The following is a 50,910-nucleotide window of genomic DNA, read 5'->3' as shown; positions in this document are numbered from 1 at the left end:
CACTTGAGACAATCGCCACTATGAGCGATGATCCACTCATCAGCCTGCCAGCTGCAAGCTGACACTCATCCGGCCCTCTGGGATGAGCCGTGGTCGTCTAAGCTACACCACATCCTGGGACACGATCGTGCTTTCTAATGTCCGCACGGACCGTGCCGATGAGGACCTGATCGAAATCTGGTCCTGCATTGCCGTTGAAAATATAGTCGCAGCTGATCGAGTTCTCGATGCGATTGAGGCGCGCTGGCAGCATCTCGCACGACACCCTTACTCGGGAGTGGCGCGCGACGACATTGCGCCGGGTATTCGGCATCTGGTCTCAGGCGAGTATCTTACTCTTTATCGGCTCACCGGCGGCGCAGTCGAAATCATCCGCGTGCTGCGCTCCACCACGTCGACGAACGCCTGGCGCGCTGGACTCTGATGTGCCACGACCGGGTGGACGGGGACGAGATTGGCCTCGCTCATGATTACATATCGATCATGCTGGCGGTCCGTCGTCCAAGTGTCACCGGTGCACTTCACGTACTGGAGGGGAATGGTTTCATCACCTCATTACGCGGTAGAGTTATCGTTCGAAACAGGGGAGCACTCGAGAAGTTTGCGCACCACGCCTATGGCAGGCCGGAGGAGGAATATCGCAGGCTGATCGGCGAAATGGATGTTTCACCTTCGAAGGTCGTTGCGTCCCCTGCCTGAAGTCGTCAGCTACTCTCGCGAGGGTGTACGGAAGTCTGGAGTATTCGTCCCCTCCGGACCTCCCAGAATGTCACTGCCTGCAGAACATTGCCAATTGTGTCGGAGATTTCCCGCGAAGTATCCGTTCTTGGTTTTGCGAGAGCTAGGATCGGGGACCGGTGCTTGGGTCTCGTCCATGAACAGCTTCATTGACCACTTCAGATCGGCAATCAGAGCATTGAATACGGGGCGTAGTTCATAGGCTGCCGAAGCTCGCCTGGCCGGAAGCAGGAACGATCAACTCCGTTGATCGCGGACCTGCGGAACTGCCTCAACCGGCATCGTGCTCGCGTCGCTGGCAAGTCGCCGCTCGGCGAAGCGCTCGCCTATATCGCCAAATATTGGGATGGGCTCCGTGTCTTCCTGACCGACGGCCGCATCGAGATCGACAAGAATGGCGTCGAGCGGACCATCCGCCCGATTGCCCTCAATCGGAAGAACGCACTCATTGCGGGTCATGATGCCGGAGCAGAGAACTGGGCGACTATCGCCTCGCTCGTTGACACCTGTAAACTCAACGCCGTCGATCCGCTGGCCTACTTGACCGCCACGCTCACTGCCATCGTCAGCGGTCACAGGCAGAGTCGCATAGATGAGCTTCTGCCGTGGAATTATTCGGGATGAACAGATGGCTGAAGTCTGCTGTCGGCCCTTAGGCGACATTCGGAAGCCAGGCGGGAATGAGAGACTAATCTGAGGGGGGCGAGCATTCCTCAAATCCTGAGCGCTCACGGCTGACCACCTCCCAGGGAAGCCGGTGAGACAGCCAGATTTCCTTCGTTGGGCAAAGCTGATCAGGGTCATCCAGACTTGCAAGGGTGATATCGATCGTCTCTTCGCCAAGTTCGTAGAACGTCAGGCAGGTCCCGCAGGCTCCGCAATGTCCGCGTTGGACCCCCGACGAAGACGCGTAGACAGTCATCGCCCCCTTGGTAATCCTGAAGTCACCCAATGCATAAACGGCCCAGGCGACCGATGGCGCTCCGGCAGATTTTCTGCAACTCGCACAGTGACAGATCGAGACCGACACTGGCTCGCCAACGGCGGCATAGCGAACATTGCCACATAGACATCCGCCGAGCCTGGGTGCCATTGCCTCTCTCCCTTCGCCCTCAAACTGCGCAAATTATGCGCTGATCTAGGTTCATGACAATCATTTTAACGAGAGCGAACGTCCGCTGTTAGCGGATTCTTGCCATCAATGTCGTAGCGGCATTTTTCGGAATGGCCAATCGAACTTGGTCAATGTGCGAGGGAAACACCGCGTACGATGTAGAAGATCTGCATTCGAGTGATCCTTCACACGAATCCTTGCGAACGGGCCGGGAGCCCAGAGTTGCCCCCTGCGACGACAACAAGAGAGCTTGTTCTAATCAATCATACGGGCAATGTCCGAGTGCTCGGAGCCCTTCAGGCTGCATCTGGAAGAAGGGACCTAAAGGTGGCGCGGGTGATGACTACCGTGGTTCCGTCCGCGCCGCCGCTGGTTTCGACCTGTGCGCCGAGCTGCTTCCCCAGCGCCGTCACAATCGCAGTTCCCAGGCCACCTCCTGACCTGGCGGGCGCGGTTGCGTCCTTGCCAACCCCGTTGTCAGACACGGTCAGCTTCCAGTCACTGCCGCCGACCTCATAGGACACGAGGACCGCCGCCTGCAGCTTTTGAACCGGGAAAGCATATTTCACTGCGTTGATGACAAGTTCGGTGACGATGAGGCCAAGACTGACGGCGTGGTCGGAGCTGATCCGCCCGTCCTGCGACACTGGAATTCCAAATCTTACGGAAAAGATCCGCTCTCCCAACCAAATAGCTTGGCCTTGCCGAAATGAACCGAATTCCGCGTCTGGTGGCACGTTGCGGCCGATATCATTGCCTACAGCGCGGAAGATAAGACATTTCAGTTAGCCTCGTTTCAAGCTAGATGACCGAACGACCGAAGAACCGTTAAATTGTCTAGCGCAGCTCCCGACATAGGCCCCGCTACGGCGGCTGGTATCCTTATGGCAGATGAGCCTTGCGGGTCAGTTCTGCCTTCAGCCGTGCAGTTTCCAGACCCAACGTGATGAAGGCACGTGCGTGGCGAGCGAGCGCCACGTTGTTCGTCCACAGGTCCCGCCAGATGCCCGTCTTCAGCGACAGGTCGCGATCGACGATAGCGGAGGAGAAGGATTCGAAGGTCACGTAATCTTGCCAGCTGATCGCCACCAGGGCGTCGAAGATGGCCGCGAAGTCGATATTGCCGGTGCCGAGATAACCGCGATGGCTTTCGCCGATATGAACATAGCCGATCTTGTCAGCGGCATGCCGGATGGCGAGACCGACATCGGCCTCCTCGATGTTCATATGGAAGGTATCGAGATGCAGGAAGACGTTAGAGGCCCCCACGTCGGCAATATAGGCCATGCCCTGCGCCGCTGTATTGAGCATGTTACTCTCGAACCGGTTGACGATCTCCAGGTTCAGCGTGACGCCAGCCGATTTCGCAGTCTCCGCCGCCCGTGTAAAGGCAGAGACGCTAGTGTCCCATGCCCTCCGCGTCAGCGCCGCCTCCTGCTTTCCGTGAGCCGAGCTCAGTATCCCGGCTAGCTTGGTGCCGCCAAGATCGCGCGTTAGCGCAATCGCCTTGTTGAGGATCTCGACGCCGTTTTCCACGACAGCCGGATCTTCGCTGGAGATGTCGCCCGCCGGCGGCAGTCCCATGCTGATGGCGACGTCGAGCTTCAGTGCCTTGAGCCGCCCGGCCAACCATTTTACATCCACTGCGGCCGGATCGAGATAGGAAAATTCGATCAAGTCGAACCCCAGCTCGTGCGACTTGACCAGCGCCTGCTCGAGTTCGTCCTTCGACGATCCAGCGCTCCAGACGTAGGAGTGAACACCAATTCCAGCCATCGCAGCTACCATTGTTTCAGAAGATGAAAAAGGATGCGGATCCGGGCCGGAACCAGTTCCGGCCCGGATCAATCGAAGACCTGGATCAGCGCGCGGCCGTCCAGCCCTTATAGTCTTTGACGTTCTCGGCAGTGATCAGCTGCGGATCGAGTAGGACCACCGGCTCGGCAGGCTTCTTGCCGTTCAAAACATCGACCCCGAGCTCCAGCGCCTGGCCGGCCATCGTGTAGGGGTCCTGCGAGGCGGAGGCTTTGATAAGGCCCTTGCCGCTCGAAAGAGCCTTTTCGATATCCGGCGCGCCATCAACCGCTGTGATGATGAACTCGTTGCGGTTCAGCTGCTTGGCCGCAAGATCCGCGCCGATGCCAGTCGGGTCGTTGATGGCGAACACGCCGTCGATCTTCGGAAAACGGGTCAGCAGGCCCTGCATCACGGCCAGACCGCCGTCGCGCGAGCCCTGGCCGTTCTGGTCGTCCGACAGGATCTTCATCCCTGTCGCCCTGGCCAAGGTCTCCTTGCAGCCCTTGACGCGGTCGATGATAGAGGACGACGAAGGACCGTTGATGATGACCACGTCGCCCTTGCCGCCGAGCTTGTCGACGAGGTATTGGCAGGCTTCCGCCCCCGCCTTGACGTTGTTGGTCATAACCGTGACATCGGCGCCCGGCGCAGACACATCGAATGCAGCCACCACAACTCCTGCCGCGGTGGCCTTCTTGACGGCCGGCGCGATTGCCTTGGCGTCGACGGCGTTGAGCATGATAATGTCGACACCCGCAGCGACAAAGCTGTCGATCTGCGATACCTGCTTGTTGAGGTCGTAATCGGCAGAAACGGAGGTAACCTGGACCTTCGGGTTGATCTTCTTGGCCGCGTCTTCAATGCCCTTGATGGTAGCGACGAAGAACGGGTTGCCGAGCAGGCCGACCGAGATCCCGATCTTGTTCAGGTCCTTTGACGAAGCCGGCATGGCGAGAGCCGCGGCAACTGCCGTGCCCAGCATGAGTTTGGAAAGCATGCGCATGTTCTTTTCCTCCTTTTGTCATGACGCTCCCGGCGTCACCATTGCCCGAAAATTTCGATCGAAACTTCCGATTCCCTTGGCCGCTCAGGTGCGGCTCAGCCCCTTCAAGCGGTAGCGATCGAGCCCGACCGCAACGATGATGACGAGACCCTTGATGATGTACTGCCAGATGTCCGAGACCCCCACGAGAATGAGGCCGTTCGAAAGGACGGCGATGATCAGCGCGCCGATCAGCGTGCCCCAGATAGAGCCGACGCCGCCGACAAAGCTTGTGCCGCCGAGAATGACCGCCGCGATGGCATCGAGTTCATAGGCTTGGCCAAGCTGCAGCCCGTTGGCGGCATAAAGACGCGCTGCGGACATCGCGCCGCCGAGGCCTGACAGCAGGCCGGACATGGCGTAGACGAACAGCAGCACGAGCGGCACCTTGATCCCGGTGAGCCGCGCGGCCTCAATGTTTCCGCCGACCGCATAGATCCAGGTACCGAGCACCGTGCGCTTCAGGATGAACCACGAGATTACGATCGTCACGAGCGCAATGATTGCCAGCCAGGGAATGCCGAATAGGCTGCCATTGCCGATAAAGTCGAACGGCAGGTCTGGGTTGAATACCGTGGTGTCTCCGCCGAGCAGACGGGCTATGCCGCGCATGGCCGTCAGCGACCCGAGGGTAACGATGAACGGCGGCAGCTTCAGGAATGCGATGATGACGCCATTCGCCAGCCCGCACATCAACCCGACACCGATGGCTGCCGGCACGCCGAGCATGCCGATCTCGGGATAGAGCGAGACGATCACGCCGACCATGGCCGAAGCGGCAAGGATGGAGCCGACCGAAAGGTCGATGCCACCGGTGAGGATGACGAAGGTCATGCCGGCTGCGAGCACCGTGTTGATCGAAGCCTGCTGCATGACGATCGACAGGTTGTTGACGGACAGGAAGCGCCCGCTGAGGAAGTGGAAGCCGAGGGCCAGGATGACCAGAACCGGCAACATTCCGAGAGCAGTCACGGTGGCGCGCAGCTTCATCTTGTCCGTGGCTTTGTTTTCGCTGTTGATCGTTGTCATGGTCCTGCTCTTTCCTCCTGCCCTGCTGCGCCGACCGCACCGGTCGACAGCGTCATGATCGCCTCCTGAGCGATTGGTGCGCCGGGTGACGACCGCACTTCGCCGACAATCCGTCCCTCCCGCATGACAAGCGCACGGTCGGCGACACCGATGATCTCCGGCAGGTCGCTTGAGATCAACACGATGGCGATGCCGTCTCGGGCAAGCTCGTCGATGATCCTGTAGATTTCGGACTTTGCGCCGACGTCGACGCCGCGCGTCGGCTCATCCAAGATGATCACCTTGGGGCGGGTCTCCAGCAGCCGTGCGATCAGCGCCTTCTGCTGGTTGCCACCCGATAGCGCACCGACATTGATGCTGGTGCTGCCGGTGCGGATGGAGAGATCGGATACCGCCTTGTCTGCCCGTTTGCGCGCGCTTGCGAAGTCCAGGATGCCGAAGGACCCCGCATCCTTGCCGATCACGGCGACATTGATGTTCTCGCTGATCGACATGTCGAGGAAGAGGCCGAGACCCTTACGGTCCTCGGTGAGGTAGGCGATGCCTGCATCCATCGCGTCGCGAGGCCCGCCGATGACGAGTTCGCGGCCTTCCAGCACCACGCTGCCTGTTCTCCTTAAGTCGGCGCCGAAGATCAGGCGAGCGAGCTCGGTGCGGCCGGACCCGACCAGCCCGGCAATACCCAGAACCTCGCCAGCATGGGCGTCGAAGGAGCAGTCGTGAACGCGGCGGCCATCGCCGATGCCGCGCACCGACAGGATAGCTTTCGGTTCGCCGACCGGCGGGCGGTGTTCCTTTTTGTAGAAGGACGAGAGGTCGCGCCCGACCATCATCGACACGAGCTTGGATGGCGATATGTCGGTGCGAGCGAGCGTACCCACATAGCCGCTGTCGCGCAGGACGCTGACACGGTCCGCCAGCTGGTAGATCTCTTCCATCCGATGGCTGATGTAGATGATCGCGATGCCCTGGCTCTTGAGGCCGGCGATAACATCAAAAAGGCGATCGGTCTCGCGTGTCGTCAGCGAGGTGGTCGGTTCGTCCATCACGATGATGCGCGCATTGGTCGTGAGGGCGCGGGCGATTTCCACCATCTGGCGTTCGCCCAGCGACAGGCTCGCGACGATCTGGTTAGTGTCGAAGTGAAGGCCGAGGCGCGCCAGGATGGGGTCCGCACGTCGGCGGGTCGCAGAGCGATCGACTACGCCGAAGCGCGACGGCTCGGCGCCGAGGAACATATTTTGCCCCACAGTCAGATTGGGTGCTAGCGACAGCTCCTGGTAGATGACCGCAATGCCGTGTTCTTTTGCCTTAATCGGATCGCCGGTCACAGCCGGCCGGCCGTCGATCAGCACTTCACCACCCGGATCGGCTTTGTAAGCGCCTGAAAGAACCTTCATCAGCGTCGATTTGCCGGCACCGTTTTCGCCCATCAGCGCATGCACTTCACCGGCATGCACGGTCAGCGACACGTTCGCCAGGGCGCGGATCGTCCCGAATGTCTTCGAGATATTGCGCATCTCTAGCACGGGAACGCCTGCCTGAACGGCCTGTTGCTGGGCTGTCATCCCCTCACCTCCCGATAGGTTCTCGCAGAATTTTCCCCGCGTCGGCTCTCGGCAAGAGCTATCCAGCGATCGCGATAGGCTGTTAGTCCCTCGACCACGAGCGGCTCGGCCGGGCGGCATTCGCTGGCAAAGGGCGACAGGCCCACCTGCTCGAAGGCAAGCGCCGCAGCACCATAAGCGCTGCCTTCCGGATTGGCGCTGGTCAGTACCACCTGGCCTGGCCTGAGGGCGGCCAGCAGGCCGGCGAACAGCCCGGTCTTTACGAGACCGCCATCGATGACGATGTCATTTGTCGACCGTATCAGGTCGAGTGACAGGTCGGTCATCAGCGTCACGTAGAGAAGCGCCGCTGCCGCGCGTTCCTCGTCCGTGGGGACCGGGCCGACGAAGCCACCATCCGTGCCGGACATGGGGCCGCCGGCCGCGAAGGACGGCACGGCGAAGATGCCCCTCGTGATTACCGACACGACGGCGTCCAGCGCCAGGGACTTCGTCCAGCCGCCGCTGGCGATCTCGTATTCGCGCCCGCCCATGAACCGGATGGTGGCGGTCGGCTGATGGTCGACCGTCACATTGGCAAGCATGTCACGTTCCGGATCGAGCGCATCCAGCGGGCAGGCCGAATTGAAGATAATCACCCAGGTACCCGTAGACACGAGCGTGACATCAGAAAGCCCGATCGAGCGGTAATAATAGAGGGCGGCATTGCTGTCGTGGACGCCGTTGTAGACGGTAACGTCGCGGGAGGTCTTCGTCCGCCAGGTCCCGAGCGCATCGCCGGCCCGCACCATCCCCGGCATCTTGGCACGCCAGCCCTGGGTATCGACCAGGCTGCTGTAATCATCGGCGAGCGGCGCCCAGAGGTGCGAATGGCAACCGAGGTATGAGACTTCGCTGATGGCGCGGCCGCAGAGGCGCCATGGCCAGAACTGCGGATAGGCGAGGATGGTATCCGTGCTTTCCAGAAGCGAGGGATCGCGATCCTTGAGCCAGAGGATATGCCGGCCGTAGTTCAAGCCCAGCGGCAGCTTAGGCGAGAACGTGTCTGGGAAATCCGGAACGAGCGCATCGATCCTCGCCGCCACATCCGCCGGAGGCTCCTGTTCGTAATCGAGGATCGGGGCTGCGAGTTGCCCGTCGCGGATCAATGCGAAGGTGCAGCCGTGGCCGGAGAACATCACGCCGGAAACACCGTGGCTTTCGACAACCGCCTCGAGCTGCGCCTGCATCCAGTCGAGAAGATGCGCGTCGTCCAGCACCCGCAGGCCATCGTCCTGCCGCCACAGCGGCCGGGTGCGCGCCTCCGCGATGATCTTTCCCTCCGCGGAAAACACCAGAAGCTTGGAGTTCGTCTTTCCCAAATCAAAGACGGCAATGCCGGGTGCGGAATGCGCAGCGGTCACTGGGTGCCTCCGTGCCCGGACAGTCCGGCCGTGACCGCTGCGCCCGCGTTGGCGATCAGGATAGTGACGCCGGCATCCTCCAGCATCTTGGCATTGGCATCGGAAAGGCCATCGTCAATGACAATGGTGCCGATGCGCGACAGTGGCAGGACGAGGTTGCGCGGCTGGATCGACATCTTCCGGCTATCGGCCAGGAGGACGATCTCGTCCGCGCAGCTGGCAAGCTCGGAGATCACCTTGACCAGCAGCGGGTGCGATTCGAGCAAGCCTTCCCCGGCAATGCCCTGCGTGCCGACGAAGAAGCGGGAGGCGAAGAAATTCGGGGCGCCGGCGGTTGCGTCGTGAATAATCCGCGGCTCTCGGTACAGGTCACCCCCGGCAAGCGTCAGCTGGCATGTGCCGTTTTCGCCGAGATAGGCCGCAAGCGGCATGGAATTGGTGTAGATCCTCACGTTGCGGCGCGCCAGCAGCAGGCCGAGCTGATAGCAGGTCGAACCAGCGTGGACGATGATAGAATCCCCGTCACGGACCATGCTCGCCGCCATCTCGGCGATCGCGCGCTTGGCTTCAACGGCAATGTCGCGGTTCTCGTCGTAGGAGCGCGCCGCGATGCGGTGAGTGCTGGCGCCTTCGCTGGCGGAAATGCCGCCATAAACCTTCCGCGCCTTGCCGATCTCGTCCAGTTTGTCGATGTCGCGGCGGATCGTGGCGGCGGATACGCCAAGGCGCTCCTGCAGATCACGCACGGAGGCGAAGGGACGCTCCCTCAACAAGTCCATGATAATCCTATGCCGATCCGCGTCGCTCAAACGATATCCTCCCAATGCTCCTCAGGCATTGATGATCGACTATAATCATACTGATTTGCGAACCGCAAGGGATGCGAAGGAAATACATCATTGTTGACGTAATATCCTCATACCAATAACAATGGTGCCAAACTTGCATCATGCAGTGCAGCATTTCGACAGCGTCGAGGGTTTGCATGGGCGAACGGGAGGATGACATGCCAGCACAAATCTCTCGGCCGGAAGGCTTCGAGCACTTTCTTGCATTATCGCGCCGGATCGGCAGCGACATCCTTAAGACCCAGGGCGCAGGCGGCAACACCTCCTTTAAGCAGGATGGTGTGATGTGGGTAAAGGCCTCGGGCACCTGGCTTTCCGAAGCGGGTGTGAAGGAGATCATGGTGCCGGTCGAAGTGGCGCCGCTTGTCGAGGCCCTGCGTGTCGGCGATCCACGCGCCGAAAAGGCCACGGATTTCGTGGTTGGCTCTCTCAACGCTGGTAACCTGCGGCCATCGATCGAGGCAAGCTTCCACGCAGCGTTGCAAAGCCCGGTCGTGGCGCATTATCACTGCGTCAATACTCTGGCTCATGCGGTGCTGGAAGACCGGGAAGCGCGATTGGCGACGCGGATGGCGAGCGTTCCCGACCTCAGCTGGGCAACCATCCCCTATCGTCGGCCGGGCGTGCCGCTAGCGCGCGAGATCGAGAAGGTGGCGGACACGCATCCGGATGTATTGGTGCTGTTCAACCACGGAATCATCGTTTGCGGCAGCACCGTCGAGGAGGTTGCGGACCGGATCGAGCGGATCACTGCCGCGCTTGAGATCGCACCACGCCAGGACGGAGTGCCTGATATGGATGCCCTGGCCGTGCTTTCAGAGGGTTCAGGCTTCAAGCCGGCGAAGGATCCCGTCAGCCACCGAGTTGCACTTGACCCGGTCTCCCTGCGGGCCGCGACCGCCGGATCGCTTTACCCCGACCACGTCATCTTCCTGGGTGCCAAGATCGGCATCCTGAGCAGGGAGAGTTCTATCGCAGACCTCATGTACGATTACGAGCAGCGTGACACGCCGATGCCGAAGATGGTGGTCGCCCCCGGCAAGGGCGTGCTGTTGTCCGAGACTCTGACGCCGGGCGGCGCGGTCATGGCCCGCTGCCTCGCCGACGTCGTGACGCGCATCCCCGACAACGCCGCAATTGCCTACATCGGCGCCGACGCCGAGTACGAGCTGACCCACTGGGAGGCCGAGCAGTATCGGCAGGCTCTGGATCGTAAAGCGGCAGGGCGGTGACGGCATGACGATTCCAAGTCCTGCGGTGGCGGTCGGAATTGATCTCGGTACCTCGGGCGCACGGGCTGCGGCGTTGTCGGCAGACGGAGATGTGGTCGGTTTTGCGGCCGCCCCCTTTGCGGATCCCGCCGAGAGCCGGAGCCCCGGAGCCTGGTGGAGCCGCGTTCGCGAATGCCTGGCGGCGCTTCGGAATGCAACATCGCTCGCCCATGTCGAGGGCTTGGCCATCGACGGGACGTCCGGCACAGTCCTTACTGTCGATGCGCTCAGAAAGCCTCTCGGTGGCGTGCTGATGTACAACGATCCCTGCCCGGATTCCGCGGTGGTCGAGCGGATCGGAGCCCTTTCCCCCGCCGACAGCCCGGCGCGGGGTGCAAACTCGGCGCTGGCCCGGGCCATCCATCTGCTGCACGCCTCGCCCGACGCGATGATCCTGCACCAGGCGGACTGGATTGCAAGCCAACTCGGTGTTGCCGTGGCTACGACCGACGAGAACAATGCGCTGAAGACGGGATACGATCTGGTTGTGGAGCACTGGCCGGAGTGGATCGTCGAGGCGGGCATGCCGATCGAGCGCCTGCCGCAGGTGCGACGTGCCGGTGAGCCCGTGGGCGTGGTCGGCACGTCCGGCGAGGCGCTTGGCCTTCCGCCCACCTGCCGGATCCACGCCGGAACGACCGATGGCTGCGCCTCCTTCCTGGCGACCGGCGCCAGCGCAATCGGCGACGGCGTGACAGCCCTTGGATCGACCATGGTGTTGAAGCTTGCCTCCAGCCATCCGATCAACGCGGCAGAATATGGGATCTACGCGCACCGCATTCTCGATTTCTGGCTGGTCGGCGGCGCTTCCAACAGCGGCGGCGCCGTCATTCGTGGCCTTCTGGGGGATGACCAGCTTGAAGCGCTGACTGCACGGCTTGACCCGGATCACCCGACCGGCCTCGATTACTATCCGCTGCTGAAGCCTGGCGAACGTTTCCCGATCAATGACCCGGCCTACCCGCCTCGTCTTTCACCGCGCCCGGCAGACGACGCCCAATTCTTCCAAGCAATTCTGGAAGGCATGACCTCGATCGAGCGACAGGGCTACGAGCGTTTGCGCTCACTGGGCGCGCCACCGCTTCGTTCGGTGCGGACTGTCGGAGGTGGCGCCCGCAATCCGGCTTGGACCGCCATGCGCCGATCAACACTCGGGGCCGATTTCTTGCCGGCAAGATCGGTGGAAGCTGCGGTCGGGACTGCATCGCTGGTTTTAGCAAGGAGGCATTCGTGAGAGACATTTCGCAGACAAGCCTCGACCGGCTGATCGAAGCCTATGACGTATTCTTCGTTGACCAGTTTGGCGTGCTACGCGACGACGAAGGTGCCTATCCCGGCGCCGTAGAAGCGCTGCAGCGGCTGAAAGCGGCTGACAAGACGGTGGTCATCCTCTCGAATTCGGGCCGCAGTGGCGATTACAACGCCAGTCGCTTTGTAAGCCTCGGCTTTCGGCGCGACAATTTCGACCATTTTGTCACATCAGGTGATGCCGCTTATGCCGTGTTGTCCCGCCAGGGTTCGCCAGTGTCGGAGGGAGCGCGTTGCGTGACCATTTCAAGCGGCGGCGACCGCAATCTAGCCGAACGGCTGGGGATGCGACACGTAGAGACCTTTGCTGAGGCAGATTTTTTGATTATTTCAGGAAGCGAGGCTGAACGAATATCTATGGATACGTATGCCGACATGTTACGCCCCGCGGCCGCGCGTAATGTTCCGGCGATCTGCACCAATCCTGACATCCACAAACTCGTTCAAGGAACGATCGCGCCGGGAGCAGGCAGCATCGCGCAGCTTTACGAACGCCTTGGTGGCATGGTGCGCTGGTTCGGTAAGCCGCATCGCGATATCTATGAGGAGGCCTTGCGCCTCTGCGGCCCTCCCCCCTTAGACCAGGTGATCTGCGTCGGCGACAGTATCGACCATGATATATTGGGTGCGAAAAAGATGGGACTGCATTCGGTTTTGGTCCGAACCGGGATCCTCGCCGATCTGCCGGCATCACAAATCGAAGAGATGATGATCAAAGATCGGCAGCCGACATTTCTAATGGAACACTTTAGATGACTGTATCGCCTTGATGGGATTGGGACCACCGACTGAGTCGCCGACGGTTAGGCCTTATTGATTTTATGCAGCTAATGATGAACCCGCTAAACCTCTGTCGGTCCTCGCTTTCCGGCACCTTCATTCTGAAACTGTGTTTCGCTGACATGAGCCTCGTTGTTTGGCTTAGTCGCTGATCGCCCGGGAATTAAAAACCGGCGTGGCTTAGCCGCTGGCACCCCAGACAAGTTCTCGCCGCCCTCGTGAATGATCGCATACAGTCTGTCCAGCCATTGCTTCAGCGTTGCCGTCGTTGTTTGACAGCAGGCTCGGAAAGTATCGGGAACATCGACCCGCTCAAGCTGAAGGTTGTCCCCGGACGGAGCTAGCGACCAGAATCCGTAATGACGAGCATAACGGCTTGCACTCCATCTCCGCTTCTGCCTCCAAGAGCTTCGTGATCACGGTAACGACATTTGCTCAAAAATTTCATGCGAATCCGACAGCGATCAAACGGTAGCGATCTTGCGGAAGGGCGAGCGGTCTGGATCGGGATCCGGCATCGCGTCCAGAAGCATGCGTGTATAATCGCTCTGCGGATTGTCGAATATCGAGGCGACCGGTCCGTGCTCGACCAGCTTTCCGCGATAGATCACTGCAACATCGTCGCAGATATAACGGATGACGCCGAGATCGTGGCTGATGAAAAAGTAGGTCAGGCCGAGCTCGACCTGCAGCCGGTGCAGAAGGTTCAGCACATCCGCCTGGACCGAAACGTCCAAGGCCGAGGTCGGCTCGTCGAGGATCAGGAATTCCGGCTTGACCGCCAGCGCCCGCGCAATGCCGATGCGTTGCCGCTGTCCGCCTGAGAACTCGTGCGGATAGCGGAACAGATGCTCGGAACGCAGGCCGACCTGCAGCAGGAGTTCCATCACCCGCTCGCTGCGCCGGCTCGCCGTCATGTTCACGACATCGCCATGGATCACCAGCGGCTCAGCGACGATGTCATGGACCGTCATGCGCGGATCGAGCGACGCGTAAGGATCCTGGAAAACGATCTGCAGCCGCGAACGCAATCGGCGCATCTGAACCGGCGTCAGCTTGTGGATATCTGAGCCATCGAACAGGATATTGCCGGCCGAGAGGCTTTCGAGCCGCAGGATGCAGCGGGTCAGCGTCGTTTTTCCCGAACCGGATTCGCCGACGAGCCCGAAGCTCGCGCCCTTCTTGATCGACAGGCTGACATCGTCGAGCGCGGTAAAACCTTCGCCACGACCAAAGAAACCCTTGCGCGGGCCGGGAAAGATCTTGCTGACGTTCTGGATGTCGAGGCTCATGCGGATGTCTCCGGCATCGCGTCGCTCAGCCCCATAAGTTGGCCGCGCTTGGTATGCGCAGTAGGCACGGAGTTCAAGAGCGCCTGGGTATAGCTGTGGCCCGGCCGCTTCAGCACGTCGTCCACCTTGCCGGCTTCCAGGATACGACCACGATACATGACTGCCACATGGCTGCAGATCTGTGCTACGATGCCGAGATTGTGGGTGATCAGCAGCACGCCGATATTGCGCTCGGCGACGAGATCGTGGATCAGCCGCAGGATCTGGGCCTGCACCGAGACGTCGAGCGCCGTCGTCGGCTCATCGGCGATCAGGAGGTCTGGCTTGCCGATCATCGCCATGGCAATCAGCACCCGCTGCCGCATGCCGCCGGAAAACTGGTGCGGGTAGTCGTCGATGCGCTCCGCCGCCTTCGCAATGCCGACCTTGTCGAGCATGTCGATGGCGACGCGCTTGGCCGCCTTATTTAAGTCGCCACGGGAGGCAGCGGCCACGAGCCCCAGAACAGAAGGGTCCGCATGGCCGGCGTGGAGCGCCACGTCGACGAGCTGGGTGCCGATCCGGAAGGCCGGATTGAGGTTGGTTGTCGGATCCTGGAAGATCATGCCGATATGCCGGCCGCGCAGCATCCGCATCTCCTTGTCGGTCGCCTTCAACACATCCCGGCCCTGGAACTCGATCGAGCCCGCGAGATAACGCCCGGGTGGCGACGCGATCAGCCGCGAAATCGAGAGGCCGGTCAGTGATTTGCCGCTGCCGGTCTCGCCGACCATGCCCCAGATCTCGCCGCGCTCGATCTTCAGGTCGATACCATGCAGGATCTGGGTCTCGCCCTCGTAGCTCCGCATTGTGAGATTGAGGTTCTTTATGTCGAGAAGTGTCATCTTATCCCTCCCCTCATCGCCGCGCCTTCGGGTCGAGCACGTCACGCAACCCGTCACCGAGAAGATTGAAGGCAAGGACCGCGAGGAAAATAGCGATACCCGGCGCGACCGCCGTCCACCAATAATCCGGCATGTAGCTGCGCGCGCCGGACAGCAGCGTGCCCCATTCCGGCGTCGGCGGCTTAACGCCAATGCCGACGAAGCCGAGCGAGGCGACGGTCAGGATCGCAAAGCCCATGTCGAGCGAGGCTTTGATGACGATCGGCGAGACGATGTTCGGTAGGATGTGCTTGCCGAGGATGCGCAGCCAGTTGGCGCCGAGCGCGTGGGCTGCGATGACGAACTGCTCTTCCTTCTTGACGATCACCTCCCCACGCACGAGGCGGGCATAAGCCGGCCACCAGGTGATCGAAATGGCGATGATCATGTTCCAGACACCGGTTCCCAGTGCCGCCGCCACCGCCATGGCAAGGATGAGGCTTGGAATGGTGAGCAGCAGGTCGGTGATGCGCATCAGGACCTCATCCACCCATCCGCCAAAGTAACCTGCAATGGCGCCGACGGCCGTGCCGACGACGATGGCGATGAAGACCACAGCAAGGCCGGAAAATAGCGAGACCTGTGAGCCGACCAGCACGAGCGAAAACATATCCTGTCCCAGCGCATTGGTACCGAACCAGGCGTTTGCCGACGGTGGCTGGAACCTCGCCCCGGTATTGGTGCCGCCAACAACATGTTCCGGATACGGCACGATCCAGGGCGCGAAGACGGCGATGACCACCAGCAGGACGACGATCGCAAGCCCGACGATCGACAGCCAGCTCTGTCGGAAGCGATAGAAAGCGCGGCTCCAGTTTTCGAGCCGTGCAGAATGGGAGCGCTTGGGAATAGCGATGGGCGTCATGGTCATGCGTAGCGTACCTTCGGGTTGAAGACGCCGTAAAGGAGGTCGACGACAAGCATTGCGACGAGATAGATGATGGCGATGACAAGCGTCACGCCGATTACCGGCATGAAATCCTGGGTGAGGATCGCCTGCGTGGCATATAGCCCAAGGCCCGGCCAGTCGAAGACAGTCTCGACCAGCACCGTGCCGCCGAGCAGCCAAGAGACGTAGAGGCCGATGACCGTCAGCGTCGAGGTCATGGCGTTCTTGAGTACGTATTTGAAGAGGATCAGCCGGTTGGAGAGACCAAGCGCCCGCTCGGTCATGACATAATCCCGCTGCAACACCTCGATCGTCGAGGAGCGCATCATCCGCATAATGGTGGCAAGCGGGGAAAGCGCCATAGCGATCGCCGGCAGCGCCAGATGCGACAGCGCGATCTGGAAGGCGGGCCAGTCACCGGCGATCAGGGCGTCGATCGTGTAAAGGCCGGTGACATGGTGCGGCGGGCTTTCGATCAACGGATAGCGACCGGACAGCGGCAGGATGTCGAGCCATGCGGCAAACGCCATCTGCAGGAGAAGGCCGAGGAAGAAGCGCGGCATGGCGATACCGCCGAGAGCCACCGTGCGGGTCGCGTAGTCGAGCGGCCCGTTCTTGTAGACGGCCGTCAGCAGCCCGAGTGGAATGCCTATGACGACCGCAATGAAGAGCGATGCGAAGACAAGTTCGATCGTCGCCGGCAGGTATTCCAGGATATCCGCAAAGACCGGGCGCCGGGTGAAGACCGACATGCCCCAGTTACCGGAGACCAGGCCGGTCAGGTAATTCCAGTATTGCAACGGCAGAGGCTGATCCAGACCGAATTCGCGCTTCATCTGCGCAATCAGTTCCGGTGTCGCATTCGGGCCGGCGGCAAGGCCGACCGGATCCCCGGGCAGGATACGTGCCACGATGAAAAGCAACAGGGTCAGGCCGAGCAAGATCGGCACGAGCAGGACGAGCCTGCGCAGAATGTAAAGCAGCATTCGCAAACTCCGGAGCGGCGGGCCTCCGTATCGGAACCCCGCCGGCGGCAAGGGGTCAGGCGATCGACAGCGGCCAGATTTCCATCGTATTGGCGGCTACCGGGCTGAAGACATAGTCCCTCACGTTGTCGCGCATTGCAAACTTCCGGAGTTCAAGAATGCCGATGATGTCAGGCGCATCCTCGACGATGACGGCCTGGAACTTCTTATAAAGTTCGGCGCGGTTGGTCTTGTCCACTTCGGCGCGGGCGTCTTCGATCAGCTTGTCGACCTCGGGGTTCTTGTAGACCGGGTTCTGCCACTGGCCATTACGCGATGAATGATAGGCGGCAAACGCGGTATTGTCCGGATCGGCATAATTCGGCGACTGGAAGATCGAGTAGAAATCGACCATGGTTTCCGGGGAACGGGCCATGGCCACCGTGTCCGGCCAGGTCATGGCGCGGATGTCGAGGTTGATATTGAGCGCCTTTAGCGATTCCAGCATGATGAGGCACCAGCGGCGCTGGTTCTCGTAGCCGGCTGCATGGTGGATTGAGAGCGTGATGCCGCCGTCCTTGTAGTTGGACTTGGCGAGATATTCCTTCGCCTTCGCCATATCCTGGTCGTAGCCCTTCTGGTCGGGATCGAAACCGAAGATGCCGACCGGCAGCGGGCTTTTCATCAGCTGTGCCGGGCCGGCCGCATCCAGCATGCCCTTGTAGTTGAAGGCATAGGACACCGCCTTGCGTAGGTTCTTGTCTGCAAGCGGCCCCTTGGCCGTGTTCATCTTGATGGTGAAGGTGCGGTAGTCGGGCTCCATGATGCGCACGACCTTGGGCATGTCCTTGATGGCGTCCATGTCTTCCGCGAACATATCGAGTGCGAAATGCACCTCACCGCGCTGGAGCATCAGGCGGGCGGTCGAGGCCTCGCGGACGATCTTCCAGATCGCGCCGTTGAGATTGCCGCCCTTGTGCCAGTCGGTGTCAACGCGGATCAGTTCGTAGAGATCACCCGGCTTGACGCGGCCCATCTTGAAAGCGCCGGAACCGGCCGTGTTGGCAAGCAGATAGGCCTGGCCATCATCGGTGCCCTTGTTGGCTTCGACGACCTTGGAATTGACGATGAACATCCACGGCAGGACGGAGAGAAGCGGCGCGAACGGCTTCTTCAACGTCATCGTCACCGTCATCTCGCCGGTCGCCTTGACGCTGTTCGGGTCGAGAATGCCGGAGACCATCCAGGCCGGACCCTTGGCGAGGCGCAGCAGGCGGGCGAAGGAATATTCGACGTCCTTTGCGGTGACCGGCGTGCCGTCATGAAACGTGGCATTGCTGTCGATTTCGAACGTGTAGGTCAGGCCGTCTTCAGACTGCTTCCAGCTCTTGGCGAGGCCCGGCGCAGGAACAGGCGGGTTGGCGACGACGCGCACCAGCGGATCGTAGGTATTGCGGAACAGCCATTGCGGCGCGTAGCCGGTTGCCACATGCGGGTCGAAATTCGGGATATCGACCGTGCTGGCCAGGACCATGATGTTCTTGCCGGCCGAATTGGCAAGGCGCGGCAGTGTCGCAGCAGCGGTCATCCCTGCAGCACCGATCAGAAGTTGACGTTTATTCAAGGTGAGCATGTCCATTCCCCTTTTATATCTGCATTGCTCATGTTGACTGAAAGTGAGCCGGTATTACCGGCTCGCTGCCGGTGAAAGGCGTGCGGATGCCGCCAATTCCTTTTTGCGCTCGCTGAGGCCGTAGGTGCTCTCGGCCGTTTCGGCGCTGATATAGTCTTCCCGGACGTCGTCCTCGATCAGCTCAACCGAGCGGTTGGCCGGATCGCCGAAGCCTGCGCCGCCGCCGAGCTGCAGTTCGACGACGCGATCGGTACGATCGACGACGAAGAGGCCGCCGGTGCCGACGTCTTCCAGCACATTGCCTTCCTCGTCACGGACATAGCCGTGTGAGAGCAGGCCGTTCTGACCGCCGAACAGGCCAGTGATCGGCGCGTTGACACCTTCCGGCGAGACGAACACGGTGACCGAGGTGCCGTCGTCATAGCGCTTGGCGAGTCGGATACGGGCGCCAAGGCCGCCGCGGAACTCGCCGATGCCGCCGGAATCCCGCACGAAGCCCTTTTCGAGGACCACGACTGGCGAGCGGCTCTCCAGCATCTCGATCGAGGACGTTGCCGCAGACGTCGGCCACAGAACGGACGACTTGCCGTCCTTGGCCGAGCTGCCGCCCTGCCCGCCGCCGGAAAGCAGATGGTCGTAGAAGATCTTGCCATCCGTGGTCCTGCCGTAGACGGTCAAGAGGCTCGGCAGGCCGGTATGGGCGATGACCTTTTCGGGGGCCGCCTTCGACAGCGCCCGGAAGATGTTCGGAGAGGTGTACCAGCCGGTGCGGGTGCGCAGGCTGACCGGGGCGGGCTTGTTGCAGTTCATCACCGAGCCCTTTGGCGCCTTGACCGTCAGTGGACGATAGCAGCCGGCATTGCCGCGCACCGCAGGTGTCAGCATGCACTTCAGTGGATAGGTCGAATGCGCGGTCGTGTAGCTCAGCGTGCAGTTGATGCCGCCGAGCGGCACCTCCGGCGGAGCGCCTTCGAAATCCAGTTCGATCTCGTCGTCCTTGATCGTCACCTTAACCGGCACGGTCATATGGGTGCCGAGCGGGTTGTAGGAGATGGTCGAGGTGTGGACGCCGTTCGGGATGGCGCGGATCGCGTCTCGCATCGCCTTTTCGGAGCGGGACTGCACGACCTCGGCGAGCGCCTTGAGATCGGACAGGCCGTATTCGTCCATGAACGCCACCATGCGGCGGGCGCCGGTGTCGTTGGCGGCGACCAGCGAGCGGACGTCGCCAAGCACCTGATGGGAGTCGCGGATATTCTCCGCCATCAGGCGGAAGAGGTCTTCGTTCTCGACACCCGCCTTGATGAGCTTCATCGGCGGGATCTGCAGGCCTTCCTCGTAGACTTCCGTCGCCTTCATACCGTTGCGGGTGCCGCCGATATCGCCGACATGGCCGACCGTGCCCATGACGGCGACGGCCTTGCCGTCCTTGAAGACCGGGGTCATCACGGCGATGTCGAACAGGTGACCGGCGCAGAGCCACGGGTCGTTGCAGACCAGCACGTCGCCTGGTTCGAGCGTATCGATCGGATAACGCTCGAGTGCGGCCTTGACGACCATCGGCAGGGTCAGGTTGAAGACCGGCATGACCCGGGCCGAATGCGCCAGCGTTTCGCCGGAGGCATCAAGGATCGAGCAGCCGAAATCCTGGGATTCCGAGATGATCAGGGAGTAGGCAGTGCGGCAGACCGTGTGCCACATTTCTTCCGCCACGGTGACAAGGCGGCTCCACATGATTTCGAGCGCGATCGGGTCGGATTCGATCTTTTCGATTGCTTCCTGCTTCGACATCTGCGGCGTGACGAGCTCGATGCCCTTGCCGACAGTGGCAATCTGGATGCGAAGGTTGCCGGCAGCATCGACCGTGAGGACGTCACCGGGTGGCACAATCGTGGTGGATTCACGCTCTTCGATGATCGCCGGACCGTGGACCGTCATGCCTGACGCCAGCTTGTAGCGATCGTAAATACCGGCATCGACGAACCCTTCGCCAAAATAGGTCTTGCGACGCCCCTTGAGCGCTCCATCGCTGGAAACCGCAATATCGGCCTGCTTTATGGAAAGCTGCGGTGTCGCACCGCTGGCGCGCAGGCGAAATGAGAGGATCTCCAACTCGGCTTCCGTCGGAACGCGGGTGTAGCGAGCCGCATAGACTTCCTCGAAGGACCTACGAATGGTCGAATAGGCATTCCCGTCCAACTCGCCGGCCGGGATCGGCACGTTGATTTCGTGCAGCTGGCCAACCAATCGCATGTCGGCCGTGCGTTCGAAGACGACGTCTTCGGCCTTGGCGCCGGCAGCGAGGAGCTTAGCCTTGCCTTCTTCCGCCAGTTCGCTAAAGGCGGAGTTCAAAGCCGCAGTATCGAGATCGGCAGAAAGCGCCATCGGTCGCGAGCGGACAAGATCGAACGAGAGCGGTGCCGTGAGGAAGCCGAAAGCGGAGGCCGCGCCGCTCGCCTGTGGGATGATGACTTCCGTGACGCCGAGAATGCGGGCAACGCGGGCGGCAAAGGCCGGGCCGGCGCCACCGAAACCGATCATCGAATAACCGCGCGGATCCTTGCCCTTCTCGACCAGATGGATTCGAGTGGCACTCGCCATGTTTTCCCCGACCACCTGATGAATGCCCCAGGCAGCTTCGACGGTCGAGATGTCGAGCGGCTCGGCGATCGTCTTCAGCGCCTTTTCGGCAGCGTCCAGGTCGAGCGTCATGCGTCCGCCAAGGAAGAAGGCGGGGTCATAGTAACCGAGTGCGACGCTTGCATCCGTCACCGTCGGCTTGGTACCGCCGGCGCCGTAGCAGGCAGGTCCCGGAGAAGCACCCGCCGAATGCGGGCCGACCTGTAGCAGGCCGACTTCGTCGATCGCAGCGATCGAGCCGCCGCCGGCACCGATTTCGATCATATCGACGACCGGCGCCTTGATCGGCAGGCCGGAACCGTTCTTGAAGCGTCGCACCCGGCCGGCTTCCATATAGGAGGCGATATGCGCCATGCCGTTTTCGATCATGCAGGCCTTGGCCGTCGTGCCGCCCATGTCGAAGGCGATGACGTTTTCCTGGCCAGCTGCCTTGCCGAACCATGCTGTGGCGAGCGCACCACCGGCCGGGCCGGATTCGAGCAGGCGGATCGGGAATTCGCGTGCCTCGTCGACCGAGACGAGACCACCGGCCGAATGCATCAAGCGAAAGGCGCCGGTGAAGCCGCGGGCTGTAAGGTCCTGCTCGAAACGGAGCAGGTAGCGATCCATCAGCGGCTGCACATAGGCATTGGCGCAGGTGGTGACGAAGCGGGGATATTCGGAGATTTCCGCGACGACTTCCGACGAGATCGAGACCGAAATGCCTGGGTAATGCTGCTTGATGATTTCACGCACCCGCTGTTCGTGGGCAGGATTGCGGTAGGAATGCATCAGGCACACAGCGATCGCCTCGACGCGTTCGGCGACCAGCTTCTTGACGGCCCGCAAGACGGAAACCTCATCAAGCGGCTTGATCACGCCGCCATCGGCACCGATGCGTTCCGAAATCTCGATGCGGCGCGAGCGGCTGACCAGCGGGTCCGGAAAAGTCAGGAACAGGTCGTAGATGTCGTAACGCTGCTCGGTGCCGATTTCGAGAACATCGCGAAAACCTTCTGTCGTGATCAGGCCGACCGGCGCGCCCTTGCGTTCGATGACCGCATTGGTGACGAGCGTCGTGCCGTGGACGATTTCCGCAAGGTCGGCAACCGAGATTTCCGCTGCAGCGAGCAGTTCCGCCAGGCCGCCGAGCGCGCCCTGCGACGGATCTTTCGGCGTCGTCAGGCACTTGTGTAGACGGATGGAGGATGCCTTTTCGTCGAACAGGATGAAATCGGTGAAGGTGCCACCGATATCGACGCCGGCGCGGAAATTCCTGAAAGTCTCTTGCATTCGCATATTCCCCATAACGATGGCCAACGGCATGCCACGGCCCGGTCGATGCCATCACGTCGATGGCGCGTAGGTTCATCCCGGGTGCTGAACGCCCGGCGCGGGAAAGGGTAAACACATCCTCGTCAAAGGGGATTAATCTGATGCTTGCCTGTTCCGCCGCTTTTTTAAGCATGAATTGTTTTGACATATTAGTAGGCGCCATTTTTCCGGGAGTCCAGCGCAAGTTTCATATTTGACAATCAGTTCCAATAGTGGGACTATGCCGGACTGATTTGCGGGCGTAGGAAGAATATGAGCTCTCTCGAAGACGCCATCGCCATTCTCGGTTGCTTCTCGCTTTCCGAGCCTTCGCTGTCACAAGCGGAAGTGGCACGCCGGACCGGCTGTCCGAAATCCAACGCGTCCCGCGTGATGAAGACTTTGCGCGAAAGCGGTGTCCTCGATTTCGACGCGGTAACGCGGCTCTACACGCCCGGCATCCGGCTTTTCGAGCTCGGCCAGATCTGCCGTTCGAACCACAACTTTCTGGATCTGGTGAATACCGAACTGGAGGAAGTCTGCTTGGTTGGCGGGCACACCGCCTATGTCACCGTCTTCGACGGGCCGCAGCTCGTCGTGCTGCGCATGGTGCGCGGCTCAAGCCCGCTGGCGATCACCTCGACGCCAGGATACCGCGCATGGCCGCATGCCACCTCCAACGGCCGCGCCATGCTCTCGCTGCTGGACGAGGAAGAGTGGAAGCTGCGCGTTCCGGATCAGCTGCCCTTCGTGACGCCGCGCGCGCCGCAGAACCATGAGGAACTGCTGGAACGCATCCGCATCATTCAAGAGACAGGCCGCTCGCATTCCACCAACGATTCTTACGACGGCGTTTCATCAGAAGGCATAGCCTTCCGTGATCCGAGCACCCGGGAAGTCATCGGGGTTGCGGTCTCCTATCCTACATCGATGGCTACCCCCCAGCTGCAGGATACGATTACTGGTCTGCTGACAACGATGAAGACGAACCTTATGCGCCACAAATAGTTGCGACGGTTCGCCGCCGCGGCACTCGGGTTTCGGCCAGGGTCAAGGACATACTTCAATCGAAGTAGAACTGATCTTGAAGGGTTCCCGATGGTCGATCCGGTCGAACGCTGTCGGGCGCGTTCAGAATAGGGCTCGCCGCGGTTCAACTCGGCAGCGCGCCCCAAGGCGCCGCCGATCCGAATAGGAGCGGGTAACAAGGGTTCATCAGCTTACCCTTGACAATGCGCTCAAAATTCTTGGCTTTCGGGGAACCGGGCGGATCGACGCGCCGCCGATCGTCGAGCTCGTTATCCTAACGGCCCAGTCTGTCCCCCAACGGGAGTTCGGCGTTGATCAAACGGCGCCACAGCCGCACGTATAAAATCGGCGAGCTTCTGCGAGGCGAGCGATGGCGGTTGCCCGCTCGGCGTCAGCAACCAGACATCCATGAAGGTTTCCGGCAGCAGCGCCCGCCGCACCAGCCGGTCCTCGGAATAGTCGAGCCCCACGAAGGGCGGCACGATCGACACCCCGACGCCGTTCGCCACGAAGCTACAGGCTGTTTCCGACAGCGGTACCTCGATGCGGTTGCGCTTCTGGACGCCCCTTAACTGAAACGCCCGGTCGATCGTCATCAGCGAGCAGTCGTCACGGAAAAGCGAGATGAAGCTCTCGTTTCGCAGATCTTCGATCTCGACGACCGGTTTTGCAGCAAGCGGGTGATTGGCCGGTAGGATACAGACCATGCTGAAGCGCATGATGATTTCTGCATGGACATTCGGATGATCGAAGGGAAGCACACTGAGCCCGATATCGATCTGGCCCGCGGCCACAAGCTCGCCAATCCGCGGTGAAGTCTTGCTCAGCAGCGTGAAGTGAATATCGGGCTGTTCGGCCAGAAACGGCGAAAGCGCCTGCGAGAGATAACGCGTGGCGAGCGCCGGTGGTGCTGCGATCGTTACTTCGCCCCATTCGCGGTTGCGCACCGCTTCAGCCAGCCGGGCGATCCGCTGTGTCCCGGAAAACATCCGGCCCACCTCGACCGCCAGCATCCGCGCTTCGAGCGTCGGCACGAGGCGCCCGCCGCTGCGAGTAAACAGCTGGAAGCCGCAGGTTTCCGAAAAGCTCTTGAGCAGCTTGCTGACCGCCGGCTGCGAGATGCCGAGCTTTTCGCCGGCAAGCGTCACCGATCCGGTCTCGATCGTGGTGTGGAATGCTTCAAGTTGCCTGATATTCATTGCCGACCAGACCCTTCGCGCCGCCGCTTCCGGCATGAGTTTTGGTTATAATGATGGGAGAACAAGCTATTTGACAATCATATTGGCAAAGGGCTTTATCACGCAAGCGATACCAGTTGCACCCCCTAGCCCGGCGAAAGGCGCCCGCGAAAGCGCCGACGGACCAGCCAACCGGCATCGAAAATCTCCTGCAAGGCAGGTCTGTCCGGCGGACGGTCTCCAACGAGACCGGCTGAAGCTTGATCGTACCAAGGCTGCAGCAAGCGGCTATAATCAACGAAGGGAACGAAGACACATGAAGAAAATCATCGGCCTGTCCATTCTGGCCCTGTTGGCGGCGACTCCCGTCAATGCCGCAGTGCTTTCAGTCTGCATCGAAGGGTCGCCGGAGGTCTTCAACCCGCAGCTCACCAGCAATGGCACCACGTCCTACGTGCTGGGGCAGATCTATGACGGCCTTGTCTCCGTGAAGGCCGGCTCTTCCGAAATCGAGCCCGCGCTGGCCGAAAGCTGGACCGTCTCCGATGACGCCAAGACCTACATCTTCAAGCTACGCCACGGCGTGAAGTGGCAGCCCAACAGCCTGTTCACCCCAACCCGCGAATTCAATGCCGATGACGTAATGTTCACCTTCGAGCGAATGATGAAGAAGGACCATCCCTACGCCAAGGTTGGCGGCGGCACCTTCATCACCTTCAACACGAAACTCGCCGACGCGCTGGAAGGGATCAGGAAGATCGACGACTACACCGTCGCGTTTACGCTTAAAAGCCCACTCGCGCCCTTCATCGGCATCATGGCTCACCAGTCCCTGGCAATCACGTCGGGCGAATATGCCGACGCGCTCTCCAAGGCCGGGAAGCCGGAACTGATCGACCAGGAACCGATCGGCACCGGCCCGTTCCAGCTCCAGGCCTATCAGCAGGATGCCGTCGTCCGCCTCATTCCCTTCAAGGATACCTGGGGTGCGGCGATCAAGAACCCGGCCCGCACACCGATGGTCGATGGTGTTGTCATGGCGATCAGCGCTGATGCATCTGTCCGCTTGCAACGCGCCGTGGCCGGCGAGTGCCAGATCGCGCTTTATCCGAACCTCGCCGACCGCGCGATGATCGAGAAGAGCGCGAACCTCAATCTCGTCCAGACGCCGGTCGCCTCCGTCGGCTTCATCACCTTCAACTTCAGGGACGACAAGTTCAAGGACAAGCGCGTTCGCGAGGCGCTCGCGCATGCGATCAACATCAAGCCGCTGGTCGATCTGATCTATGACGGCATGGGCACGGTCACAGGCGCGATCATTCCGCCTTCGCTCTGGGGTCACGACAAGGATGTCGGCGCCTATAGTTATGATCCAGCACTGGCAAAGAAGCTGCTCGCCGAAGCTGGCTTCCCGAACGGCCTGTCGACCCAGCTATGGGCCGTCCCTGTCTCGCGTCCCTATATGCCGAACGGCCGCCGCGCCGCCGAGATGATCCAGGAAGACTGGTCGAAGATCGGCGTCAAGGCTGAGGTCGTCTCCTATGAATGGGGCGAGTACATCACCCGCGCCCGCAAGGGCGAAGCGCAGGTCGGCATGTTCGGCGGCATCTACGATTTCCCGGATCCGAGCCAGATCCCGAACAACTATTTTACCTGCGATTCCGCCGGCAAGCCGAGCCCGTCCAATATCGGCGCCTGGTGCGACAAGGAATTTAGCGCGCTGATGAACGATGCCGGCACGATCACCGATCAGGCCAAGCGCATCGAGATCTATAAAGAAGCGCAGGAGGAATTCCACGCGGAAGTTCCGGCCGTGATCCTCGGCGGCGCCGATACGATCACCGCGGTTGCCAAGGGCGTCAAAGGTTACGCCCCGGCAATCTTCGGCACCAGCCGCCTTTCCGGCGTGACCGTGGAATAAAAGCTTTCGGCACCGGCGGCTCATACCGCTGGCGTTCCTCGATTGAAATGCAGGAAAAAGAAATGCGTGTCTTGATCATCGGTGCCGGTATTCTCGGCGCCAGCACCGCCTATCATCTTGCCCGGGAGGGCGTCGAAGTCGAGATCGTCGACGAAGCCCATCAGGGCAAGGCGACCATGGCAGGTGCGGGCATCGTCTGCCCCTGGGCCACCAAGGCCGACGAGTCGGACTGGTATCGCATGTATGCCGCCGGTGCCTGCTTCTACGACAGCCTTATCGCCGGTCTGCAGGCCAAGGGCGAGACCGATCTGGGCTACGGCAAGGTCGGCGCGCTGGTGGTGGCCGAAGACCGCGTGGAATTCGACGCTGCGGCAGAACGCGTCGCCCGCCGCGTCAAGGATGCCCCGGAAGCCGGCGAAGTCCGCCACCTGACGCCGGCGGAAGCCCGCGCCCTCTTCCCGCCGCTCCGCGACGATCTCGACGCGATCCACATTCCGGGCGCGGCCCGCGTCGATGCCCGCCTGCTGTCTGCCGCAATGGTGCGCGCCGCCGTCGCCATGGGCGCAAAATTCCGCAGCGACTACGTGACGCTGACGCTCGAGGGCGACCGCGCCCGCTGCCTCGACAGCAACGGCGCGTTGATCGAGGCCGACGAGATCATCGTCACCGCCGGTGCCTGGGCTTCGCAGATCCTGCGCCCGCTCGGCCTCACCCATCCGGTCGCGCCGCAGAAGGGGCAGATCATCCACCTGCGCCTGCCCGGAGTTGCCACCGCCAGATGGCCGGTCCTCCTGCCGATGAGCAGCCACTACATGCTCGCCTTCGACGATTCCCGCGTGGTGATCGGCGCGACTCGCGAGAGTAATTCCGGTTTCGACTACCGCGTCACCGCAGCCGGTGAATACGAGGTTCTCGGCGCCGGCCTCAAGATCGCGCCGGGCCTTGCCAATGCGACGCTGATCGAAACCCGCATCGGCTTCCGCCCCGCCGGCGAGACCATAAACCCGATCCTCGGCCGTGTCCCCGGGATAGCAAACCTGACGCTCGGCAACGGTCTCGGCGCCGGCGGCCTGACGATCGGCCCGTTCGCAGGTGCGCAGCTTGCCAAGGTCGTGACGGGACAGGCGACGGATATTCCGCTCGATCGCTACGCTCCGGAAGGCCGCGGCTAAGAAGCAGAGCCCTTCCACTCATCACCACCGACCTGCCGCGACCACGCGGCGGGCTAACTCTCCCATTGTCAAAGGAATACCACGATGATCAAACGTCACCGCAAGCACCGCATCATGCACGGCGCCGTCGAACACAATGGCGTGCTCTATCTCGGCGGCCACGCCGCCGGCGACATCTCGGTCGGCATGAAGGAACAGACCCAGCAGACCTGCGCCAAGCTCGATGAAGTGCTGGCCGAATGCGGCTCCGACAAGCATCATATCCTCTCGGCCCGCATCTACCTTTCCGACATGTCCGGCAAGGAGGCGATGAACGAAGCCTGGCTCGAATGGATCGATGGCGACGACCTCCCCTCCCGCGCGACAATCGGCGTGGCCGACCTCGGCGACCCGAAGCGGCTGATCGAGATCGTTCTGATTGCCGCCAAGAAATAAGGTGGCCAAAACGGGCGGGCTGACGCTCGCCCGACTGCTCTGACGGACTGGAGAACGGATATGACGGACAAGCCGAACCGGATCGACGATCGTTATGCGACGCAGGAGAAATACACGACGCTGCGCGGTATCTATAAAGACGCCCAGCACCGGCTCTCGGAGATGGACTGGAACTACCTCTCCTGCGGCACCGGCGACGAAGTGACCCTACGGGAAAACACCTCCGTCTTCGACAGCATCCGCTTCGAAGTGCCGCTGTTCGCCGGCATCAGCAATCCAGATACAAGCACAAACGTTCTCGGCTTCGACCTGAGCTTTCCCGCTTTCATCGCGCCGTTCGGCGGTGGCGAAAGCGTCTTCCATCCCGAAGGACATCTGGCGATCGGCCGTGCTGCCGCTTCGGTCGGCATCCAGCAAATGGTGCCGGTCGCAGCCGCCCACTCGCTGGAGGACGTCGCCAAGGCCTCGCCGGCTGCTTCCGTCTTCCAGATGGCCTTCGTCGGGGATGAGTGCGGCGTGCTTGAGATGATGGAACGGGCGAAAGCCGCCGGCTATAAATATATCTGCGCCACCTATTCACCCATCCGCCAGTGGCGTGAACGGATGATGGAGGACCGTTTTTCGATTCGCGGCGAGACGGGTTCGTCCAACTTCGGCCCCGGCAAATCCGATCCGGCGGCAATGGTCGAACTTCTCGATTTCACCCGGCCGCGCTGGACCTGGGCTCAGGCCGCCAGCGTTATCAACAAGGCGCCGCTCCCCTGCATCGTCAAGGGCGTCTCCAGCATCCGCGACGCCAAGGCATCGTTGGATGCCGGTGCCGTCGGCCTCTACGTCTCCAACTACGGCGGCCGCACGATCGACCGTGGTCCGCCTGCCCTGGAGACGCTGAGCCCGATCCGTGAAGCCGTCGGCAAGGACGTGCCTATCGTCTTCGATTCCGGCATCCGCCGAGGCAGCGATATTGCCGCCGCACTTGCCCTTGGCGCGAATGCCGTCGCGCTTGGCCGCATCGTCGCCTACGGGCTCGCCGCTGACGGCGAAAACGGTGTTCGCCGCACGCTGGAATTGCTGCAGCGGGAGTTCTGGACAACCCTTGGCCATCTCGGCTGCTCGACGGTCGCGGAACTGTCTCCCGCGGTCTTCGCGCACGAATGATGCCCTGGTATCGGCAAGGAAAACGTTGCGACATCGGCGTGAATGACGATCTTACACGGATTGGGACCTATGGCCTGTTGCTTCTCGTAATTTTAAGAAGAAAATCAACAACAGCGCGCACCTTGGCGGGTGTGCGCCTGTTGGCGGGGAAAACGATGGCGATCGGGTCGGCCTCAATTTCGTAGTCCTGCAAGAGGGGTACCAGCATGCCGCGCCGCATCTCCTCTCTGAATAACCACCAGGTTGCCTGGGAGATGCCAAGGCCATTGATGGCCGCCTCTCGAAGAATATCACCGCTGTCGGTGATGAGGCCGCCCGAGACACGGATCACCTCGTCACCGCCGTCTTTTGCACGAAAATGCCAATTTGAGCCAAAGGCGCCGGTGATGCAATTGTGCCTGACGAGATCCGTTGGCGTTTCGGGCAGCCCATGCTTCTCGATATAGCTTGGAGCAGCGACGGTCTTTTGGGCGCCGCGCACCAGGATGCGGTTGATCAGCCGGGAATCAGCCAAACGCCCGGAATGGACAACGAGATCGAAACCACCCTCGATCGGGTTTGCGGTCTGGCTCTTGAGGCAGAGGTCGAGCACCACGTTCGGATAACGTTCGTAAAACTCCGGTAGCGTCGGAATGACGGTCATCCGCGCGAATGAGGGCGGTAACGCAATTCGGACTGGACCGGTCGGCGCGATATTCGCTTCCTTGATTGATCCCTCCGCTTCATCGAGATCGATCAGAATCTGCCGGCAGCGCTCATAATATTCGGTGCCGTATTCGGTGAGATGCATCCGCCGCGTGGTTCGATGCAGGAGCTGCACACCGAGCCCTTCCTCCAGACGCGTCACGCTCTTGGTGACTGCGGAGGTCGAAGACGCGAGCGCCTTGGCGGCCGAAGTAAAGCCCCCCAGCTCAGCTACGCGCACAAACGACAGAATGTCCTGGAACTTGTTCACCGCAAATCGTGCTTCATTGCTTACATCCTGCGCAAGGTGGCGCGCGATTGATCATCAGCTTAACGTTCCGCCTGTCGATCGCAAGCCATCAGGCAGTGTCAGCAATTTGCGTGCCGTTCCGGCGGGCTTCTTTAGCCGGCGAACCGGAAATTGATATTTTCCAAAACTGCATATTCCCATTTTCGTCCAACTGGAAACACTAGAGGCAAGGACGCTGAAAGCGCCAGGGAACAAATCCGATTGGAAAAAACTTGCCGGGATACTGGTTCGACAGCGCATTGTGTCTGATAGAAAAAGCTGACCGCTTTCACGCGGAACAGCGTTCGATCGAGATCGATGACCGCCAAATTGGGGCGCTGCACCCGGCTGGATCGCGCCCTTCTCCGGATTGCGAATTCGTCGACGCCAGCGACCTGATCGCGGTGCCGGGCCTGGTCAACTGCCACAGCCACTCGCCCGACAATCTCGTTCGCAGCACCACCGGCGACCTGCCCCTCGAGCTCTGGTCACTGACCTCATCAGCTGGACGCGAAAAGCGAAGCCTGCGCGAAATCTACATTTCCACGATGCTAGGTGCGATCGAGATGATGCGCAGCGGCACGACCGCCGTTCTTGATCACGTCCGCATTTCGCCAGATATCGATGGCGAAGCGCTTGATGCCGTCGCTCGTGCCTGGCGCGACAGCGGCATGCGGGCCGTGATCGCCCCTGTTATGTCCGATAGAAGCGTCGTCGAAACCATGCCGTTCGAAGCAGACGACCTGGCCGGGCTCGACCTTTCGGCCTATGGCAACCGCGCGCCACTCCCGGCTCGTGAGCAGATGGTGATCGCCGAGGCTTTCTTTTGTCGCTGGCATGGCGCTGCGGACGGCAGGATCCGCGTCGCGATCGGCCCTTCCGGCCCGCAACGCTGTTCAGACGATCTCCTTGCCGCTGCGGCCGATTTCAGCCGAAGGCACGATACACCACTCCACACCCATATCCTCGAAACGAGGCTTCAGCGGGAAATGGGCTTCAAGCTTTACGGCCGCGGAACGATCGCCCATCTCGACGATCTCGGCCTGCTGACGCCACGCACCAACCTCGTGCATTCGATCTGGCTGGAGCCGAACGATGCGGACCGGATCGCGGCAGCCGATGCGACTGTGATCCATAACCCTGTCTCCAATGCGCGGCTCGGCAGCGGCTATTGTCCGCTGCCGGATCTCATCGGCAAGGGCATCCGCATCGGGCTCGGCACCGACAGCGCCTGCTGCAACGACAGCGCCAATCTTCTGGAAACGATGAAGTGGGTGGCCCTGCTTCACCGCCTTCGCTCGGATGACGAAACGGCCTGGCTGGGACCTGAGAGTGCGCTGCGGCTCGGCACATCCGGCGGCGCAAACGTGCTCGGATCGAAGATGACGGGCAGGCTGGAGGCCGGCTGCGCGGCCGACATCACATTCTTCAAACGCAAGGCGCCGGCATTTTCGCCTCTTCATGATCCGGTCCGCCAGTTGGTCCTTTCGGAGAGTGGCGCAGCAATCGATCGGGTGATGATTGCGGGCCGGGTCGTGGTATCAAACGGTCGCTCGACTAAGATCGACGAAACCGCGATCTGGGACGAGGCTCAGGCGCTCGCCGACAAGAGACGCGTCGATGGCATGGCGGCGCAGGCGGCCACGCATCTTCTGGAAGGCCCGATCGGCAAGATGCGTAGCCGCTTTAACACTGGCTGGGCGGAAGGTTGCTCATGTCACTAGCCTGGACACGGGAGCCATTGCGTTTCTTCCAGCACCTGCTGCGCGAAACTGATGCCTCCACCCTAAGGATCGACAGCCTGATCGACGAAATCAAAAGCGTCGGCGCCAATGCCTGCATCGTCATGGGCGGCGGGTTCTCGGCCTGGTACCCGACAGAACTCTCCTCGCAGACGATCAACCCGCACTTGCGAAGCGACTTTCTCGGCGACTTCCTGACCGCCGCGAAAGTTGAGGGTATCCGGACACTGGTGAGGATGGATATTTCCAAGGGCCGCGCCGGCATGGAGGACAGGCATCCCGACTGGTTCGTACGCAAGCCGGACGGAAGTGTCAGCAGCGTCTGGAATATGCCGCAGATCTGCGCCACCGGTCCTTTCTGGCAGCAGGAAACCTTCTCGATCCTAAGCGAAATCCTGAGCCGTTATCACTCCGCCGACGGGTTCTTCTTCAACTATCTGCATGTGCAGCGCTGTTATTGCGACCGATGCCAGGATCTCGTTTTCGAGGCTATTGGAGAACCGGTTCCGGCAGCGGATCGTCGCGTTCCGGACTATGAGACATGGCGGCAGGATTTTCTGGCGGACTACATGGGCCGGGTCCGGAGCTTCATCCAGGCGCGCAATCCCGCCGCAGCGCTGGTACCCTATCACCACGTCCATGACGGCTGGAACATCCGGCGGATGGCGGGGATCACCGATATCATCGGCTCCCAGGTCTCGAACCCCGTTATGCCGAACCCGGTCGATCCACAGCCGATCTGGAACCTTTGGGCTGCTGAAGAAGCGCTGACGGCACGGGCGTTGAAGCCAGATCACGCACCGCTCCTTATCCAGACGACATCGGAAGTCTTCGCCAGCCGACAATCTGCCATGCCGGATGCCTGCCTTATCCATAATCTCATCCAGGCGGCTGCTCACGGGGCTGCGACGGCGCCGGCGGTCAATGGCATGCTGGATCAGGAGGATGCGCGTTTCGTGCCCGCTCTTCAGACACTCGGTCGGTACCTGCAGGAGAATGCTGGCTGGTATCGCGATCTCAAAAGCCTGGCGCGCGTTGCCATCGTCCGGTCGGAAGATAGCAGGCTGTGGGGAAAGGATGCCGGCCGGCCAGCGGGTAATGCTGAGGGTAGTGGACATATCGGCGAATTCCGGGGCATCTGCGAGATGATCTCGGACCTCCACTATTCGTTCGACATCCTGGTCGCCCCCGGCCTGACGCTCGCCGAGCTCGGCCGCCACGACCTCGTCATCCTCCCCGCCGTAGAGTGCATCTCCGATGTGGACGCCGCGGCCTTGGACGCCTATGTGGCCGCCGGCGGCAAGCTGCTCGCAAGCGCCGATCTTGGCGCCACCGACGAGGCCGGCCACGCGCGGCAATCTGCGTCACTTCAATGCCTGCCTGCCCTTCCCGGCAATGGTGGCACGGCCGTAGGTGCCTATCTCTCCCTCGAAAGCGCAGAGTTCCGAAATGCATTGGGCGGCATTCCACACGTTCCGGCTGCTGGTGAATTCTGGACACCATTCGCCGATGGCAACAGCAATGACGACCTTCGTCTCATCGGCCCGTTTGCCAACAACGCCCCGGAATTCACGACGGTGGAAGGTGACGGCAAGGAACCGGGCTTGATCGAACGGGACTTTGACAAAGGCCAGGCGATCTGGCTGCCATGGCGCATCGGTTCGCTTTACCATCGTCATTCTATGCCGGAATATCGCAAGCTACTGAGTGTGCTGATCGAACGTCATGTCGGCGCCGCTCCGGTTCGCACCACGGCACCTCTCGCGGTCGAAACGATCCTCTACGCCCATCCGGACGGAATGGTGCTGCATCTGATCAACGGGGCATCGGCAAGAACGAAGCGGCTCGTCGAGTTGACGCCGCTTGCCGGGTTCGACGTCGCGGTTGAGACCGGCTGCAACTTCGCCCTATCACTTCACGACGACAAGGAACTGCCCGCCACAAGGGCAGGCAAAATGATGATCCTGCGCATCGAACGCCTGGATCACTTTGCGGCTATCGCCCTGACAAAGGGTTCAGCCGGGAGGAAGAGGGCGTAAGGAAGGCCGAGAGATCCATTCGATGGACCCCATGCGGCTTCATCAAAAGCGAGAAAAAAGGGTGAACAAATGAACCATATCCTGAGACGATATCTTATGGCCGGCGCGATCAGCGTCGCCGTAATCGTATCGATGCCGCTTGTCGCAGCGGCCCAAAGCACTTCGACGGTCGTGATCGCACAGGCAGCCGATGCCTATTCCATGGACCCGGCAAAACATTCCGCCTTCCCGACGGCCAACATTCTTTTTCAGATCTATGATGGTCTCGTCACCCAGAATGAGAAGGGAGAGATTTCGCCAGCTCTCGCCACCTCCTGGAGCAATCCGGATCCGCTGACATGGCGTTTCAAACTGCGCGAGGGCGTCAAGTTCCACAATGGCGAGGCATTCAATGCCGCCGCCGTCAAATACACCTTCGACCGCGCACTCGACCCGAATTTCAAGGCGCCTTATTACTCGCGCATCTCGCAGATCAAGGCCGTCAACGTCGTCGACGACTACACCATCGACATCAAGACGGACAAACCCTTCCCGACCATGCTGCTGTCGCTTTACGAGGCAAGCTTCCCGGCCCTGATCGTCCCGCCGGCCTATACTGCGCAGAACAACGGCGCGGATCTTGGCGCCAAGCCGGTCGGTACAGGCCCTTATCGCTTCCTCGAATGGAAGAAAGACGAGCGCGTCGTGCTTGAAGCCAATCCCGATTATTGGGGCGGCAAGCCGGCCATCAACAAGGTCATCTTCCGGCCGATCAAGGAAACCCGCACCCGCATCGCTGAATTGAAAAGCGAGGGTGTCGACATCGCCGTCGACGTGCCGCCAGAAGATATCGCCTCGCTGGAAGGCGGCGATACCAAGGTCGTCTCCGTTCCCAGCGAATTCCTGTATTTTCTGGCTTTCGATACCACCCGAGATACGCCGCTGAAGGACAAGCGTGTCCGTCAGGCGATCAACTACGCCGTCGATGTCGATGCCATTCAGCAGGCGCTGCTGAACGGCATGGGCACGCGCATTGCGCTCACCTTGCCCAGCAACGCCTTCGGTTACGACCCGACCTGGAAGGCCTATCCCTATGATCCGGCCAAGGCCAAGGCGCTTCTCGCCGAAGCCGGTTATCCGAACGGCTTCACCATTCCGCTGATGACCCGCAAAGGCCGTTACATGAAGGACAGCGAGATCGTCGAGGCGACCGCCGGCTTCCTCTCCAAGGTCGGCATCAAGGCCAATATCCAGTATCTCGAGCCCGGCGTATGGGGTCAGGTTTCGGAAAAGAAGGGCCGTGAAGGCATCACCTTCCCGGGCTGGAGCGGCCGCGACCCGAATCTTGTCTGGGCGCCTCTTCTGCACACCGGCGAATATCAGAGCTATTACAGCAATCCGGAGCTGGACAAGTTGCTCGATGCCGGCGCCGCGACTATCGACCCGGCCGAGCGCAAGGGAATTTACGATAAGGCGGCCGCGGTCATCAAAGACGACGCCCCGCATCTGCCGATGGTCCAGCCGCCGCTGATCTACGGCCTCGACAAGAAGCTGTCATGGACGCCGCGTGCGGATGGCATGATCGACCTGCGCAAGGCGCACTACTGATAAACCTCATCGCGGCCGGGCCTCCGTCCGGCCGCGAATCACCCGGAGTGAACCACGGTCTTGGCCAATTTCCTGATATCCCGATTGCTCTACGCCGCCGTTGTGCTGCTCGGCGTGTCGGTTGCCGTCTTTTTCCTCATCCGGATCGGCGGCGATCCTTCAGCCCTGTTCCTGCCGCCCGAGGCGCCGATCGAGGAAATCCAGCGTTTCCGTCACCTGATGGGCTTCGACCGGCCACTGATCATCCAATATTTCGAATTCCTGGGCCGCGCCGTCCAAGGCGACTTCGGCATGTCTCTGCGTTACGAACAACCAGCAATGAGCCTGGTGCTGGAGCGGGTCCCGGCGACCCTTGAGCTTGGCGGCATGGCGTTCATAATGTCGCTGGCGGTTGCCATCCCGCTCGCCATCCTCGCCGCCGCCAACCGTGGTTCGGCGATCGACCGGGCAAGCCTGCTGATCTCGCTGATCGGCCAGAGCTTTCCGGCCTTCTGGCTGGCAATCATGCTCATCCTCTTATTTTCCGAGACTTTTCACGTCCTGCCGCCCTCGGGACGAGGCGGTTGGCAACATCTGATCATGCCGGCAATCGTGCTCGCGACCTATTCCACGGCGATCATCACGCGCCTGCTGCGCTCGTCGATGATCGAAGTGCTGCAATCGGACTATGTGCGCACCGCCCGCGGCAAGGGCGTCCGTGAAAGCCACATTATTCTCTCCCATGGACTGCGCAACGCTGCCATCCCGACACTGACGGTGATCGGCCTGCAGGTCGGGGCGCTCCTCGGCGGCGCGGTGATCACGGAAGAAGTCTTTGCCTATCCCGGCATTGGCCGCCTCGCCATCCAGGCGATCGCCAACCGCGATTTCACCGTCGTGCAGGCCTTCGTGCTGTTCATGGCGGTGGTCATCGTCGCCATCAATCTTCTGGTCGATCTCTCCTACGGCTTTCTCGATCCGCGCCTGCGGAGGAACAAATGACGGCATTTCTGAAACGCTATCTCGCGAGCCACCTTGCGGCCATCGGCCTTGCGATCATCGTGATCGCGCTGTTCGTCGCGATCTTCGGCCCCTGGCTCGTTCCCTACGATCCGAGCGCCCAGGAGATCCTCCAGCGCTTGAAGCCGCCGCTCTGGAGCAATGCGGATGGTATGCACCTGTTCGGCACGGATGCGCTCGGACGCGATATCTTCAGCCGGATCATCATCGGCGTACGCGTCTCGATGATGGTCGGGGTTGCTTCCGTGGTCATCTCCGGCGCCGTCGGCGTCACCTTCGGGCTGGTCGCCGGTTACGAGGACAAATACGCCGGCCGGGTGCTGATGATGCTGACCGATATTCAGCTCGCCATCCCCTTCCTGGTGCTGGCACTTGCGGTTGCCGCGGTCGTCGGCCCCAGCCTGTGGAACATCATCGCCATCCTCGGCCTCACCAACTGGGTGCAGTACGCCCGCGTCGTGCGCGCCGAATGCCTCGTCCTTCGCGAACGCGAATTCATTCAGGCGGCCCATATGATGGGCATTTCCGCCACCCATATCCTGACCCGCCACCTGCTGCCCAACGTCATGTCGTCGGTCATCGTCATTTCCAGCCTGCTGGTCGCCAAGATGATCCTGTTCGAGTCGTCGTTAAGCTTCCTCGGCCTCGGCGTACCACCGGAAATGCCGACCTGGGGCACGATGATCTCTGAAGGCCGCAACTATATCGGCAATGCCTGGTGGGTAGCGACCATCCCCGGCTTCGCGATCTTCTTCACCGTCGTCGGCACCAATCTCGTCGGCGACCGACTACGCGACCTGCTCGACCCACGCCTGCGTCAGATGGAGGGCTGATCCATGTCGAATTCATCCACCTACGACATCCTGATTCCTGGCTTTCCCGGCCGCACCACTCGCGGTTTTCTCGGCTGGAGCACGATCCTGCTCCTCAAGACCCCCAAAGGCTACGCTCTCTTCGATACTGGCGGCAGCGGCGATCGGCCCGGCCTCATGGCGACGCTCAAGGATCGCGGCATAGAACGCGACGAGATCCGAACGGTCGTCCTCTCCCACCTGCATTTCGACCACATGGCCAATGTCGAATGTTTCCCGAAAGCCGAAATCATCCTGCACGAGAGCGAGTTTTCCTATGTGCAGGACCACAGGCACGACGATCCGGCGATCTCGATTTTCCAGGTCGAGGGATTGCTGCGCAGCCCGCTGCTGACCCTCGTTTCCGGCGAACTGGAAGTATTGCCCGGCATCCGGATGATCCAGACGCCCGGCCATAGTGGCGGCCACGTTTCACTGGTCATGACCGTCGGCGGCAGGTGCGTCGTGCTCGCCCAGGACGCGATCAAGCATCGCGGCGAGATCGACGCCGGCGCGCTGGCCGGCGCCTTTGACGAGGCGGCGGCACGCGCCAGTATCCACCGCATCGCCGCGATGGCAGATATCATCGTGCCCGGCCATGACGGCCCGCTCACCATGGAAAACAGCCGTGTCATCGCTTCGACTCCGGTCTCGACCGAAATCAGTATCGCGCTTGACGGCCGTCGTTTTCTCCTGGAGGCCTGAATGCTGACGCTGCTCCACAACGCCTTTCTCTGCACCGGCCTGCCCGGCGGCTTTCATCCGGACGGAGCACTGCTGATCCGCAGCAGCAAGGTCATCTGGTCGGGCGCTCTGGCCGACCTGCCGCTGCAATCGGAGCCGGTCACCCGAAAAGATCTGGGCGGGCGCGTTATCATTCCGGGCCTGATCAACACCCATGCCCATGGCGGTCTTTCGACCCATCGCGGCTGCTGCGACGAAGGCGACCTTTTCCAATGGGCGGCGGCGCTCGCTCCGCATACCTCGCACCTGACCGTCGAGGATAACCGGCGTGGCTGTTATCTCGCGATCATGGAAATGGTCCGCAACGGCATCACCACCGCCTGCGACTGCACCCGCTACGGCGCCGGCGTCTTCGCCTCGGTCGCCACCGAGATCGGCATGCGGTCGCTGAGCGGCGCGCTCGCCAACTCCCCCGAACTTCGCCGCAACGGCCGACCGAATTGGCCGTTGGCACTGGAAGAAACCAGGCAAGCCATTGAGCGTCACAAAGGCAACGGCCTCGCCCGTTTCTATCTCGGCGGGCATTCGCCCTACAGCTGCACGCCGACCCTCCTCCAGGAGGTCAAGCGCGAAGCTAATAAGCTCGACCTGCCCTTTGTCATCCACGTCGCCGAGAACAAGCGCGAAAACGAGATGGTCATGGAGCAATATGGACAGTCCCCGACCGCCTGGTTGCACGGCCTCGGCGTTCTCGACCGCCGATCCGTCCTTGCCCATTGCGTCTGGGTCGACGAGGCGGACATGGACATTCTCGCCAAGACCGGCGCCGGCATTGCCCACAATCCCGGCAGCAACGCCAAGCTCGCGAGCGGCATCGCCCCGGTGCCGGCGCTGCGAAAGCGCGGCATTCCGCTCGGGCTCGGCACCGACAGCACGCTGAGCAACAATTGCCTTGATCTTTTCCAGGAAATGAAGCTCTCGGTGCTGCTGCAACGCGCCGCAAGCCTCAATGGGACGATCATGGGCGCTGCGGACGCTTTCAGCATGGCGACGCTCGAAGGTGCCCGGGTACTGGACTGGGAAACCGAGATCGGCAGCCTGGAGGCAGGCAAGGAGGCGGATCTGGCAATCCTCGACCTCAGCCATCCGCTTGGCTTGACTGCCGACCGGGTCCTCTCCGACCTCGTCTACCACGCCGGCCCGCAGCATGTGCGCGGCGTCATGGTGGCTGGAAAGATGATCTTCGAGGAGGGTCGGCTACTCACTGTCGACGAACCGGCCATCCGCCACGCAATCCACGAACATTACAGACATCAATGACAAAGGACCAATCCATGACGGACGCACCTGTCGGCCTCATCACCAGCGCCGCTTCCGACAACCTTCTGCAAGGCCGCCGGCTGGAAATGGTCTTGACCCCCTGGGGCGAAGCTTCCGTGCTGATCGGTGAAATCGGAGGGCGACAGGCGGCGGTCATCCTGCGCTATGGCGAAAAGCTGACACTCCCGAGCCACAAGATCAATTACCACGCCAATATATGGGCGTTACGCGAACTGGGTGTTGAATCGATCATTTCGCAGAACGCGATCGGCTCGGTCAATCCGGCAATCCGGCCGGGGGATATCGTCATCTCTGACGATTTCCTTGACAAGACAAAGGCGCGAGCGCAATCGCTGTTCGACGAAAGCGAATGCTGGGTGCGCGTCGATTTCACCGATCCCTTCTGCCCGCGCCTACGGGCCGACTTGATCGCCTCAGCCAACAAGCACAGCAACAGAGTGATTGAGCGCGGCACATTCGTCTGCACCGAAGGTCCACGTTTCGAGACCCCGGCGGAAATCCGCGCCTATGCGCGCGAGGGCGGCGATATCGTCGGCACGCCGCTCGTCCCCGAGGTCATCTTCGCTCGCGAAGCGGAGATGTGCTTTGCGTCGATTGCGCCAGTCATCAACTTCGGTGCCGGCATGGCACCAGCCGTCGTGCATTTCGGCCCCGGCAGCATGAACGAGATCTATTACAAGGAAGGCCTGCACGACTTGATTGAGAAAACCCTGATCGACGCGATCTCGCGCCTTTCTGCCGCGCGGACCTGCAATTGCGGCAGCGCCCTTGATGGCGGCTTCCACGGCGACCCGCCAGCTTGGCTGAAACGGCGCGCGTCGTAGTAGTGCTTCGATGATGACACAGCGAATGGGTTTCTGCTTATGGGTTTCTGGTCTTGCGATCCCATCAGGGGTTTGTCCAGTGTTCCTGATCAGCAACGCGCGCCGTTCCGAGCGGGTGCTGCCAATCTGCGCAACCCGATAGCCGCAGAAATCCCGGATCGGGAAACCTATGCACCTTCCGGATCAACTCAGGTGGAAGCGGCTGCTTGATGTGGTCCGGCATGGGTCAGGCCTGGTTGACAGGCACATCGTTTTCGAATGAGATCAGCGGGGAGTCAATGGCGAGCAACTTTCCGAGCTCGACAGAGGTGAAGCATATCCGGGCGCAGCAGCCTGCAAATGAAGCTCGCGACGCGAGGCTGTCGGTACCAGTAAAACTCCTGTTCGATGCGATATTCCGGTTCCGCGCGGTCAGCACCGGCTGCACAACCTGCTCCAGCAATGGCGTCTCGGGTGCCTCGACCAGAAGCTTGTCATAGAGGTCGAGGAATCCGCGCACTGTTGCGTTCGCATCCTCGGCCAATTCCATGAACCGGAACCGATCGGCTGATAGTCGGCGTCCCAACGTGGCCAACCCTGCGAAACGGCATCCACCATCCTGCGCTGTGGCCGAGGTAGTCCTCGCATGCGTTGGTACCCGACATGTCAGGGAGAGGCGTTGCAGTTAAAAAAGTGCCCAATGCATCGACGGGACCGATGGCAAATTCACCAGACGGAAGGGGCGTCAGCAGATCTCGGGCAAGCGCGTTGCGCATCGGCGTGATCTGCCCATCTCGATCAACTGTCGCCTCCGTCACCACCGGCGCAACGATTTCCGGTAACCCGCCCGCTCGCGCTGCCCCGTGTGAAGACTTTCGCGCCGTAACTAGAGGCCAGAACCTGAGGGGGACTGTCTTGGCCGAAGTCTGTCCCCTAAACACCTGCTCCAAGATCTCGGCAGGCAGCATGCCGGATTTCAGCGCGTCAACAGGAATATCAACAGACCGCTTCCGCTCGGACTGCGTGAACTTTCCTTCACCTAGCGCGCCGTCGGCCAGCGAAGTTCGCCAGTCGCGCAGATTGCTTGGGGTCAGGAGTCGGCACTACTAGGTTTTTCAAGGAAAGGATGCAGACATAAGATAAAAAGCACCGCGCAATCTATTTACTGAGAGCAAGCCTATCCGCTCTCAGAGAAATACCGCGGGGCTTTCTGGCTCGACCATCTTCCGCAGATGCATCCCTTGCTCTGGCTGCCGTTCGCGTCTTGCCGCCATCATTCGTCGGCCCCCTCATGACTGCCTGAACTTCTTGCGTCACCACACCGGATTACAATCAGCCCTCCCTAATACGCGCATGAACGGTTACTGAACGGATGCCGCACGTATAACGAATGCAGGCCGATCTCTACTACTTCTGAGGTATATCTCGCTTGCTCCCGGGGCAAGACCTTCGTGGTAGCTCTTTTGAGCCTGTGGATTAGCCTGAAAAGCTGATTTGCCTGTTGCCGGCACTGCTGGTTCTATGCTCGGTGGCTGGGGGAGAACTAGCCGGGGAAGAGCAGTGCGTAAACCAGCCAGCGACCGAGTCGACCTTGAGCATCAGGTTCGGATGTTCCGCGACGTCATCAAGGATATGAAGGCTAGGCAGATTAAACCAGGGCACTGTCAGCGGATCGCAGACTATGAGCAAATTGTCGCCGAACTCAACGAAGCCCTGGCCGACATGCCGGCATCACACCTGCACTAGACTGCCGGAACTTTGGATGCTCATCTCGGTTTGATTTACAGGAGGAGATCAAGATCACCCCTACCCCGCACAACCGCAAGAATTGCTTACTATCTCTGCCTGACCTTAGCTTTCGGCTGCCGCGTTGCGGGAGTGATGTGATTGGCCATTAACGGGGAGCCGAGGCATGCCGCCTGCGATGGGGTGTATTTTCGGCGACCTCGCCTCAGGGACATTCAACACCGGCGAGCCGATGAACCGTGCGACGAAAAGGTTTCTTCTAGAGGGACCTCAATCGCACCAAAGAGCAGGCTATCTGTCAATGCTTGACGATAAAGGAGCCTTTCGCTGGTGAAGCCAAAGGTCGCGCTAACGTCTCGCCTTGACCCACTCGGAATTGAAGACCACGCGTATTCGGGAGCGGCCGACCGAAGCCCAGCCTGCCGGTATTGCATGCCGATGTCGAGCAAGAGATTTCCGACGGCGGCGGCGAATGAGCGTTTTTCCATTGCTTAGGTACCTGTCGCCGAAGCATCGGCTCCGCGCATCGTGTCTATGACGGACTAGTGCGATTGCTTTATCTCGAGTAGCAGCGCAAATGCCAGCACTCGAGTAGCGAAACGCAGCACGTAAGAAAGCGACGAACCCAAATGAACAGCCGACGCGATTTTGTCGAACAAACCGTCACTGTCAGCGCCGCCTCTCTCAGCGGCACCATCGCGTCCGCGCAGGCCGGATCGCAGCCCCACCCCCAGCCGCTCTGGCAAAGGCTCTACCCCGGCTGCCGCAACATGCGCATCAAGACGAGCGGCGCGGAGATCAATGTTGTCACCGGCGGCTCGGGTCCGCCCTTACTCCTGCTCCACGGCGCGCCGGATTCGCTCGTAACCTGGCACCTCATCGCGCCGCAGTTGGCCAAGGATTACACGCTGGTCCTCATGGATCTGCGTGGCTATGGCGATAGCAGCAAGCCGGATGGCGGCGCGGATCATGCGGCCTATTCCAAGCGGGCGATGGCGCTCGATGGGGTCGAGGTGATGGCGCAGCTTGGCCATGATCGCTTCCATGTGGTGGGGCATGATCGCGGCGGGCGGGTCGGGCGTCGCATGGCGCTCGATCATCCAGACAAGGTGCGCAAGCTCGCCGTGCTGGATATCATGCCGGAGCATTATCTCTACAGCCATGTCACACTCGGCTTTGTGCAGGGCTATTATCATTGGTTCAGCTTTTTGCGGCCTTCGCCTATCCCGGAGGAGGAGACACTGGTTCGCTACAGCGAAGCCGCTGCGAAGGCGACGAGCGAGATTGAGCGTGAATACGCGCGCCACCGCACGAACCCGGAGATGATCCACGCCATGTGCGAGGATTATCGCGCCTCCGCCTCAATCGATCTGGCGTTCGATGCGGCCGATATCGCCGCGGGCAAGAAGATCACTTGCCCTCTCCTAACCCTATGGGCCGCCAAGGGGCTTTACCCTCGCCTCTTCGATGACGTGCTGGGCGTGTGGAAAGCGGAAGGCAGGCACGTGAGCGGCCGAGCCCTCGCCAACGCCACTCATAATCTGCAGGAGAGCGACCCCAGCGAAACGCTTGTTGAATTACAGGCCTTCCTCAGGGACTGATCCACCGCAAACTGCGCGGCACAAGCCTCCGATCAGGGAGGCGGTGTGCAACATTTCCAGCGGACGGCGAAGGTGCATTCCAAGAGCGAGCTCGCAGACTGTGCGTCAGGTTGGAGCGCTAGAAGGGTCGTTCGATCGTGAGCGTCCGGTGAGCTGTTTTTGCTGATCGGGCAAATCAGGCGATGTTCTGGCATTAGAACCAGCATTAGTGCTGACATTAATACCAGAACAAAGAGGTTTCATGACTCGCATAGAGATCATGTCTGGTACCGAGCGCAGACGGCGTTGGTCGGACGAGGCGAAGCTGAGGATACTTGCGGAAGCTGATGAGCCCGGTGCTCGCATTGGCGATGTGGCGCGCCGGCACGACATTCATCCGGGCCAGATCCGCTTGTGGCGGCAATCATTCAGCTATGCCGATCGGCCGACGGTGTTCCTCCCGGTGGAAATCACCGAGGAGGTTGGCGTAAGTCAGCCGTCTACCGCAGCAACGAGGCCGGCGATCGTCGAGATCTTGCTTCGAAACGGTCGGAGCTTGAAGGTTCCGGTTGACGTTGAGTTGAAGCTGCTTGGCCCGCTCGTCGCTTGCGTGGAGGCGGCATGATCGGGCCATCGGGGAATGTGCGGGTCTACCTGGCCTGCGGAGTGACGGATATGCGGCGTGGCATCGATGGCCTATCGGCGCTGGTCGAAACGGTCGTGAAGGAGGCGCCGGGCTCGGGCGCGATCTTCGGCTTCCGCGGAAAGCGCGCTGACCGGATCAAGCTTCTCTGGTGGGACGGCCAGGGGTTCTGCCTATTCTACAAGATTTTGGAGCGCGGGTACTTTCCCTGGCCGACGGCGAAAGAGGGTGTAGCGCACCTGACGCAGGCGCAGCTTTCCATGCTCGTTGAGGGGATCGATTGGCGACGCCCGGCGTGGACGTCCGCTCCCGGCCGAACGGGATAAAAGCTATATTTTGCAGGGGCATCCGAGGCTTAACGCTGGCGCATCAGAGGCAAATTGGCTAGATTCGCGGGTATGGAAACAGCGCCGCTGGACAGTCAGGACGAGCTCACTGCTTTGCGCGCACTCGTCGCGGAACAGGCGGCGAAACTTGAGAGCCAGGAAGCCAAGGTCATCAAGCGAGACTCCATAATCGGACTTCTTCGCGCGCAACTGGAGCTTCTCCGACATCGGCAGCATGGCGCGTCTTCGGAAAAGATCGACCGGAAGATCGAGCAATTCGAGCTGATGCTGGAGGAGATCGAGGCCTCCCGGGCCGAGGCTGAACTGCGCTCCGGGAAAACTCCTCTGCCGGAGTTGGACGACGCATCCGAGAAGCCGAAGCGCAAGCCTCTACCCGATGATCTCGCCACCGAAGAACTGGTCTATGCGGCTCCCTGCAACTGCCCGACCTGCGGTGGCACTTCGTTCCTGAAGGCGGCCGACAAGTGGTCCAGGTGCTGGAGCACGTGCCGGCGTCGGTCAAGATTGTCCGGCATGTCGAGAAGCGCATGATCTGCAGGGAATGCGATACGACAGTGGCTGGCGAGATGCCGACCTTGCCGATCGAGCGCGGCAAACCCGGGCCGGGACTGCTCGCCCATATCATGATCGCCAAATTCGACGATCACATTCCCCTCTACCGCCTGTCAGAGATGTACGACCGGTTGGGGATAGACATCTCCCGATCCGTGATGGCTGACTGGGCCGGCCGCGTATCTGCATTGCTGACACCACTTGTCCTGTTAATCAGGGCCCATATCGCAGCACTCGACCGAATACATACGGACGATACCCCGGTCGATGTTCTCGACCCCGGGCGGGGCAAGACAAAAACCGGCAGGGTCTGGGTCTACGTCTTTGACGGCAGTGGCTATCAATCCGCCACTCCCGCAGCCATCGCCTATTACTACAGCCCTGACCGCAAGGGCGCGCATCCGGCTGATCACCTGGCAAGCTTCAGCGGCGTCATGCATGCCGACGGCTACGGGGGTTACAAGAAACTCTACGGCAACCAGATCATTGAAGCCGCCTGCATGGCGCATGTGCGCCGCAAGTTCCATGATGTGATCAAGCTGAAGCCTTCTCCGATCGCTGAGGAAGCACTGTCGCGCATCGGCGCTCTCTACGATATCGAGAACCGTATCCGAGGCATGTCGGCTGACGAGCGGCGCACCCTGCGCCAACAACATGCTCGGCCCATTCTGGACGAGCTCAAGGCCTGGATCGAGGCGACACTCTCAACTTTGCCACAGAAGCAGAGGCTCGCCGAGGCGATGCGATATGCGCTGTCGCGATGGACAGCCTTGTGTGTCTACATCGATGATGGCCGTGTCGAAATCGACAACAACATCGCTGAACGAGCCATGCGTCCGCTTGGAATCGGAAGGAAGAACTGGCTGTTTGCCGGCTCGGACAAGGGCGGTGAGCGCATCGCCAACATCCTGACCATCATCGAAACGGTCAAATTGCACGGCCAAAATCCGGAGGTGTATCTGACAGATGTCCTCGCCCGGATCCAGGATCATCCCAAGGATCGAATTGAAGACCTGCTGCCCTGGAACTGGACGCCAGCAAACGCTCGATGCGAGGCCGCCTGATGGCGCGCTCGAGGTTCATCTACACACTCAGCCAAGTCGCCGGCATGATCGGCGAGAACCTCGAACTGATCGAAGAAGTGACCGCAAATTCGGACAACATCTCCGAGGGCGAACTGGTTTACGTTAGCGATGGCACTGAAGACGGCACGAAGGGTCTGACCGAGAATGGCATCGAAGAACTTCAAAGCCTACTCGCCGACATCAGGACGTGGGACGGCGGTATCCGCGAGTTCCTCATCGACACACAGTGCGATCCTGGAATAATCGACCGCATCATGGCCGATGAGATGAAACGCGCCCTATAGCTTCCATCTCTCGACACCCGAAAAATGCGTTCGCCGGACGCTCACGTTCGATCGCGGTCTGTCAGTACCGGAGCAATACTCCCCAATGGTGCCGGTCGAATCTTCCCCAGTTGCTGCAGCCGCCGGTCTTTCGGGGCGCGCCGCGGATTCCCCTATGTCCTGACAAACAGCCAGAACGCGCTGTACGGCAGCTTAGCAATGATCGATCGAACGTATTGCTGAACGGAGCGGAACCGTCGACCCGTTGAATCGGGCCCATGGAAAACCAAAAGCTGCGGAAAACGACAGAAGCATAGTGGGCTGCGCATAAGGTGCAACAGGCGCTGATTTGAAACTCTCATTCGAGAAAACAATGCATCACACTTCTAGCACGCACACCATTAGCGACCGCTAATCGACCTATCGGGTCAAGTGTACTGGCAAGGCAGCCAAGGGCCACCTCGCCAATGTATGTTACTTGCGGTGCCCGATCGCAAGCGCAAACAGTCTGGCCTGCCGGTCGGCAAAAGCGCGCGGGTTGGCTGGTTTGTCGCCATCAAGAATGCGTGCTTCGTCAAGCAGAAGCCACGCCGCGTCCTCGCGGAATGCCTGATCGCCCATTGAGGCGATGCTTTTGACGCGCTCGCTTTGCGCATTGATCTCCAGGATCGGCTTCGATGCCGCTTGCAACCGCCCTGCCCCTTGGAGGAGTTTTTCGAGTTGGCGATCGGGGCCATGCTCCGACGCGACAAGGCAGACCGCGCTTTCGGTCAACCGATCGGAAACCCGCACGTCAGCAACCTCCTCACTGAGGGTGCTTCGAGCGAAATCGATGAACGACCCGACTTCGGGAGACGCTTGCCGACCACCTTCATCGGTGCCTTCCTCGCCGGCCAAAGTGTTCAAATCGGCAAGTCCCTGGGTAATCGATTTGAAAGGCTTGCCCCCGAAATCTGGGGCGTTGGTCGGCCAGAAATTGTCTACGCCATCGGTAAGCAGAAGGACTTCGATACCCTTGGCCCGAAAACCCTCGAGTTGCGGCGACGATTTCAGTTGGTCCAGGCTGGAGCCGCTGATGTAATAGATCGCCGACTGCCCCTCGTTCATTCCGGCCAGGTAGTCGGCCAGGCTCCGAGTTGCCTCGCCGGACACGGTACTACGGAAGCGCGCCAGCTTCAGCAACTGCGCGCGCCGTTCGAAGTCGTCGTAAATACCTTCCTTGAGAATGGCGCCGAACAGATCCCAGACCTTGGAAAACGTCTCGGCTTCGCCTTCGGCCATCTTCTCTAGGGCGGAAAGGATCCGGCTCGTCACGCCCTTCTTGATGGCGGCAAGCACGGGACTTTCTTGGATCATCTCGCGGGAGATGTTGAGCGGCAGATCCGAGGTGTCGACAATGCCGCGCACGAACCGCAGATAGCGCGGCAGCAACTCGGCTTCATCGGTGATGAAGACGCGCTTCACGTAGAGCTTCATGCGACCCTGACGGTCCGGATCGAACAGGTCGAAGGGCTGAGAACCGGGGATGAAGGCAAGCGTCGTATATTCGTGGCGACCCTCCGCGCGGAAATGGATATTGGCCAGCGCCTCGTCATATTGGCCGGACACACCACGATAGAAATCGTCGTAGTCCTGCTTGGATATTTCCGTCTTCGGCTTTGTCCAAAGTGCGGCGCCGTCGGAAATCTGCGACGGCTCGGCACCGTCCTTCTCGATGAGACGGATAGGCACGGGCACGTGGCCGGATTGATCACGGATGATCTTCTCGACCGTCCATTTGCTGGTATATTTCTTCGCATCCTCCATGAGATGCAGCACGACACGCGTTCCCCTCGCCGGCGCTTCGCCGAGATCGACCGCAACGACGTCATAACTTCCCTTGCCGTCGGATGACCATTTCCAGGCCTCGCCCTCGCCAGCGCGGCGAGAGACCACATCGACCCGGTCAGCGACCATGAACGAGGAATAGAAGCCGACGCCGAACTGGCCGATCAGTTCCGCCTTCTCCCCAGCTTTGGCCGCCTCAAGCCGGTCCATGAACGCCTTGGTTCCGGAGCGTGCGATCGTGCCGAGCGCGTCGATCATCTCGCCGCGGTTCATGCCGATGCCGTTGTCCTCGATAACGAGTGTCTTCGCCTCCTCACTGAGGCTCACGAGAATTCCCGGCTGGGTCCCATCGGACGAGAGCTCCGGCCTGGAAATCGACTCATAACGCAGCTTTTCGCAGGCATCCGCCGCGTTCGAGACCAATTCCCGGAGGAACACATCTTTGTCCGAGTAAACCGAATGCACCATCATGTGCAGGAGTCGGCTGACATCGGCTTCGAATACGTGTTGCTCGGGCTGCCGCTCTTCTACTGTCGTCATTAATAACTCCATCGTGCAGAAATCGCCGGTGAGATGGTTTCCCGCGATTGGATTTCAAGCGCTATCTGCTGCCAGGACGAGCATCCGGGAGCGTCTCTAGACTGCTTCCTATCTTCCTCTGATGACACACTGATCGGCAACATGGGGTCAGAGCAAGATTAGTGCGAAACCGTACGTTTAGCCGAGAAAGTGATGCTTGAGATCGATATTCGTTCCCAAGACCGGGGCCTATATAGCATTTCACCCTAAACTTCATATTGAGGACAGGCGGCAAACTACGGAAATAAACACGAATTCGGTTAGCGTACGATTTCGCACAAATCTTGTTCTGCCCCCTTGATGCTAGAGCCGATCGAGGAAGCAGGAGCAGTTGATGGAACTGCGAAGCTGCAAAAGGGAGGGATAAGCGATGTCCAGCTTCACGCCAGCCCCCGCGAAGCGTTCGGCGCACGGCCGTATCGTTTGCGAAAAGAGTTGGAGAAGTATTGGCTAGAGTTAAAGCCGCAGGAAAAAGCGATTTCCGTGACGCTGTTGTGGTCCGGTGATTTCAGCAGGCGCGAGGCCTCTTCCAGTCGCAGATCCTGCAGATATTGGCGCGGCGTCATGTTGGTCAGCCGCTTGCAATGTTCTGAGAACCGAGTCCGGGACAGGCCGCATTATGCTCGAAGATCTAGGACACACGGTGCTCGAGGCGAGTTCGGGAGAAGAGGCGCTCCGGCTTCTGCGAGAGGGACCGCGTCCTGATGTGGTCATCACGGATCATGCCATGCCCCAGATGACGGGAGCGGAACTCGCAAAACGAATTGCTGAGCAATATCCAGAAATCCCAGTGGTCCTTGCTACGGGATATGCCGAACTACCGGGCGGCGAGGGCGCCGGCTTGGCGCGGTTGGCTAAACCCTTCAGCCAGAAACAGCTGAACGACGTTTTGGCGATGCTGGCGGCCGCGCCCCAATAACGGCAAAAAGCCGTCCAATGTGGCGTCTTCAGCTTGCTCACTGTCAATACCCTTTTGATGGAACCGATCGTTCCGCGCGAAGGACTTAATCTCATTGCTGCGAATTCAACTCAACTTTCGCAATCGGCTCTTGCCAATGCACGCTAGAAAATGTCTGAGCGTTTGGCGCGGTGGATCCTGATGTGCCAGAACCGGCTTTGATATGACGACCTGCTGCTCACGCTCGAGTTCCTGTCGCCCATGCTGGGGTCCGCCGCTCCGGCGTCACAGACCAAACTCCAGTCCTGGAAGGTGTTCACGCGATAAAGGCAACGCGCGGCAACATCAAAATCCTCGACACGCCACGGCTGGAGGATATGCCGCCGGACATATACATACCAGAGCAGGAATACGAACGGCATAACGGGCTGCCGATCAGACTACTATAAGCTCAGCGGCCCCTCCGGCGGCGCGACCGCGCCTTACTGGCGGACTATTTTCCCTGGAGGCTAGCAACTTTTACCACCTATGCTATGCTGCAGCCACAACCCTCCAGGCGGACCTGAGCCCCGTAGCCTTCACTGGCTGCGGGGCTTTTTTCTATTTGCACCAGTCGTTCCTGTTACCCGGCCGCCACTCACGCGCGGTGCCCTCTTTCAGCAGGATCTGGCCGATCTCGCGCCCGCGTGTCAGTGCGATCTTTTGTCCGGCTCGGCGGCGTCTGACCCTGCTCAGGTTCTCTAGGGATGAGCAGGACGAGATAGACGCCAAGGATATTGTCAGGACAAACCTGATCCTACCTGAGTCGGCTAGGGGTTCGGTGTTTCATCGAGCGCTAACCTGTGCAGAGCTGCAAAGTTCCGCACTCTTCGCCCGCTGAGGTCGATTATGCTTGAAGTATCTCCACCAGTAGTGGATTTGGCTAGCCGTTAGATCCTTCTGCCC

At 60.7% G+C, this 50,910-nt stretch carries 42 protein-coding genes and 4 pseudogenes; 26 read left to right on the top strand and 20 right to left on the bottom strand.

Annotation, left to right across the window (positions count from 1 at the left end; genetic code table 11):
* Positions 1–127 precede the first annotated feature (127 nt).
* Together C5L10_RS34505 and C5L10_RS26350 are read left to right on the top strand one after the other, a co-directional pair.
* Positions 128–424, top strand: coding sequence for a type II toxin-antitoxin system RelE/ParE family toxin (locus C5L10_RS34505; protein ID WP_245448199.1), 297 nt, complete (start codon positions 128–130; stop codon positions 422–424).
* A pseudogene (locus C5L10_RS26350) lies at positions 382–699 on the top strand (helix-turn-helix domain-containing protein); the annotation flags it as partial. The gene C5L10_RS34505 and the pseudogene C5L10_RS26350, both read left to right, overlap by 43 nt.
* A 72-nt stretch (positions 700–771) precedes the next feature.
* Here C5L10_RS26350 and C5L10_RS35005 read toward each other — a convergent pair.
* Positions 772–945, bottom strand: a pseudogene (locus C5L10_RS35005) (IS66 family transposase); the annotation flags it as partial.
* Between C5L10_RS35005 and C5L10_RS26340 the strand changes: the two are divergent.
* Positions 944–1,362, top strand: a pseudogene (locus C5L10_RS26340) (transposase); the annotation flags it as partial. The pseudogenes C5L10_RS35005 and C5L10_RS26340 sit on opposite strands and share 2 nt — an antisense overlap.
* 64 nt (positions 1,363–1,426) lie before the next feature.
* Here the strand turns inward: C5L10_RS26340 and C5L10_RS35000 are convergent.
* From C5L10_RS35000 to C5L10_RS26300, 8 genes are all read right to left on the bottom strand, one after another.
* The gene (locus C5L10_RS35000) at positions 1,427–1,831 is read right to left on the bottom strand and encodes a GFA family protein (RefSeq protein WP_105432073.1); all 405 of its coding nucleotides are present in this window, start codon (positions 1,829–1,831) and stop codon (positions 1,427–1,429) included.
* A 317-nt stretch (positions 1,832–2,148) separates the two neighbouring features.
* The gene (locus C5L10_RS26330) at positions 2,149–2,499 is read right to left on the bottom strand and encodes a sensor histidine kinase (protein ID WP_311766232.1); all 351 of its coding nucleotides are present in this window, start codon (positions 2,497–2,499) and stop codon (positions 2,149–2,151) included.
* Positions 2,500–2,734: 235 nt separating this feature from the next.
* Positions 2,735–3,628, bottom strand: coding sequence for a sugar phosphate isomerase/epimerase (locus C5L10_RS26325; RefSeq protein ID WP_105432072.1), 894 nt, complete (start codon positions 3,626–3,628; stop codon positions 2,735–2,737).
* A gap of 85 nt (positions 3,629–3,713) precedes the next feature.
* Positions 3,714–4,652: an ABC transporter substrate-binding protein gene (locus C5L10_RS26320; protein ID WP_105432071.1), complete on the bottom strand. Its 939-nt coding sequence runs from the start codon at positions 4,650–4,652 to the stop codon at positions 3,714–3,716.
* A gap of 84 nt (positions 4,653–4,736) precedes the next feature.
* Positions 4,737–5,720 (bottom strand): ribose ABC transporter permease, encoded by a 984-nt coding sequence (locus C5L10_RS26315; RefSeq protein ID WP_105432070.1) that lies wholly within the window; start codon positions 5,718–5,720, stop codon positions 4,737–4,739.
* The gene (locus tag C5L10_RS26310) at positions 5,717–7,288 is read right to left on the bottom strand and encodes a sugar ABC transporter ATP-binding protein (RefSeq protein ID WP_105432069.1); all 1,572 of its coding nucleotides are present in this window, start codon (positions 7,286–7,288) and stop codon (positions 5,717–5,719) included. The genes C5L10_RS26315 and C5L10_RS26310 overlap by 4 nt, the downstream gene beginning before the upstream one ends.
* Positions 7,285–8,691: an FGGY-family carbohydrate kinase gene (locus C5L10_RS26305; RefSeq protein ID WP_245448197.1), complete on the bottom strand. Its 1,407-nt coding sequence runs from the start codon at positions 8,689–8,691 to the stop codon at positions 7,285–7,287. Before C5L10_RS26305 ends, C5L10_RS26310 begins: the two co-directional genes overlap by 4 nt.
* Positions 8,688–9,500 carry a DeoR/GlpR family DNA-binding transcription regulator gene (locus C5L10_RS26300; RefSeq protein WP_105432068.1) on the bottom strand — a complete coding sequence of 271 codons (813 nt, stop codon included), beginning with the start codon at positions 9,498–9,500 and terminating at the stop codon, positions 8,688–8,690. Before C5L10_RS26300 ends, C5L10_RS26305 begins: the two co-directional genes overlap by 4 nt.
* 197 nt (positions 9,501–9,697) lie before the next feature.
* Between C5L10_RS26300 and C5L10_RS26295 the strand changes: the two genes are divergently transcribed.
* The 3 genes from C5L10_RS26295 to C5L10_RS26285 are packed head-to-tail and all read left to right on the top strand — an operon-like array spanning position 9,698 to position 12,874.
* The gene (locus C5L10_RS26295; protein WP_105432086.1) at positions 9,698–10,771 is read left to right on the top strand and encodes a class II aldolase/adducin family protein; all 1,074 of its coding nucleotides are present in this window, start codon (positions 9,698–9,700) and stop codon (positions 10,769–10,771) included.
* Positions 10,772–10,775: 4 nt separating this feature from the next.
* Entirely contained in the window at positions 10,776–12,044 is a 1,269-nt protein-coding gene (locus tag C5L10_RS26290; RefSeq protein WP_105432067.1) for an FGGY-family carbohydrate kinase, read from the top strand.
* A complete protein-coding gene (locus C5L10_RS26285; RefSeq protein ID WP_105432066.1) occupies positions 12,041–12,874 on the top strand; it encodes a TIGR01459 family HAD-type hydrolase in 834 nt (277 codons plus the stop codon). The genes C5L10_RS26290 and C5L10_RS26285 overlap by 4 nt, the downstream gene beginning before the upstream one ends.
* Before the next feature lie 488 nt (positions 12,875–13,362).
* Here the strand turns inward: C5L10_RS26285 and C5L10_RS26280 are convergent, their stop codons facing one another.
* From C5L10_RS26280 to C5L10_RS26255, 6 genes are read right to left on the bottom strand one after another with little or no spacing between them, the layout of a single operon-like run.
* Positions 13,363–14,190, bottom strand: coding sequence for an ABC transporter ATP-binding protein (locus tag C5L10_RS26280; protein WP_105432065.1), 828 nt, complete (start codon positions 14,188–14,190; stop codon positions 13,363–13,365).
* The gene (locus C5L10_RS26275; RefSeq protein WP_105432064.1) at positions 14,187–15,074 is read right to left on the bottom strand and encodes an ABC transporter ATP-binding protein; all 888 of its coding nucleotides are present in this window, start codon (positions 15,072–15,074) and stop codon (positions 14,187–14,189) included. The genes C5L10_RS26280 and C5L10_RS26275 overlap by 4 nt, the downstream gene beginning before the upstream one ends.
* Positions 15,075–15,087: 13 nt before the next feature.
* Complete coding sequence (locus C5L10_RS26270; protein ID WP_172717199.1) at positions 15,088–15,984, bottom strand: ABC transporter permease; 897 nt, start codon at positions 15,982–15,984, stop codon at positions 15,088–15,090.
* Positions 15,981–16,988: an ABC transporter permease gene (locus tag C5L10_RS26265; protein WP_105432063.1), complete on the bottom strand. Its 1,008-nt coding sequence runs from the start codon at positions 16,986–16,988 to the stop codon at positions 15,981–15,983. Before C5L10_RS26265 ends, C5L10_RS26270 begins: the two co-directional genes overlap by 4 nt.
* 55 nt (positions 16,989–17,043) lie before the next feature.
* Positions 17,044–18,600 carry an ABC transporter substrate-binding protein gene (locus C5L10_RS26260; RefSeq protein WP_105432084.1) on the bottom strand — a complete coding sequence of 519 codons (1,557 nt, stop codon included), beginning with the start codon at positions 18,598–18,600 and terminating at the stop codon, positions 17,044–17,046.
* Between the two features lie 54 nt (positions 18,601–18,654).
* On the bottom strand, positions 18,655–22,512 hold the full coding sequence (locus C5L10_RS26255) for a hydantoinase B/oxoprolinase family protein (RefSeq protein WP_105432062.1): 3,858 nt from the start codon (positions 22,510–22,512) through the stop codon (positions 18,655–18,657).
* A 294-nt stretch (positions 22,513–22,806) separates the two neighbouring features.
* Between C5L10_RS26255 and C5L10_RS26250 the strand changes: the two genes are divergently transcribed.
* The gene (locus tag C5L10_RS26250) at positions 22,807–23,541 is read left to right on the top strand and encodes an IclR family transcriptional regulator (protein WP_105432061.1); all 735 of its coding nucleotides are present in this window, start codon (positions 22,807–22,809) and stop codon (positions 23,539–23,541) included.
* Between the two features lie 290 nt (positions 23,542–23,831).
* Here C5L10_RS26250 and C5L10_RS26245 read toward each other — a convergent pair whose 3' ends face one another.
* On the bottom strand, positions 23,832–24,761 hold the full coding sequence (locus C5L10_RS26245) for a LysR substrate-binding domain-containing protein (RefSeq protein WP_105432060.1): 930 nt from the start codon (positions 24,759–24,761) through the stop codon (positions 23,832–23,834).
* A 295-nt stretch (positions 24,762–25,056) separates the two neighbouring features.
* Here C5L10_RS26245 and C5L10_RS26240 point away from each other — a divergent pair, with 295 nt between their 5' ends.
* The 4 genes from C5L10_RS26240 (at position 25,057) to C5L10_RS26225 (ending at position 29,426) form a co-directional block, all read left to right on the top strand.
* Positions 25,057–26,661 carry an ABC transporter substrate-binding protein gene (locus tag C5L10_RS26240; RefSeq protein ID WP_105432059.1) on the top strand — a complete coding sequence of 535 codons (1,605 nt, stop codon included), beginning with the start codon at positions 25,057–25,059 and terminating at the stop codon, positions 26,659–26,661.
* Between the two features lie 62 nt (positions 26,662–26,723).
* Positions 26,724–27,833, top strand: coding sequence for an FAD-binding oxidoreductase (locus tag C5L10_RS26235; RefSeq protein WP_105432058.1), 1,110 nt, complete (start codon positions 26,724–26,726; stop codon positions 27,831–27,833).
* An 84-nt stretch (positions 27,834–27,917) separates the two neighbouring features.
* Complete coding sequence (locus C5L10_RS26230; RefSeq protein ID WP_105432057.1) at positions 27,918–28,268, top strand: RidA family protein; 351 nt, start codon at positions 27,918–27,920, stop codon at positions 28,266–28,268.
* A 60-nt stretch (positions 28,269–28,328) separates the two neighbouring features.
* On the top strand, positions 28,329–29,426 hold the full coding sequence (locus C5L10_RS26225; RefSeq protein WP_105432056.1) for an alpha-hydroxy acid oxidase: 1,098 nt from the start codon (positions 28,329–28,331) through the stop codon (positions 29,424–29,426).
* A gap of 67 nt (positions 29,427–29,493) precedes the next feature.
* Here C5L10_RS26225 and C5L10_RS26220 read toward each other — a convergent pair whose 3' ends face one another.
* Entirely contained in the window at positions 29,494–30,381 is an 888-nt protein-coding gene (locus C5L10_RS26220) for a LysR family transcriptional regulator (RefSeq protein ID WP_105432055.1), read from the bottom strand.
* 251 nt (positions 30,382–30,632) lie between these two features.
* Here C5L10_RS26220 and C5L10_RS26215 point away from each other — a divergent pair, with 251 nt between their 5' ends.
* The 8 genes from C5L10_RS26215 (at position 30,633) to C5L10_RS26180 (ending at position 40,466) form a co-directional block, all read left to right on the top strand.
* Complete coding sequence (locus C5L10_RS26215) at positions 30,633–32,123, top strand: amidohydrolase family protein (protein ID WP_172717197.1); 1,491 nt, start codon at positions 30,633–30,635, stop codon at positions 32,121–32,123.
* A complete protein-coding gene (locus tag C5L10_RS26210; RefSeq protein ID WP_105432053.1) occupies positions 32,114–34,180 on the top strand; it encodes an alpha-amylase family protein in 2,067 nt (688 codons plus the stop codon). The genes C5L10_RS26215 and C5L10_RS26210 overlap by 10 nt, the downstream gene beginning before the upstream one ends.
* Before the next feature lie 69 nt (positions 34,181–34,249).
* The gene (locus tag C5L10_RS26205) at positions 34,250–35,767 is read left to right on the top strand and encodes an ABC transporter substrate-binding protein (RefSeq protein WP_105432052.1); all 1,518 of its coding nucleotides are present in this window, start codon (positions 34,250–34,252) and stop codon (positions 35,765–35,767) included.
* A 60-nt stretch (positions 35,768–35,827) separates the two neighbouring features.
* Positions 35,828–36,748, top strand: a complete 921-nt coding sequence (locus C5L10_RS26200; protein ID WP_105432051.1) for an ABC transporter permease — start codon at positions 35,828–35,830, stop codon at positions 36,746–36,748.
* Complete coding sequence (locus tag C5L10_RS26195) at positions 36,745–37,599, top strand: ABC transporter permease (protein WP_105432050.1); 855 nt, start codon at positions 36,745–36,747, stop codon at positions 37,597–37,599. The genes C5L10_RS26200 and C5L10_RS26195 overlap by 4 nt, the downstream gene beginning before the upstream one ends.
* A gap of 3 nt (positions 37,600–37,602) precedes the next feature.
* Positions 37,603–38,322 carry an MBL fold metallo-hydrolase gene (locus C5L10_RS26190; protein WP_105432049.1) on the top strand — a complete coding sequence of 240 codons (720 nt, stop codon included), beginning with the start codon at positions 37,603–37,605 and terminating at the stop codon, positions 38,320–38,322.
* Complete coding sequence (locus tag C5L10_RS26185) at positions 38,323–39,621, top strand: amidohydrolase family protein (RefSeq protein WP_105432048.1); 1,299 nt, start codon at positions 38,323–38,325, stop codon at positions 39,619–39,621.
* A 14-nt stretch (positions 39,622–39,635) separates the two neighbouring features.
* On the top strand, positions 39,636–40,466 hold the full coding sequence (locus C5L10_RS26180) for an MTAP family purine nucleoside phosphorylase (RefSeq protein ID WP_172717196.1): 831 nt from the start codon (positions 39,636–39,638) through the stop codon (positions 40,464–40,466).
* Between the two features lie 226 nt (positions 40,467–40,692).
* Here C5L10_RS26180 and C5L10_RS26175 read toward each other — a convergent pair whose 3' ends face one another.
* Positions 40,693–40,995, bottom strand: coding sequence for a hypothetical protein (locus tag C5L10_RS26175; RefSeq protein WP_105432046.1), 303 nt, complete (start codon positions 40,993–40,995; stop codon positions 40,693–40,695).
* A 1,010-nt stretch (positions 40,996–42,005) separates the two neighbouring features.
* On the opposite strand from C5L10_RS26175, the gene C5L10_RS26170 reads away from it, so the two are divergent.
* The 6 genes and pseudogenes from C5L10_RS26170 (at position 42,006) to C5L10_RS34995 (ending at position 46,682) form a co-directional block, all read left to right on the top strand.
* Entirely contained in the window at positions 42,006–42,191 is a 186-nt protein-coding gene (locus C5L10_RS26170) for a hypothetical protein (protein ID WP_105432045.1), read from the top strand.
* 629 nt (positions 42,192–42,820) lie between these two features.
* Entirely contained in the window at positions 42,821–43,792 is a 972-nt protein-coding gene (locus C5L10_RS26165) for an alpha/beta fold hydrolase (RefSeq protein ID WP_245448195.1), read from the top strand.
* Positions 43,793–44,033: 241 nt separating this feature from the next.
* On the top strand, positions 44,034–44,396 hold the full coding sequence (locus C5L10_RS26160; protein ID WP_105432044.1) for a transposase: 363 nt from the start codon (positions 44,034–44,036) through the stop codon (positions 44,394–44,396).
* On the top strand, positions 44,393–44,740 hold the full coding sequence (tnpB, locus tag C5L10_RS26155) for an IS66 family insertion sequence element accessory protein TnpB (RefSeq protein WP_012478058.1): 348 nt from the start codon (positions 44,393–44,395) through the stop codon (positions 44,738–44,740). Before C5L10_RS26160 ends, tnpB begins: the two co-directional genes overlap by 4 nt.
* A 72-nt stretch (positions 44,741–44,812) precedes the next feature.
* Positions 44,813–46,377 (top strand): annotated as a pseudogene (locus tag C5L10_RS26150) (IS66 family transposase).
* Entirely contained in the window at positions 46,377–46,682 is a 306-nt protein-coding gene (locus C5L10_RS34995; protein WP_105432082.1) for a hypothetical protein, read from the top strand. Before C5L10_RS26150 ends, C5L10_RS34995 begins: the two are co-directional and overlap by 1 nt.
* 453 nt (positions 46,683–47,135) lie before the next feature.
* On the opposite strand, the gene htpG is transcribed toward C5L10_RS34995, so the two are convergent.
* Together htpG and C5L10_RS26135 are read right to left on the bottom strand one after the other, a co-directional pair.
* Positions 47,136–49,028 carry a molecular chaperone HtpG gene (htpG, locus tag C5L10_RS26140; RefSeq protein ID WP_105432043.1) on the bottom strand — a complete coding sequence of 631 codons (1,893 nt, stop codon included), beginning with the start codon at positions 49,026–49,028 and terminating at the stop codon, positions 47,136–47,138.
* A gap of 419 nt (positions 49,029–49,447) precedes the next feature.
* Positions 49,448–49,678: a helix-turn-helix transcriptional regulator gene (locus C5L10_RS26135; RefSeq protein ID WP_105432042.1), complete on the bottom strand. Its 231-nt coding sequence runs from the start codon at positions 49,676–49,678 to the stop codon at positions 49,448–49,450.
* 8 nt (positions 49,679–49,686) lie between these two features.
* Here C5L10_RS26135 and C5L10_RS26130 point away from each other — a divergent pair, with 8 nt between their 5' ends.
* Entirely contained in the window at positions 49,687–49,986 is a 300-nt protein-coding gene (locus C5L10_RS26130) for a response regulator (RefSeq protein WP_105432041.1), read from the top strand.
* The last annotated feature ends 924 nt before the right edge of the window (positions 49,987–50,910 follow it).

This window comes from Neorhizobium sp. T6_25, assembly GCF_002968555.1.
Classification (GTDB): domain Bacteria; phylum Pseudomonadota; class Alphaproteobacteria; order Rhizobiales; family Rhizobiaceae; genus Neorhizobium.
This window is presented reverse-complemented; position numbering and strand designations above follow the sequence as displayed.

Coding starts and splice junctions, on each gene's coding strand:
- C5L10_RS26290 (WP_105432067.1), top strand. CDS start 10,776: ATGACGATTCCAAGTCCTGCGGTGGCGGTCGGAATTGATCTCGGTACC.
- C5L10_RS26180 (WP_172717196.1), top strand. CDS start 39,636: ATGACGGACGCACCTGTCGGCCTCATCACCAGCGCCGCTTCCGACAAC.
- C5L10_RS26325 (WP_105432072.1), bottom strand. CDS start 3,628: ATGGCTGGAATTGGTGTTCACTCCTACGTCTGGAGCGCTGGATCGTCG.
- tnpB (WP_012478058.1), top strand. CDS start 44,393: ATGATCGGGCCATCGGGGAATGTGCGGGTCTACCTGGCCTGCGGAGTG.
- C5L10_RS26265 (WP_105432063.1), bottom strand. CDS start 16,988: ATGCTGCTTTACATTCTGCGCAGGCTCGTCCTGCTCGTGCCGATCTTG.
- C5L10_RS26210 (WP_105432053.1), top strand. CDS start 32,114: ATGTCACTAGCCTGGACACGGGAGCCATTGCGTTTCTTCCAGCACCTG.
- C5L10_RS26185 (WP_105432048.1), top strand. CDS start 38,323: ATGCTGACGCTGCTCCACAACGCCTTTCTCTGCACCGGCCTGCCCGGC.
- C5L10_RS26255 (WP_105432062.1), bottom strand. CDS start 22,512: ATGCAAGAGACTTTCAGGAATTTCCGCGCCGGCGTCGATATCGGTGGC.
- C5L10_RS26175 (WP_105432046.1), bottom strand. CDS start 40,995: ATGGAATTGGCCGAGGATGCGAACGCAACAGTGCGCGGATTCCTCGAC.
- C5L10_RS26275 (WP_105432064.1), bottom strand. CDS start 15,074: ATGACACTTCTCGACATAAAGAACCTCAATCTCACAATGCGGAGCTAC.
- C5L10_RS26250 (WP_105432061.1), top strand. CDS start 22,807: ATGAGCTCTCTCGAAGACGCCATCGCCATTCTCGGTTGCTTCTCGCTT.
- C5L10_RS26165 (WP_245448195.1), top strand. CDS start 42,821: ATGAACAGCCGACGCGATTTTGTCGAACAAACCGTCACTGTCAGCGCC.
- C5L10_RS26225 (WP_105432056.1), top strand. CDS start 28,329: ATGACGGACAAGCCGAACCGGATCGACGATCGTTATGCGACGCAGGAG.
- C5L10_RS26270 (WP_172717199.1), bottom strand. CDS start 15,984: ATGACCATGACGCCCATCGCTATTCCCAAGCGCTCCCATTCTGCACGG.
- C5L10_RS26235 (WP_105432058.1), top strand. CDS start 26,724: ATGCGTGTCTTGATCATCGGTGCCGGTATTCTCGGCGCCAGCACCGCC.
- C5L10_RS26280 (WP_105432065.1), bottom strand. CDS start 14,190: ATGAGCCTCGACATCCAGAACGTCAGCAAGATCTTTCCCGGCCCGCGC.
- C5L10_RS26310 (WP_105432069.1), bottom strand. CDS start 7,288: ATGACAGCCCAGCAACAGGCCGTTCAGGCAGGCGTTCCCGTGCTAGAG.
- C5L10_RS26320 (WP_105432071.1), bottom strand. CDS start 4,652: ATGCGCATGCTTTCCAAACTCATGCTGGGCACGGCAGTTGCCGCGGCT.
- C5L10_RS26260 (WP_105432084.1), bottom strand. CDS start 18,600: ATGCTCACCTTGAATAAACGTCAACTTCTGATCGGTGCTGCAGGGATG.
- C5L10_RS26245 (WP_105432060.1), bottom strand. CDS start 24,761: ATGAATATCAGGCAACTTGAAGCATTCCACACCACGATCGAGACCGGA.
- C5L10_RS34995 (WP_105432082.1), top strand. CDS start 46,377: ATGGCGCGCTCGAGGTTCATCTACACACTCAGCCAAGTCGCCGGCATG.
- C5L10_RS26205 (WP_105432052.1), top strand. CDS start 34,250: ATGAACCATATCCTGAGACGATATCTTATGGCCGGCGCGATCAGCGTC.
- C5L10_RS26130 (WP_105432041.1), top strand. CDS start 49,687: ATGCTCGAAGATCTAGGACACACGGTGCTCGAGGCGAGTTCGGGAGAA.
- C5L10_RS26295 (WP_105432086.1), top strand. CDS start 9,698: ATGCCAGCACAAATCTCTCGGCCGGAAGGCTTCGAGCACTTTCTTGCA.
- C5L10_RS26190 (WP_105432049.1), top strand. CDS start 37,603: ATGTCGAATTCATCCACCTACGACATCCTGATTCCTGGCTTTCCCGGC.
- C5L10_RS26315 (WP_105432070.1), bottom strand. CDS start 5,720: ATGACAACGATCAACAGCGAAAACAAAGCCACGGACAAGATGAAGCTG.
- C5L10_RS35000 (WP_105432073.1), bottom strand. CDS start 1,831: ATGGCACCCAGGCTCGGCGGATGTCTATGTGGCAATGTTCGCTATGCC.
- C5L10_RS26230 (WP_105432057.1), top strand. CDS start 27,918: ATGATCAAACGTCACCGCAAGCACCGCATCATGCACGGCGCCGTCGAA.
- C5L10_RS26160 (WP_105432044.1), top strand. CDS start 44,034: ATGACTCGCATAGAGATCATGTCTGGTACCGAGCGCAGACGGCGTTGG.
- C5L10_RS26240 (WP_105432059.1), top strand. CDS start 25,057: ATGAAGAAAATCATCGGCCTGTCCATTCTGGCCCTGTTGGCGGCGACT.
- htpG (WP_105432043.1), bottom strand. CDS start 49,028: ATGACGACAGTAGAAGAGCGGCAGCCCGAGCAACACGTATTCGAAGCC.
- C5L10_RS26195 (WP_105432050.1), top strand. CDS start 36,745: ATGACGGCATTTCTGAAACGCTATCTCGCGAGCCACCTTGCGGCCATC.